Consider the following 57671-nt stretch of genomic DNA (forward strand, 5'->3'; position numbering starts at 1 on the left):
CGGCCCCGGCGGGGCTGTGCCGGGTCGCGGGCCCCGGCCTCCACCCCCGTGGGCGGCCGGCCCCGCGCACCCGGACGTCACACCGGCTCGCGCCGCGCACCCCGCCAGGCGTACAGCGCCGCCCCCGCGGCGAACGCGGCCGCCGCCGTGAGCCAGGCCCCGCCCTGCGTCCCGGGCTGCACGGGCCAGACCCAGGCGCCGGCGGACCCGCCCACCGCGTGCGGGGCGGCGAGGAACACCGCGCCCGTGTACGCCGCCCCCGGCAGCCAGCTCAGCCTCGCCCCGACCACCGCGGCCGCGCCCGCCGTCAGGCCGGCGACCCCCAGGGTGTTGCGCACCACGGCCCAGACGGCGGAGCCGTCCCCGTACCCGCCGGCCGGGCCGGCCGTCACGGTCGGCACGGTCATGGCGAGGCCCAGCAGCACGGCGGCGAGGAGCGCCGGGCCCGCGCACAGCGCCAACCGGCGCGCCCACCAGGGGCGCACGGCCGTGCGGTCCAACTCCTCCGTCCGTGCGCGGAGCCCGGTGCCGATCACGGCCGCGGCGGCGAGCGGGGCGAGCGCGAGCAGCAGCGCCGGGAGGGCCGGGCCGGGTGTGCCGCCGGTCGCGGCGGCGGCCGAGGCGGCGGCCGAGGCGGCGGCCGAGGCGGTGGCCGAGGCGGTGGCGAACGCCACCGCCGCCAGACCGGCCACCGTGCACGGCAGCCCGCGGGACCGGGCCAGCAGCACCAGCCCGCCCGGGGGCCGCGTGCGGCCGCCGGCACCGGCGCGGCCGGGCCCGGGAAGGGGAGTGGCCGGGCTCACAGGACGGGCACCTCCTTCAGGGACCGGGGCGAGCACTCCCCGGCCGTGGCGAAGTACCGCGTCAGCCAGGCGCGGCGCTCCTCGTCCGGCATGGCGTCGAGACGGGCCCGGGCGGCCCGTTCGGCGCGGACGGCGGCGACGGCCTCCCGGTCGCCGCGCTCGGCGCCCCACCGGAGGGCGTCCTCCTCGATCCGGATGCCCAGCGGCGAAGGGGCGAGCCAGTCGGTCACGGCCGTGTCGGTGCGCATCACCCGCAGCTCGGCCCCGGAGGGCCTGTCGGGCGCGAGGCAGTGACGGGCGGTGAGCGCGGCCGCTCCCTCCCAGGCGTACCGCGCGGGGTCGGTCAGCCGGCCGCGCACCAGGGACCAGCCGATCGGCGTGAACGTGGGGAGCTGCGCCTCGTCGGGCCCGGGTTCCCGGGGCAGGTCCTCGAAGCGCGCCGGGAGGTTGCCCACGCCGTCGAGCCGGGTGGTGACGCCGGAGAGCGCCTCGGTCGCCTGGGGCAGCACACCGGGGTACAGGGCGTTCACACATATGTGGGGTCGCACCGTGGTGTCGCACACCTGGCGGTTCGCGAGTGGGTCCGGACGCCACATGCCTTCCCCGCTCTGGACGACGACGGTGGCGGCGGTGAGGGCGGCCGCGAGGGGCAGCAGGGCCGTGGCCCGGCGACGCGCCGCATGGGCCAGCACCGCCGCCGTCCCCAGCCCGCCGGTCCACAGCGCGAGCACCAGGGGCTGCCACCACACCGGTGTCACGGTGTCGGCGAGCAGGGAGGAGGCGGGACTGAGGAACCGCGCGCCGCCCTCGCCGGACCCGTACGCGGGCGCGATCTGGACGGCGTAGGCGAGCGCGGCGAGCACGGGGGCGGCGAGCCGCCAGGTCACCACGCGTCCCGCGACCTGGCCGACCGCCGTCGCCGCGGCCAGGGCGACCAGGTCCTCGACGACCGGGCCCGGCAGCGGGTGCCCGGCGGAGGCGTACGGCAGGGTCGCCAGCAGGGCCGCGCCGTGCGCCACCGTGTAGCCGGCCGCGATCCAGGCGACCAGCGGGAGGCAGGTCGTGAGGAACTGGGCGAGCGGGCCGCGCGGGGTGGCGGCCCGCAGCTCGTCGGTGCGCCGCCGCCGTTCCCGGCCGCCCTGCAGGCAGCCGGCGGCCAGCGCCAGCGGCACGCACAGCAGCGAGGCGGCGCTGTGCAGCAGACTCTGGGTCTCGCCCCAACTGCCCTGCCAGCGCTCGGCCTTCTGGCCCAGGGCGACGGCGAGGGTCAGGAAGACGGCGAGCCCGGCCCAGGGCGGGAGCCCGCGGCGCAGCTCACTCAGGGCGGGGTGCCGGACGGGGGCGGGTGGCGGGGCGGTATGGCCCGGCTCCGTGTGGTGCGGCGACATAGGGCCGGCGCCCATGGGGGCGGACCCTGTGTGGTGCGGCTCTGTGTGGCCGGACCCTGTGTGGCGGGACCCTGTGTGGCGTGGCGCCATATGGCCGCGCCCTGTGTGTGGGCGGGACCCTGTGTGGCTGGCGTCTATGTGGTCGGCCTCTGTGTGGGCCCGCCCCAGGTGGTCGGCGTCCTGGCCGACACCCGACTCGGGGCGTCGCTCGGCTGCGCTCACCGGGCCACCCCGTCCGCCGCCCGGCCGGCCCGCTCCGCGCGGTACGCCCGCAGCGCCGCCGTGTAGCCGCGTTCGATGGCACTGACCGGCTCCTCGCCGGTCCCGCCGGCCGCGTCCGTGCCCAGCGCCGTCAGCTCCCCGGTCGGGCCGTGGAACGCGACCCGGCCCGACTCGATCAGCGCGACCCGCGAGCACGCGGCGGCCACGTCCTCCACCAGATGCGTGGCGACGACCACCGTGGCGTCCGCCCCCAGCTCCCGCAGCAGGGCCCGGAACGCGACGCGCTGCTCCGGGTCCAGGCCCACGGTGGGCTCGTCGAGCAGCAGCAGCTCCGGGTCGTTCACGATCGCCTGCGCGATCCCGGTCCGGCGGACCATGCCGCCCGACAGCGTCCGCAGCTTCGCGTCCGCCCGGTCGCCGAGGCCCACCCGGTCGATCGCGCGGTCCACGGCCGCGGGCACGTCCGCCGGGGGTATCTCCTTCAGCCACGCCACGTACGCCACGAACTCCCGCACCGTGAAGCCCGGGTAGTGGCCGAAGTCCTGCGGCAGATAGCCGAGCCTGCGCCGGATCTCCGTCCGCTCGGCGGGGCGGGCGGCGTCCCGGCCGAGCAGTTCGACCCGGCCCGAGGCCGGTTCGGAGACCGTCGCCAGGACCCGGATCAGCGAGGTCTTCCCCGCGCCGTTCGGCCCGAGGAGCCCGTGCACTCCGGTGCCGAGCGTGAGGCCGAGGGCGTCGAGCGCGAGGGTACGGCGGTGCCGGACCGTCAGCCCGGAGACCACCACGGTGTCCGCCGGGTGCGCGGGCGTGCCGGGGCCGGGGCCTGTCTGCGTGGTCACACTCTCTCCAGGTGCGCGAAGGACGAGCGGCGTGCGGTCAGCAGCGCGGCGCACAGCAGGGCCGCCGCCGCCCAACCGCCCTGTACGGCGGGGCCGTCCAGGTACGGGGCCAGGCGTTCGGCGGCCGACTCCGGCCGGGCCGCCAGGACGGGTGCGGCGACGGCGCCCAGCCAGCCCGCCGCGACCGCGGCCGCCGCCGTGCGGCAGCCGATGTACGAGCTGAGCGCCAGCGCCCCGCTGGTCAGCGCCAGACCGGGCAGCAGCCAGGCCGCCGCGCCCGGGCCGCCGTACCCGCTCGGCAGCACGGCCCCCGTCGCCGTCAGCAGCGGCAGGCTCACCGCCAGGACGGCCGCGGTCCGGGTGAGCAGCAGCCGCAGCCCGCCGGACGGCGTGGACGCGGCGATCTCGTGCATCGGGTCGGAGTGCCGCCCGTACGAGAGCGCCACCCCCAGCAGCGGGACCAGCGGCGCGGCGAGGAGCAGCAGCGGCAGCGCGCTGCCGGACGCGCCCCCGTACGCCAGGCCCAGCGCCCCGGCCACGACGAGCAACAGCGCCCCCGCCCAGGAGCGGTGCGGGCCGGGTCCGAAGGCGCGCAGCAGAGGCCGGGCCCGCGCGGGGCGGCGGCGGCCGGTGGCGGCCCGGGCGGCGAGCGGCCGCCGGCGGCGTGCCCGTCCCTGGTCGGTCGCCGTGGTGAGCAACTGCCCGCGCAGCTCGGCCAGAAGCGGGCCGGCCGCCCCGGCCCGCACCGCCTCCGAGACCAGCGCGGCGCATCCGGAGCACGCTTCGATGTGCTTCTCCAGGGACCATGCGTCGGGTTCGGTGATCGCCCCCGAGGCGTAGTCCGCCGCCAGACGCCCGTCGACGTGCCAGCCACCCGTGGTCCGGGGACCGTTCACGCCGTGCGCCGCGCCCGTGTTCCGCCGTTGCCTCATGCCGTGCCTCCCCAGGCCGGGCGTGTGCTCGTGCCGAGGGCCGCGCGCAGTTCGCGGCGGGCGCGCAGGGCGCGGGTCTTGACCGTCCCCTCCGGGATGCCGAGCAGCCGCGCGGCCTCCCGGGTGGTCAGCCCGTCGACGACCGTGGCGCGCAGGACCTCCCGCAGTTCGGGCGAGAGCCGCTCCAGCGCCGTGCCGACGTCCCCGTACTCCAGCCCGGCCAGCACCCGGTCCTCGGCCGACGGGACGGCGGGGGCCGGTTCGGCCGCCACCCGCTCCTGCCGGGCCCGGGCGCGCTGCGCGTCGACCAGCCGCCGGGCGGCGATCACCCACAGCCAGCCGCCGGCGTCCGCGCCGCCCCGGTGCGCGGCGGCGGAGCGCCAGACCGTGACGAAGGTGTCCTGGAGCACCTCCCGCACCATCTCCGGGTCGGCGCAGCGCCGGGTCAGGCGGGTGTGCAGCCACCCCGCGTGCCGGTCGTGGAGGACGCCGAGCGCCTCCGTGTCCCCACGGGCGACGGCGCGCAACAGCCGGGCGTCGTCGTCCCGTTCTCCCCCCGAGGGGCGCATCAGTCTCACGTTCTGTCTGTCGTCCGGGCGGGCGCCGGCGGTTCACGGGAGTTTCGCGGACCTTTCCCGGGCGGGCGGAACGGATGTCCGGCGGCCCGCGGGCGGCCCGTTCAGCCCGCCGCGTGGAACAGGCTGACCAGCGGCGCCCGGACCCTCCAGCCCAAGGACTCGTAGAGCCCGCGGCCGTCCGGTGTGCCGCCGAGGACACCGGTCGTGGCGCCCCGGGCGAGGGCGGCCTCGTGCAGGGTGTGCATCACCAGGCGCCCGAGGCCCTTGCGCCGGTGCTCCGGGGCGGTCTCGATCTGGTCGACGACGGCGGTCGCGCCGGTGGGGGCGATCTGCCCACGGGCGGCGAAGGAGCCGTCGGCCGCGGTCACCAGGACCCGGGTGACCCCGCCCCGGTCCCAGGTGCGCAGGGTGTAGCCGGCGGGCACGGCCCGCGCCCCGGCGAGTCGCAGCGGTGTCCACATCAGCCAGCCCGGCTCGTCGGCCTGCCAGTCGGGCCCGGCCCACCGGACGACGTCCTCCGGTTCCGCGAACACCTTCAGCCACACGGTCGGCGCGGCGACCCGCCCCGCGACCTCGCGCACGGTCGCCTCGTCGCCCGCGGTCAGCACATGCCGCGTCGCGTGCCGGACCTGCCCCACATCCACGGTGAACCCCCAGGGCGCGGCCACGGGGTCGGCCGCCCCGCGCGAGACGACCCAGCCGCGGACCCAGGCGTCGACGGCGGCGGCGGTGGAATCAAAGGACATACGCGCTCTCCTCGCCCACACCCCGGTGGGTAATGGCCTGATGATTATTTCGACTATTACATCGCGAGGGTGTGCGTGTGCGCGACGGTCGACCGGGCCCGGACGCGGGTGATTCGCGTCACCCGGCGGCGGCGGGAGGGGCGGGGCGTGGCGCATGAGGAGGTGTCCGGCGGATCTTGGCCGGGGCCCACGACGCCTGGCACGGCCCTCCCCCTGGCTTCGCCGGGAGGTACCCCCACGCCGCGTTGCCGCAATGCCTGAATAGCTCCGCTATGAAGGCATCCCGGCGCCTTGCGATCCACCGCACCAGACGCCGCGTCCTGACCGGCCCTGATCCGCCGGACACCTCCTGGTCCCGTGCCGCGCCGTGTACTCGGCCGCGAGCCACGGCCCGAGGTCGTCGAGTGCCGGCCGCAGGACGTCCTCGCCGCCCGCCACCTCCGCCACTCCGGGCGGACCGTTCAGGCCCACCGCCGCCAGGCGCCGCATCTGCCCCGCCCGCTCCGGATACCAGTGGCCGAACAGCTCGGCCGACAGCTCCAGGTCGCTGGTCCAGCCGCCCCAGCGCGGCATCACCAGGGTGAACCCGGTGCGGACGATCCGTCGCGCGACCCGGCGCACCAGCGCGGCGCGCTCCGCGCCGGCCGCCGCCGTCTCGCACCCCGCCGTCTCGCGTTCCAGCGTCCGCCAGCGCGGCAGCACGCGGGCCAGATCGCCGTTGGTCTCCCGGGCCAGCAGGGAGGTCGGGCGGTAGGCGGGCAGCCGGGCGCCGAGGTCCTCGCCCAGGAGCGGGGTGCAGAGGCAGGCGACGAAGAAGCCGAGGTCGTACCGCTCCAGGTCGCTCATCGCCTCCGCGGCGGAGTGCAGCAGGACGCCGACGCCGTCCACCGCCGGATGCGCGGCGTCCAGGGCGGCCGCGAGGTCCGCCGCGTCCGCGCGGTCGCGGGCCGTGGGTTCGCGGTCCAGCAGGACCAGCGCGTCGAGATCGGAGACGCCGGGCCGGGCCGTCCCGCGCGGCACGCTCCCGTACAGATAGAGGCCGTGCAGTCCGCGGCCCCCGCCGAAGCGCCCGTCGAACTCCTCCCGCAGGGCCGCAACGACCGGGGCGAACGGTGGCGGGACGCGGTCGGGGGAGCCCTCCCGGGCGATCGTCCCGGCCGGGTTCAAGCCGCGCGGCGGGGCGTGCCCCGTGGTGATCGGATCGCGGCCCCCGCCGTCCCGGTGCTCCATCGCGCCACTCTCGCGCGGCGCCCCCGCTCCCGCCAGCGGATTTCCGCCCCGCCGCCCCGGCCGGAACCGCCTCCGGGTCAAGCGCTACAGGACACATCCCGCGTGTGATCGCTCACAGCGAACAACCCCGGGGGAACATCCCGGGACTCACATGCATTGAGTCGGTACAGCTCAACTTGACTGCCGAAGGGGAGATCATGGCTGCCGATGCCGACGACTTCACCGTCCACACACCGCTGACCCTGCCCGTGCTGCCCCTGGACGACGAGGTCGTGCTGCCCGGCATGGTGGTGCCGCTCGACCTGACCGATACCGAGGTGCGGGCCGCGGTCGAGGCCGCCCACGCGGCCGCGCGTACCTCGGGCAACAAGCCGAAGGTGCTCCTCGTTCCCCGGGTGGACGGCACCTACGCGGCCACCGGCGTGCTCGGCACCGTCGAGCAGGTCGGGCGGCTGTCCGACGGTGACCCCGGCGCGCTGATCCGCGGTGTAGGGCGGGTGCGCGTGGGCGCCGGGACGACCGGGCCCGGGGCGGCGCTGTGGATCGAGGGGACGGTCGTCGAGGAGACCGTGCCCGACCCCCTGCCCGGCCAGGTCACCGAACTCGTCAAGGAGTACAAGGCGCTCGCCACCGACTGGCTGAAGCGCCGCGGCGCCTGGCAGGTCGTCGACCGGGTGCAGCAGATCGACGGCATCTCGCAGCTCGCCGACAACTCCGGGTACTCCCCGTTCCTCACCACCGCCCAGAAGATCGAACTGCTGGAGACCACCGACCCGGTCGCCCGGCTGAAGCTCGCCACCGAGCAGCTGCGCGAGCACCTCGCCGAGCAGGACGTCGCCGAGTCCATCGCCAAGGACGTCCAGGAGGGCGTCGACAAGCAGCAGCGCGAGTTCCTGCTGCGGCGCCAGCTCGACGCCGTCCGCAAGGAGCTGCGCGAGCTGAACGGCGAGTCCGAGGGCGACGAGTCCGACGACTACCGCGCCCGCGTCGAGGCCGCCGACCTGCCCGAGAAGGTGCGCGAGGCCGCCCTCAAGGAGGTCGAGAAGCTGGAGCGCGCCAGCGACCAGTCGCCCGAGGGCTCCTGGATCCGCACCTGGCTCGACACCGTGCTCGACCTCCCGTGGAACGAGCGCTCCGAGGACGCCTACGACATCAAGGGCGCCCGGGCCGTACTCGACGCCGAGCACGCCGGCCTCGCCGATGTGAAGGAGCGCATCACCGAGTACCTGGCCGTGCGCAAGCGCCGCTCCGACCGGGGCCTCGGCGTCGTCGGCGGCCGGCGCGGCGGCGCGGTGCTGGCGCTGGTGGGCCCGCCCGGTGTCGGCAAGACCAGCCTCGGCGAGTCCGTGGCGCACGCCATGGGCCGCAGCTTCGTGCGCGTCGCACTCGGCGGCGTCCGGGACGAGGCGGAGATCCGCGGCCACCGCCGCACCTACGTCGGCGCCCTGCCCGGCCGGATCGTGCGCGCCATCAAGGAGGCCGGCTCGATGAACCCGGTCGTCCTGCTGGACGAGATCGACAAGGTCGGCTCCGACTTCCGGGGCGACCCGGCCGCCGCCCTCCTCGAAGTCCTGGACCCGGCGCAGAACCACACCTTCCGGGACCACTACCTGGAGGTCGAACTCGACCTGAGCGACGTGGTCTTCCTCGCCACCGCCAACGTCCTGGAGGCCATCCCGGAGGCCCTGCTCGACCGGATGGAGGTGGTCCGCCTGGACGGCTACACCGAGGACGAGAAGGTCGTCATCGCCCGCGACCACCTGGTCCCGCGCCAGCTGGAGCGGGCCGGTCTAGAGACCGGCGAGGTGACGATCGACGAGTCCGCGCTGCGCAAGCTGGCCGGGGAGTACACCCGCGAGGCGGGCGTGCGGAACCTGGAGCGGTCCGTGGCCCGGCTGCTGCGCAAGGTCGCGGCCGAGCACGAACTCGGCGACCGGGAGCTGCCGTTCACCGTCACCGACGGCGAACTGCGCGGGCTGATCGGCCGGCCGCACCATGTCCCCGAGTCCGCCCAGGACCCGGCCGAGCGCCGCACCGCGGTGCCGGGCGTGGCCACCGGGCTGGCGGTGACGGGCGCGGGCGGCGACGTCCTCTTCGTCGAGGCGTCCCTGGCCGACCCGGAGACGGGCGGGGCCGGACTGACCCTGACCGGCCAGCTCGGCGACGTGATGAAGGAGTCCGCGCAGATCGCGCTGAGCTTCCTGCGCTCGCACGGGGCGGAGCTGGAACTGCCCGTCGCGGACCTCAAGGACCGGGGTGTGCACATCCACTTCCCGGCGGGCGCGGTCCCCAAGGACGGCCCGAGCGCGGGCATCACCATGACCACGGCCCTCGCCTCGCTGCTCTCCGGGCGGCAGGTCAGCACGGACGTGGCGATGACCGGCGAGGTCTCCCTCACCGGGCGGGTCCTGCCGATCGGCGGCGTCAAGCAGAAGCTGCTGGCGGCGCACCGGGCGGGCATCACCACGGTGGTCATCCCGAAGCGGAACGAGCCCGACCTGGACGACGTCCCGGCCGAGATCCTCGACACGCTGGAGGTCCACCCGGTCACGGACGTCCGGCAGGTGCTGGAGCTGGCGCTCTCGCCGGCCGAGGCGCTGGTGCCGGCCGCGGTGGCCTGAGAGCCGGGTCCGAGCTTGAGCCGGGTCCGAGCCTGAGCCGGGTCCGAGCTTGAGCCGGGTCCGAGCCCGAGCCGCGGTGGCCCGAGCCGGGGCCGCCGGTCCCGGAGCCCCTGGGCCCGTCCGGCCGGAACGACACGTTCCGTCCGGACGGGCCCGTTGCCGTGTCCCTTGCCGTGTCCAGCGCCGTGTTCCGTGGACGTGCGGGCCGGCGGCCCCGCCCCCGCACAATGGGCTGATGGACACCACCCTGCGGGCCGACTGCGCCAACTGCTTCGGCCTGTGCTGCGTCGCGCTGCCCTTCGCCGCCTCCGCGGACTTCGCCGCCGACAAGCCCGCCGGCACCCCCTGCGGCAACCTCCGGGAGGACTTCGGCTGCGGAATCCACGCCCGACTGCGCGACTCCGGCTACCGGGGCTGCACCGTCTACGACTGCTTCGGCGCCGGGCAGCACGTCTCCCAGGTCCTCTACGGCGGCACCAGTTGGCGGGAAGAGCCCACGACGGCCGCCGGGATGTTCGCCGTCTTCCCCGTCGTACGGCAGCTCCATGAACTGCTGCACCACCTCGACGAGGCGCTCTCCCTGCCCGCCGCCCGCGAGGTGCACCCCGGGCTGCGCGCCCAGCGGGACACCGTCGCCGCCCTCACCCGCAAGGACCCGGCCGCGCTGATCGGCACCGACGTCGACGCCTGCCGCAGGGAGGCGGGCCCGCTGCTCGGGCGGGCGAGCGAACTGGCCCGCGCCGGGGCGCGGGGCGGCCGCCGGGACCGCCGGGGCGCCGACCTGATGGGCGCGCGGCTGCGCGGCGCGGACCTGCGCGGGACCAGCCTGCGCGGCGCCTGGCTGATCGCCGCCGATCTGTCCGGCGCCGACCTCCGGCTCACCGACCTGCTCGGCGCGGACCTCCGGGACGCCGACCTCGCCGGGGCGGACCTCACCGGCGCCGTGTTCCTGACCCAGCCGCAGGTCAACGCGGCCCGGGGCGACGGCGCGACCCGGCTGCCGGGGACGCTGACCCGGCCCGCGCACTGGGCCTGACACCGCCCTGCCCTGCCCTGCCCCGGCCGGGTTCCGGGGCAGGGTCCGCGGTCAGCCCCTGGCCAGCGCCTGCACCCGGTCGTACGCGCCGTTGAACCGGTTGTGGTCGCCGACGATCGGGCCGGACGAGGTGTACTGCCACATCGCGTACGTGGACCAGCCGGCCGGCAGCGGCCCCGGGGTGCTGTCGTAGCGGGCGATCCACAGCGGATTGGTCGCGCCGAAGCCCGCGTGGCCGCCCGTGCACTGCGTCCACCAGCTGGTGGCCGTGTAGACCACGGCCGCGCGGCCGGTCCGGGCCTTGTAGCGGGTCAGGAAGTCCTGGATCCAGGCGACCATCGCGGCCGGGGTCTTGCCGTAACAAGCGGCGCCGTACGGGTTCCATTCGATGTCGAGAACGCCGGGCAGGGTGCGCCCGTCCGCCGACCAGCCGCCGCCGTTGTCGACGAAGTAGTCGGCCTGGGCGGCGCCGGAGGACTTGTCGGGCACCGCGAAGTGGTAGGTGCCCCGGATCATGCCGGCGTCGTAGGAGCCGTTGTACTGCTGGGTGAAGTAGGTGTTCTTGTAGTACGTGCCTTCGGTGGCCTTGACGTACGCCCATTTCACGCCGCTGGTCCACAGCGAGGACCAGTCGACGTTCCCCTGGTGGCTGGAGACGTCGACGCCCTCGGTCTGGACCGCGCGCGGCCCCTCGGGCGTGCCGCCCCGGCCGTCGTGGCCGAGGACGCCCATGCCCATATGGGCCGTGCCGCGCAACAGGGCGGCGGGGTCGGCGGGTGCGGAGGGGGAGGACGGGCCGGCGGCGGCCGGGCCGGGAGCGGTGAGGAGGACGGAGAGGGCTGCGGCGAGGATGCCGGCCGTCGCGAGGCGAGGGCGGCCGGTCTTTCCGGATCTGTGCACGGGCTCAGCGTGCACTCCAAGATCACCAAGGGCCGGTCCGGCGGCACGGACCGGCGGCGTGGTGAACCCGCACGGCGGACACCGGCGACGCCCCCTCGCCCGGTGGCCCCGGCCGGGACGCGCGGCGCGCTGAACGCGAACCCGCGCCCCCGGGGCGTCCCGTCCTGCGAAATACTGACCGGACTGCGGCGATACGCACCGCCGGAGGTCACTCCCAGCTCCTCAGAACTCTCAGAACTCGCAGAACCGGGACAGCGCGCGATGGGTGCAAATGTGCACGACGGCGGTACGCCACACACGGCCGGGCCGGCCCACTCGGCCGGGCCCACCGGCCCGGCCGGTTCGCCGGGACCGGGCGGGCCGGGCGGCGGTCCCGGCGGTGTGGACCGCGAATTCCTCGCGCTGGAGCGGGAGCTGACGGTCTTCCTGCGCCGGGCCCGGGCCTCCTCGGGCGAGATGGCCCGCGCCGTCCACCCCGAACTGGAACCCGCCGCCTACGGTCTGCTGGTCCGCCTGGAGGAGACCGGGACGCAGCGCGCCACGGAACTCGCCGCCTACTTCGGCGTCGGCAAGGCGACGATGAGCCGCCAGCTGCGGGCCCTGGAGGACCTGGGTCTGGTCACGCGCGAACCGGACCCGGCGGACGGCCGCGCCTCCCTCGTACGGCTCACACGTGAGGGAATGGCCCGGTTCCGGCATGTGCGCGACGCCCGGCGCGAGCGCTACCGGAGCAAGCTGGCCGGCTGGGACCGGGCCGAGGTGGCGGAGCTGGCCCGGCTGCTGCACCAGCTGAACGCGGGCGCCGACGACTGACAGGCGGGCGCGCGCCGCAAGCTGCGGCCGGGTCGCCCCCGGGGCCGCGGCGGCCCCGGGTCAGTCGTCGGTGGTCAGAACTCCGCGTACACCGCCGACGCGTCGTCGTGCGCCTTCCACCGGGGCACGACCCCGCCGCGCCCGGCCACCGCCTCCGTCTCCAGGGCGCGCACCCGGTCGATCAGGGCCCGCGCCCCCTCCTTGCGCAGCACGGCCGCGCACTCCGCCCAGTCGCCCCGGGCGAACAGGTCCACCCAGCGCGAGGCGCCGTCCGTCAGCGCGGCCACCGCCCGCAGCCCCGCCCTCGGGACGCTCCCGGCCACCGCCCGGGCCGCCACGGCCGGGTCGGCGGCGGCCGTGAAGAAGCCGCCCTCCGCGTTCCGCAAGGCGTCCGCCGAGGCGTGCGTGCGCAGCGCCTCCGGCGGCAGCCGGTCCAGCCGGTCGTCCAGGAGCGCCGTGACCGACCCGTCGTCGGACTCCAGCAGCAGGGTGGAGTCCGACAGCACCAGGTACTCCACGACCCCGTCCGGGCCGTCGCCCCAACGCGCCAGGACCACCGTCGCCTGAGGCGTGCGGACGTGAGAAAGGTCACATGTGCCGCGGTGGGCGTCGGCGGTGCGGCGGATGCCCTCCGCGAGAACGTCCCGAAGTGTCAGGTCGCGCCGCGAACCGGACAGTTCGATCAGCGCGCCGCCGAGGCGCGCGGTGAACCAGGGGACGTCGTGCACGCACCCCGCGTCGTCACGCGGCGGAGTCACCCCGTCCAGGACGACCAGTGATCCACCCTGGCCCGAGGCGGGCAGGGAGACGGAGATCCAGTCCTCGTTGGGGCGTTGGGCCGAGCCGGGCGCGGAGGCGGCGTCGATGCGCATGCGACCCAGTCTGCACGACTCCTTCACGCCGCCCGCACGGAGCCCGGACGGTGCCGTACCAGCAGGTCAGACGGGCGCTTCGGCCCGGTTGGCGCCTTGTGCGAAGGTGCGGGCGCGCATCTTGCCAAAGGGACGCCGCGAGGTCCAATGCACGCGCCGCGCGGCCTCCCGCGCGGCCCTCGCCGAAGTTGTTCGCCAACTCCGGCATGTTGTTCACTCGTTCGGGTGGCGGAGCGGCCGATGCGCGCCTCCCTCCCGGACGCACTGGAATGGTCGGAAGCCGGACCAGGGGTGGGGCTCTCGCGTGTGACCGGTCGTCATCTCTGCTTCATGGGTGGACGAGTCAAGCAAGATTGCGAGCACCGGTGCAGAAGAAGCGGCCTCGGGGTAAGGGCGGCACGCCCACGGCGAACGCGGGCGAGTCCGGCGAGTCCCAGGCCCCGGCCCCCGCACGGACGGCCCCGCAGGACGCCCCGACCCCCGGCGGACGCCCGGTACGGGTGCGCCGCAGGCTCGTCGCCGGTGTCACGGTCGCCGGAGTCCTCGTCGTCGGCGCCGGCGCCCCCGGAATCCTGGCCGCCTCGGCAGACCTGACCGAGTCCCAGCGCCTGGTGACCCTCGCCGCCCTCGACCGGCAGGCCGTCACCCTCGCCCACTCCCTCGCCGACGAGCGCGACGAGGTCGTCGCCTACCTCGCCGCCGGGGGAGAGGCCCAGAAGGGCGACGCCAAGGACCGCCGGACCCTCTCCGAGGCGCTGGCCGCCCGGGTGGACCGCCAGGTCGACGAGATGCGCGCCGAGACCGGCTCCGACCACGCCGACCTCAACCGCAGCCTCGCCTCCGTCCCCTCGCTGCGCCGCACCGCCCTCTCCGACGACAGCACCCCGATGGAGGCGCACCGCGCCTACACGGCGGTCATCGACCGGCTCCAGGCCCTCTCCTACGAGCTGGCCGAGAAGACCCCGCCGCGCGCCGCCGACGGCACCCGGGCCCCCGCCGCCCTCGGCCACGCGGTCGAGCAGGCGTCCGCCGCCCGGGGACTGCTGCTCGCCGCGCTGTCCGTGCCCAAGCCGCCCACCCAGCTCACCTACGACCCGATCACCGGTCTGCCCGTCGAGACGGAGGGCGAGGACTCCCAGGCCGCCGCCCGCACCCGTGACGCGCTCACCGCCGCCGCCCAGCAGGCCCGGGTCCGCGAACTGGCCGCGCTCGCCGACTTCGACCAGGCGGCGGCCAAGTCCGCCCGCGACCGGCTTGCCGCCACCGTCACCGGCCCCGAGGTCCGTACCGCCGAGGGCTACCTCGCCCGCCTCACCGACCAGCCGCGTCTGATCAGCGGCGAACGCGGCACCGACCGGGCGAAGCTGGAGGCCGCGCTCACCGCGCGCATCGAGCAGATGCGCGGCGCCGAGACCACCCTCGCCGCCGGCCGGATCACCGCCTTCGAGCAGTTGCGGGACGATGACGTGACCGCCCTGGAGGTGCGCGTCGCCCTCGTCGGCGGGCTGCTGCTGGTCACCGTCGGCGTCCTCGCCGCGGTCTCCCGCACCCTCACCCGGCCGCTCGCCGTGCTGCGGATCGGGGCGGCCCGGCTGGCCGAGTCCCCGCAGACGGAGGAGCCGGTCCGCTTCACCGGGCGCAACGACGAGTTCGCCCAGGTGGTCCGCTCCCTCAACGCCCTGCACGGGCAGCTGCGGGACCTCGGCGCGCGCGTCGCCCGCCTCGACGGCGAGCACGGCGAACTCTCCGCCTCCCGTGAGACCCTCGGCAGTGAACTCGCCGCGGCCCGCGCCGAACTGGGCGAGCGCACCGGTGAGCTGACCGCCGAACTGGAGCGGCTGCGGCACACCGTCCACCACACCTTCGTCAACCTCTCCCTGCGCACCCTCGGACTGGTCGAGCGCCAGCTCGGCGTGATCGAGAAGCTGGAGGAGCGCGAGCAGGACCCGGAGCGCCTGGCCACCCTGTTCAAGCTGGACCACATGGCCACGGTCATGCGGCGGCACAGTGAGAACCTGCTGGTCCTGGCGGGCGCGGAGCACGGCCAGGGGCACGTCGGACCGGTCCCGCTGGTCGACGTCCTGCGGGCAGCCGTCAGCGAGATCGAGCGGTACGACCGGGTCGTCATCCAGTCCCTGCCGCCGCACGCGCAGGTCGCCGGGTTCGCCGCGGACGACCTCAGCCACCTGGTCGCCGAACTCCTGGAGAACGCCACCTCCTTCTCGCCGCCGGACGCGCAGGTCGAGATGTCGGGCTGGCTGCTGGAGAGCGGCGAGGTCATGCTCTCCGTCCAGGACGCGGGCATCGGGATGACCGCCGCCCGGATCGACGAGGTCAACGCGCTGCTCGCCGAACCGGCCGCGCACGAGACCCCGGCCGCGCGGGAGACCGAGGGCCTCGGTCTGCGGGTGGCCGGGCTGCTGGCCGCCCGGCACGGGGTGCGGGTCCAGCTCCGGGAGCACAAGCAGGGCGGGATCACGGCCGTGGTGGTCGTCCCGGCCGCGCTGCTGCCGCAGGGGCCGCCGGCCGCGACCGCGCAGCAGGTGGCGGTGGCGGGCCGCGCCCCCGCCCTCCACCTCCCGGGCTCGGTCGCCGAGGCCAACTCCAACGCGCTGCCGGCGAATCCACGGCGGGGCGGGGGTGGCGCCGAGGGCGCCGGTGCGGCGCCGGGGGACGCGGCGGTCGACGCGGACATGTCCGCCGAGGCGCCGGACCCCGGGGCGGACACGGACGCGCCCGCCGGGGCCGAGCCGGGCCCCGAGGCGCTGGCCGGCACCGAGGGCGAGTCCCGGGCGGACGCGGAGACAGCGGCCGAGGCCGCCCAGGAGGACCGGGACGGGGCGGACGCCGACACCCGCGTGGATGCCGGCGGGGGCGCGGCCGCCGGCGCCGACGTGGCCGACGTGGACGCGGAGGAGCGTCTGCCGGCGAGTGACCCGTTCGTGGAGGCCGCCGAGCGGGCCGTGCGCGCGGCCGCCGCCGAACGCGACACCCATGAGCGCCCCGACGAGACGGACGAGCCCGACGGGATCGACCAGGCGACGGTCACCATGCGCCTGCCCCGCCAGCCCGGCCCCGAGGACGCCGATGTGGACGCGGGCACCATGTCCGCCGGCCACACGGGCTCGGACCACGTGTCGTCCGACCACACGGAGTCGGACCACATGGGGGCGGCCCACACAGCGTCCGACCACATGTCGTCCGACACCACCGCGTCCGACGACCACACGGGTGGCCACGACACAGGCGCCGACCACATGTCCGCGGCCCACACGTCGCCCGACCACACGGCCCCGGCCCACACGTCGTCCGACCACACAGCGCCGGCCCACACAGCGCCCGACCACATGGACGCCACCCCCACTCCCACCGGCGGACCCGGTTGGGACCGGGTCACCGACAAGGGGCTGCCCAAGCGCACCCCGCGCCTCGTGGAACCCGCCGCGCCCGCCGAGCGGAGCGGCTCGGTGGACGCCGAGGCACTGCGCCGCCGCCTCGGCGGCTTCCAGCAGGGCGCCCGCGACGGCCGTCGCGACGCCGAGGCCGAACTCGCCGCCGCCCCCGAGGGCACGGCACCCGAGGAGACCGCCGCGGGCACCCCCGCGGCGGACCGGACCGACCAGCGCGCCCACATGGCGCGAGAGACCGGGACAGAAGCGGGGGACACAGTCGAGGAGGCACGCAGGTGACTGCGACCGGCACATTCGGGCTGAGCAGCGAGGCCCGCAATCTGCAGTGGTTGTTGGGCAATCTGGTGGAGGAGGTGCCGGGAGTCCGGGCGGTCGCCGTCGTCTCGTCCGACGGACTGCTGCTGCTCTCCTCCGACCCCGAGGAGACCGGAGCGGGCGATGCCCGCCCCGAACCCGGTGAGCGCCCCGCGGGCCCCCGCGGCGCGGGCGCCGACCTCGCCACCATCGTCTCCGGCATCGGCAGCCTGACCATCGGCGCCGCCGGGCTGATGGACGGCGGCGGGGTCAAGCAGACCATGATCGCCATGGAGCGGAGCAGTGTCCTGGTCATGTCGATCAGCGACGGCTCCCTGCTCGGTGTGCACGCCACGCCCGACTGCGACATGAGCGTCGTCGCTTACCACATGGCCCTGTTCGTCGGCCGCGCCGGGCATGTACTCACCCCCGAAATCCGCAGTGAGCTGCGCAAATCGATGGAGAGCACCCGATGACCGCTGCCGCATCGTCCCCCAAGCTCCCGATCCGCGGCGACCGGCGGCCCGCCCGGGTGCGGCCGTACTCGCTGACCGGCGGGCGGACCCGCTTCGGGCACGTCCTGCTGGTGGAGACCTTTGTGGCGGCCCTCGACGCCCCGCCCGAGCGCCGCGAGCTGCCCGGCGGGAACCTCGCCTCGCGCGTCATGCCCGAACTGCGGGCCATCGTCGAGCTGTGCCGCCGTATGCGTACCGTCGCCGAGATCTCGGCGCTGCTGAAGATGCCGCTGGGTGTCGTCCGGGTGCTGCTCAGCGACCTGGCCGACCAGGGAAAGATCCGTGTGTACGGGACCGGGCACGGCACCGGCCAGCCCGACCGCGCGCTGCTCGAAAGGGTGCTGAGTGGACTCCGCCGCCTCTGACACGCTCCTCACCCGCCCCGCCGAGGAGACGCCCGGCGCGCCCCCGGCCCCCGGCGCGGCCACCGCCCCGGACGGCGGACCGATATCCGCGCCCGGGACGGACGCGCCCGGGACGGACACCCCGCTGCCCCAGGAGGACGTCCAGCCCTGGCAGTTGGACACCACCCGGGCCCCCACCGCGACGAAGATCGTGGTCGCGGGCGGCTTCGGCGTCGGCAAGACCACCTTCGTCGGAGCGGTCTCGGAGATCACCCCGCTCCAGACCGAGGCGCTGATGACCAGCGCCGGCGAGGACACCGACGACCTCAGCGCCACCCCCGACAAGCTGACCACCACCGTGGCCATGGACTTCGGCCGGATCACCCTCGACGACGACCTGGTGCTGTACGTCTTCGGGACCCCCGGCCAGCAGCGCTTCTGGTTCATGTGGGACGACCTGGTGCGCGGGGCGATCGGGGCCGTCGTCATGGCGGACACCCGGCGGCTGCCGGACTGCTTCCCCGCGCTGGACTACTTCGAGAGCTGCGGGCTCCCGTACATCGTGGCCGTCAACCACTTCGAGGGGACGCCCGCGTACGAGGCCGAGGACGTCAGGGAGGCACTGACGGTGCCGCCGCACGTCCCCGTGGTGATCATGGACGCGCGCAACCGGGTCACGGTCATCGAGTCGCTGCTCGCGCTCGTCGGCCACGCCCTGGACGCCGCGCCCGAGTAGCGTCCGACCGCGCCCGCCCGGCCACCGGAAGGCGCCCGAGCGGCGTCCCAGCAGTCTCCTCAGCGCACTCCTCCTCAGCGCAGTCTCCCAGCCTCCCGAACCCCAACGGAGTCCCGCCATGCGGAAGATACTCGTCGTCGGAGCCGGACAGTCCGGTCTCCAGCTCGCCCTCGGCCTGCAGTCGCAGGGCTACGAGGTCACCCTGATGTCCAACCGCACGGCCGACGAGATCCGGGCCGGCCGGGTCATGTCCACCCAGTGCATGTTCCACACCGCGCTCCAGCACGAGCGCGACCTCGGCGTCAACTTCTGGGAGCCGCAGGCCCCGAGGATCGAGGGACTCGGCGTCTCGGTCGCCGCGCCCGACAGCTCCCGCGCCGTCGACTGGGTGGGCCGGCTGGACGGCTACGCGCAGTCCGTCGACCAGCGCGTCAAGATGGCCGGCTGGATGGAGACCTTCGCCCAGCGCGGCGGCCAGCTCGTCATCCACGGCGCGGCCGTCTCCGACCTGGACTACTTCTCCCGCACCTACGATCTGGTGCTGGTCTCCGCCGGCAAGGGCGAACTGGTGTCCATGTTCGGCCGGGACGCCTCCCGCTCCCCGTACGCGGAGCCGCAGCGCGCGCTCGCCGTCGCCTACGTCCACGGCCTGGGCCCCCGCCCCGAGCACCCGGACTACGACGCGGTGCGCTGCAACCTGGTCCCGGGCGTCGGCGAACTGTTCGTGATGCCGACCCTGACCACCTCCGGCCGCGCGGACATCCTCTTCTGGGAGGGCGTCCCGGGCGGCCCGCTCGACGTCTTCCAGGGCGTCAAGGACCCGTCCGAGCATCTGGCCCTGACGCTGGAGCTGATGGAGCGCTTCACGCCGTGGGAGTACGCCCGCGCGACGAAGGTCGAGCTCACGGACGCGGGCGGCACCCTCGCCGGGCGGTACGCCCCGACCGTGCGCAACCCCGTCGGCCGGCTGCCCGGCGGCGGCCTGGTCCTCGGCGTCGCGGACGTCGTCGTGGCGAACGACCCGATCACCGGCCAGGGCTCCAACTCCGCCTCCAAGTGCGCCGCCTCCTACCTGGCGTCGATCACGGAGCACGGCGACAAGCCGTTCGACGAGGCGTGGATGCGGGCGACCTTCGACCGCTACTGGGAGACGGCGCGGCACGTCACCAAGTGGACGAACGCGATGCTCGGCGTCCCGCCGGAGCACGTCCTGAACCTGATCGGCGCGGCGGGCCAACTCCAGCCGGTGGCCGACCGCTTCGCCAACGGCTTCAACGACCCGGCCGACTTCGAGAACTTCTTCTACGACCCGGAGAAGACGAGCGCCTACCTGGCCTCGGTCACGGGAGCCTGATGCGCTGCTGACCGGTGGCGGAGCCGTTGCCCTGACGGCGAGCCCGGGCGGCTAGTGACGGCCCTGGCCCGGCGCTCCGGGGCTTTAGGGGCACCGCTGACGCCAGCGGTGCCCCTGCGACCGTCGAACGGACCGGCCGATGCCGTGATTGTCTCGCCGCCGTGCCGGAGTTGAGGCGTCACACGGCATTCCATCCGTTGTCCACGGGAACGACCACCCCGGTCACCTGGCGGGCGAGATCTGATGCGAGAAACAGGATCGTGTGGGCTATGTCGTGAGGGTGGGAAACTCTCCCCCTGTTGTTCCTGTAGCACTCGATGATCTTCTCGTCCTGCTGGAGTTCCACACGAGACGGTACTCGCATGTTGGTCAGCGTGGCCCCAGGGGATACGGCGTTGACGCGAATGTCCTGCCCTCGGAGATAGACGGCGGCGGAAAGCGTCAGGCCCACCAGGGCATGCTTCGAAACGGTGTAAGCCGTGCCCGCCGCGCTTCCGCGCAGGCCCGCAGCCGATGCGACATTCACGATGGATCCACCCGTGCCGCTCATATGCGGTACAGCGCACCGGATGAGTCGAAAGGGGGCTGTGACGTTCGTGAGCATGATGTCCTCCCACTCTTCGTCCGTGGCCTGAGCCGGGCCCGCCGCGGAGCCGACGACACCGGCGTTGTTCACGAGAATGTCGATCCCCCCGAGCGCGCCGACGGCGTCGGCCATCACCCGGGACGGAGCGTGCTCGCCGCGCAAGTCCGCTATGTGAGGGTGAGCGATTCCCCCTGCGGAGGAGATCTCTTCGCACACGGAATCCGCTGTCCTGGGGTTCATGTCGACGACGCTCACGCTTGCCCCGTGTGCGGCGAGCTCCAGTGCCGTAGCGCGTCCGATTCCCGACCCCGCTCCGGTGACGACTGCGCGTTTTCCTCGGAGACCGCTGACCACTACGTGCCCTTCCCTTGCGGAGAGAACCGATGAACCGGGGATCGCCCAGAATTTCCCGGTACGCGTGGGGACTGCGGCGGGAGAGCGCCGACATTGTGCTCAACGAGGTGGACGGTTTCTCCGACCGCGAGAGTGGACCAATGGCAGTTGTGCAGGTAGCCGAGGGCGTGTCTTTGCTGTGGGGAGAGCCCGAGTAGCCGGGACAGCATGGCACGGAGCGTCCCGGCATGGCTCACCGCTACGAGAGTTGCGCCCGGCCGGAGTGTATGGAGTGCCTTCAGGGCGGCAGGAGCGGATCGGTCGGCCACGGATTCTTCCGACTCGCCACCCCGGCGGCGTGGTTCGGCGCCGGAGCACCACTTCTTGAAGTCGTGAGGATATCTCTCTGCTATCTCCTCGACGGTGAGACCTTGCCAGTCCCCGATGTCGACCTCTCGCAGGGCATCATGAATCTCCAACGGCGCCCCCGACGAGCAGGCGATCGCCTCAGCTGTCGCCAGGGCTCGGCTTTGGGGTGAAGAGAGCACGAGTGCGGTACCGGTGTGAGCGAAGAGGTCTCCTACCCGTTCTGCCTGTGTTGCCCCGATCGCGCTGAGGGGGATGTCTGCGGTTCCCTGAAGCCGCCTTTCGTCGTTCCACGCAGTAGCTGCATGTCGTAGGAGAACGAGCCGTCGAACCGCCTTCATCATGTGTCCGTGGTTCCGCTCACCGATACGAGAGCATCAAGAACTGTCGCCGTGGTGAAGAGCCGGCGTCGGTCGAACTCGAGCCGTCCGCGCAGTTGGTGGCCGGAAGGGGACAACATCGCATCCTGTTCCGTTACGCGCATGATCGGCTCGGCGTCCCAGCCGCCGTCATGGAGCTGCCGGGTTAGCAGTTCCGACACGTCTGCTTCGGCCGACCGGTTGTCCCCGAGCAGTTTCAGCAGTCGGGCGCGCAGCGCAAGATGGAACGTGGAGCGATCCTCGACTGCCATGGCCGCTTCCAGCACCCCCGTGCTGTCGTACGGGTACGCGTGCTCGGTGAGCAGCTCGACAGCAAAGAGAGTCGAGTACAGCGGGGTGGTCCACCAGTAGGACGGCCAGAGTGACGCCGACCGCGGATAGGTGGCCAGGTAGGCGAGGGCCCTGCGGACCACCGCCATATCGGGCTGTGACGCCGTCATGAGTGCCTGCACGGCGATCGGGGTCACATCGGGGTGGCTGCACCCCCAGGAGTCGTCCGCGTCGCAGCCGTCGAAGCTGGCGATTCCGCCGTCCTCCCGCTGGAAATCCAGGAGTCGCTGAGCCGCCCTGTCATGATGTACCCCCGCTACCCGGTTGATCAGGACTGCCGCGTGGCCGGTGGAATCGCTGTCGTTCCTGCGGTAGTTGTGGTTGTAGTCCCATCCCCCGTCTTCCTGCTGCTGCGAGGACAACCACGCAGTCGCTGCTTTCAACGCCGGAACGACATCGTGGATCCTGTCCTGCGCTCTTCGTAGCCGGATTCCGACGTACCCGGTCGTCCAGGAACCCGAGTAGCCGGCCCTGAGGTTGAAGTTCTCTCGCCAGGCACCATCAGCGTCCTGATGAGCCAGCAGGAACTCGACAGCCTTGTCCAGTCCGGTGTCAAGATCGTGCATTGTCTTCGCTTCCTTGTGCGTCAGTGCTCATAGTGACCGGAAGTGACGTGAGGCTGCGTGTCAGTATTCCTGGGCGCCAGGCCACTTCGTCGGTCGCGAGCGCCATCTCGATCGAGGGTTCAACGATCAGGCTTCTTATGGCGGTCTCCATTTCCAGCCGTGCGAGTGACGCTCCGAAGCACGCATGAGTTCCGTGCCCGAACGTCAGGTGGCCCTTCGGCTTCCTTTCGAGGCGGAACAGGTCCGGATCCCGGTACCTGCACGGATCCCTGTTGGCTGCTCCCAACGCGATCAGAACGGTGTCCCCCTTCTCTATGCGGGCGCCACACAGATGCATTCTTTCGCGAGCGAAACGCCAGCTCGCCAGTTTGAGCGGACCGTCGTACCTGAGGAACTCCTCTACGGCATGCTTGATGAGTGAGGGCTGTGTGCGGAGTTGCCGAAGAACTTTCGGGTTCTTCAGCAGCATGAAGGTCGCGTTTCCTATAGCACTCGTGGTGGTTTCGTGGCCCGCGATCAGGAGGAGGAATGCAGTGGACAGCAACTCCGGGTCGGTCATGGCCTCGGCGGTGCCCTTGCCCTGCGAAACGAGGGAACTCAGTAGATCGTCGCCGGGAGACGATCTTTTCTGGGCGATTACCCGGCTCAGGTACTCTCCGATTTCGCGCCATGCAAGCGGCACAAGGTGCCGCTCGGAAGGCGCGGGTGCCACGATCAGCCGCGTTCTTTCTGTGAATCCGTGCTTTTCCGCATTCGGCACGCCCAGAATATGGCCGATGACCTGGACAGGAAGCGGCATGGCGACGTCAGCCATGACATCTCCGCCTCCGCGGTCGATCATCGGGTCCACCAGGCTGGATACGATCTCCTGAACGGTTGGCTTGAGTTGATCGATGCGGCCGGCGGTGAAGTACTTCACTACCGCCTTGCGCAGTCGTGTGTGGTCGGGCGCGTCACTGTTGAGCATGTGCCGGCCGAGAGAAGAGCTTTCGGGCCCGGATTCGTGCGCGTGCCAATCGCGTCCAGCTGTATCCGGACAGTTGCTTAGCCTGCTGTCCGTAAAGGCAGAACGGGCTGCCTCGTCGTCGACGACGAGCCAGGCGTGGAGCCCGCTCGGCAAATGAACTCGGTGAACAGGACCTTGCTCGCGCAGCGCGGAGCAGAACGCATACGGGTTCTCGTGCCACGGGCCCTGAGAAGCTCCCAGCTTCGGGTGGGAGCAGCACTCTGACACAGGTGTGGAACGCATCTCCGTGGAGCTTGATTTCACGAGCTTCCTCCCTTCACACGGAGCGGTGCGTGCAGCTTTCGGCGAGAACCCGAAGTGTGTCGCGGACGCCCGTCGGAAAACGGCAGGAGATCAGTAGATCCGTGGCGGTTCGCAGTCGCTCGTCAATTATTTCCTCAACCTTTTTCAAGGCTCCGGTGTCTATGATTATCTGACGAATCAGGTCCGCGTCCGGTTCCTGGAGATCCGGGTGTCCCACCCAGCGGTCGAGTGTTTCCAGCTGCCGAGAATCGGCTCGCTCGTAGGTCAGCCCCAAAAGGATTGTCGCCTTACCCGCCCTTAGGTCATCCATTCGGGACTTCCCTGTCTTCTTCTCGGAGCCAAAGACGCCGAGGACGTCGTCGCGGAGCTGAAAAGCCTCGCCCAGGGGTATGGCGTATTGTGAGAGGGAATGCAGAAGCGAGTCCGGTGCTCCCGCCAGGGCGGCACCAATCTGCAGCGGTCGCTCTACGGTGTATCGGGCAGTCTTGTAGAGGAGGACCTCCCAGGCCGTTTGGCCATGGCTCGCGCCCTGCCGAACTCCACTGGTGAGTAGATCCAGATACTGGCCCACCATGATCTCGGAACGCATTTGCGCGACAAGAGGCTGGGCGCGCATCATTGCTTCATATTCAAGGCCGGCTTCGCGAATCATTTCGTCGGACCACACCAGGCAGAGGTCGCCGAGCAGAATCGCGGCGTTGTCGGCGAACTGGTCTCGGCCGTTCCGGTGGCGCTGTTGCGCATCGAATCCCGCCAGCGCCCTCCAAACTGTAGGTCTGCCGCGCCGGGTCGCGCTCTGATCCATGACGTCGTCGTGAATCAGAGCAAAAGTGTGGAACATCTCGATACCCGCAGCAAATTTCCGAATGGCGAGGGATGTCGGATCTCCTCCCGAGCCCGCCCACCCGCAGTACACGAAGGACGGGCGCAGCATCTTTCCTGGGCGCAGCGCGAAATCCTTCAGGACCAGCAGAATACGCTCGACCTGAGTGGGCCACTGGCTGTCCATTTTGGACAGAAAGAACGAAGCGAGTTCATCGAGCGTGTCGGCATGCAGGCTCCGAAGATCAAGGGTTTCCTTGGTCATGCTTTTGCACCTTTCGGGCGCCTGCCCATCTGAAATTCCTCAGGCTCCACCATCACTTTTGTCTTGCGGTTGGGTAATCGCATGAGTAGTTGATACTCAGTAAGGGATTCTGGGTGCTGCTGATCGGAGAAAACCGGAGCCGGCCGTGCGGCCCGGCGGCGCCGAGACTGCGTCAGGAGGGGCTCGGCTCGCGCCGGCGGCCACCCTCGCGCGTGACGATCGACATCGTGAGCACCACGTCCCCGCGTTGCCTACGCAGGCTCGGAGCCCTCCGGCTCCAGGGCGGTGCCCGGAGCGGCCGGGTCCGGTACTCCGGACGCGCCCGGGTCCGGAGGGGTGGACGGGGACGGGGACGGCTCGCCGGAGAGGCCGGCCAGCTCGTCCGGGGGGAGCGCGGCGAGCAGCGCCTCCGCCGAGCGGAGGCGGGCGACCGCGGTCGCCTTCGCCTTCTGCTGCCGTGCCACCAGGGCCAGTTCCGCGTCGAGTGCCGTGCGCGAGTCGGCGGCCAGGGTGCGGGCCCGGTGCTCGGCGGCCTCCAGGCCGGTGAGGGCGGCGCGCCGGGCGGCCGAGGCGCGTTCGATCAGATAGCTCTGCTCCAGGGCCCGCCGGGGGTCGCCGGCGAGCAGGAGCCTCAGCGGGGCGGAGAGTTCCGAGCCGCCGGTGCGGTACTGCTCCCCGGCGATCCGCCCGGCGGCCGCGCGGCTCTCCCGCAGCGCCTCCCGCGCCTCGGCCAGGTCGCGTGCGAGCCGCGCGTTCCCGGCCCGCCGGGCGGTGAGCGCGCGGGTCGTCTCCGCGACGGTCCGCTCGGCGTCGGCCGCCTCCCGGTACAGCTGCCGCACCCGGGCGACGATCCCCGCGGCGGTCCCGGGGGCCCCGGCGAGTGCGCCGGGGTCCGCGACCGGGCCCGCCCCCGCGAGGGCCTCGGCCACGTTGTCGCCGAGGTCTCCCAGCACCCGCCCGACCGTCCCGCCCGGTGGCGGCTCCTCGGCCGCGTCCACCGCACCCGCGGGGGGCGCCAGGGCGACGACCGTCACGGCGACCAGCGCCGCCGCGCACACCTTGCCGAGCAGGCTGCCTGACACACCATCACCTCCGCGTCGCGGGCCGGTGGTTCGCGACCCGGTCCAGAGGCTGCGCCCGGCGCCCCCGCCCCGCGACCGGCACTGCGCACCCCGGCCCAACGAGGTCACCCGTGCGGGCACCGTCCCCACGCGTTCGGCGTGGCCCCTTGCCCCGAGCCGCCTGGGCCCGGCCGCGGCCCCCGCGTCCACGCGTTCGGCGTGGCCGCTTGTCTCGGGGCCGCCCGAGCCCGCCCGGCCCCGTGTCGGCGGCGGCGAACCGGGATCGCCCGCAGCCCCGCAGCCCGCCGGTCGCAGGCCGCCGGTCGCAGGCCGGGCCGCCGGCGGAAGCGGCCGGCAGGGGCAGGCGCCCCACGGGCTTCCGGGCCCCGGACCCGCGGGCCCTGCGGCGGCGTCCCGTCCGGCGCCCCGGACGCCCGCCCGCCGCGCGCAAGGGCCCGCCCGCGTGCCCCCCCCGACGCCTACGGCGTCGTCCGCGGCTTCGACCACGGCCAGCGGATCTCGCGGCGCTCCACGCCCTCCGGCGCGTACACATAGATCCAGCCGCGGCGCAGGCCCAGGCGGCGGGTGTAGCCGGAGGGCTCCCGGCGGTAGACGTGGACGGTGGGCGGGGTGTCGTCGTCGCCGGGGACGGGGACCTTGTACCACTTGGGCGGATGGCCCGTGACGCCCGTCAGGACCGGCAGGACGCGCCCGTCCAGCGGGCCGCCCTGGAAGGGGGTGTTCTCGCTTCTCACCCCGACAGTGTCCCCGACGCCGTCACAGCAGGTGGGCCGCGCCGCCCGCGACCGGGGCCAGGCGGTGGGCGAGGCCCGCGATCCGGCCGTCCGGCGTCTCCTCGGCGAGCAGGTCCGCGACCGCCGCCGCGGTCTCCTCGTCGGAGGCCGCGGTCACCGTGAGCAGGCCGATCAGATGGTCGACCAGCCAGTCCCGCAGCTCCGCGGCCGGCGGGGCCTTGTCCTCGTCGATCCAGATCAGGGACGACGCCTCGACGGCCGCGATCCAGGTGCGGACCATCATCCCCAGGCGCGGCCCGGGCCGCGAGGCCCCCAGGTGCAGCAGGATCTGCTCGGCGGCCGCCCGCCGGACCTCGTCCACGATCGCCGTCGTCCGGGAGGTCTCCGCGACGCTCCCGCCCCGCATCAGCGCGCTGAACCCCGCGTCGTGCTCGTCCACGAACCGCAGGTAGCGGTCGAGCACCCGGGCCACCCGGTCGGTCGGCGGGCCCTCGGGCGGCTCGGCGAAGCAGCTCTCCAGCCGGTCCGCGGCCGACCGCAGGGCCGCCTCGTACAACTGCTGCTTACCGCCCGGGAAGTAGCGGTAGACCAACGGCCGCGACACCCCCGCCGCCTCGGCCACGTCGTCGAGGGAGACCTCCTCCGGCGGCCGGTGCGCGAACAGGCCGAGCGCGGCCACGAGGAGCTGCGCGCGGCGCTCCTCGACGCTGAGCCGTCGGTACGCGGGGCCGGCCGGTGCGGGACTGGTCATGCCCCGCAGCGTAACCGCCGCCCTCACCCGGCCCGGCCGGATCTCACGCCAGAAGTCCGGAACTCTTCCACAGCCGCCGTCCCGGGCCGCGCAGCACACCGATGTCGTCCAGGAAGTCGGTGAGCCGGCGGGCGCCGGTCTGCATGACCTCGCGACGGTGTCCGCTCGCCTTCACCTGGGCGACCGCCTCCCGCCGGTCGAGCCCCACATGGTCGTACACCTGCGGGTTCACAAAGCAGACGCTGAAGACCCGGGCCGCCTCGCCGCAGCTCAGCCGGGTCAGCTCCTGCTCCCAGCGCGGGGCGGTCACCATCTGGCGGCGCAGCTCCTCCCGGGCGTAGCGCACATGGCGGGCCTCCTCCACCACATGGATACGGGTCACCCCGCGCACCAGGGTCTGGACCCGCTCGTCCGGGAAGGTGAGGCGCTGCATCCAGTCCAGGATCTCCTCGCCGAGGAGGGTCGCGGCGAAGGAACCGGGCGTGGTGGAGACGGTCTTCAGCACCCGCGCCAGGTTGTGGTAGAGCCGTGGCACGGGGTACGCGGGCGCGCCGCCCTTCTGGATCATGCGGGCGAACATCATCGAGTGGCGGCACTCGTCCGCGATCTCGGTGAGCGCGTACCGGACGTGGTTGCTGGTGATCGACTTGTCGTAGATGTGCCGCACCAGCAGCTGCATCAGGATGATCTCGAACCAGATCCCCAGCGAGGCGAGCGCCGCCGCCTCGTGCCGGGCCAGGTCCATCCGCTGCTCCTCGGACATCCGGCGCCAGAGCGGGGTGTCGTAGAGGGAGACGAGTTCCGGTGGCCAGAACCACTTGCCGTCCTCGGCGGGCGCGTCCCAGTCGAGTTCGGTGTCGGGGTCGAAGGAGTGCTTCGCGGAGGATTCGAGCAGGCGCGCGGCGACCTGCTCGCGGTCGCGCAGGGGGCCGAGGGCGTCGCGGAGCACACGGATGTCGCGGTCGCTGACGGTCGTCATGGGCGGGGCACCTCGCGAACGGGCTTCCGGGAAAGGGGGGTTGGCGGTCGCGGCGGACGCGACCACCGTTCTGGACTTATGAGACTCCCCGTCAGCAGGCGCGTCAATACCTCGCGCACCGGTTGTTGACGCACCGTCCAGTACGAGCGCGCGCCCCTGGGTCCCGCCCCGGGGCGGACCGCCTCGCGCTCCACCGGCGGCGGGAACGAGGTGGTGTTCGAGTCGGGCCACGTTTCACCTGGGCGAGCTCGTATGCGGTCATGGCGACACCGTCATCAGGACGCTCTGCGCCGCCACCGACATGTCGACCAGTGAGACGTCCGACCCGCGGGCGGCGACCAGTTGCAGGCCGACCGGGCAGCCGTCGGCCGTGAAGCCGGCCGGGAGGGTGGCCGCGGGGTGGCCACTCAGGTTGAACGCCCAGGTGAGCGCGGTGGAGTAGGTGTCCCGGCCGGGGCCCTCGTGGCCGTGCGGGCGGTTGGGGGTGGTCGGGGTCAGCAGGATGTCGGCGCCGGTGAACAGGGCGTCGAGGGCGCGGTCGTTGGCGGTGCGCACGGGGCGGGCGCCGTCCGGGCGGCCGGCCCGGACGGCGAGCCAGGCGGGGGTCGGGTCGCGCAGGACGGGGTCCTCGCCCGTGGTGCGGAGGACGCCCGCCGACTCCAGCCGGGCCACGGCCGCCTCGGCGACGGCGGCCACCTCCGGGTCGGTGTCCGCGAAGCCCAGGCCGGTCGAGTAGGCGGCCCGCAGCGGCAGGACGGGCGCGGGCGCCGGGTCCGCGTCCAGGAGGTGCAGCAGATACGGGCGTGCCTCGGCCGCCGTCCGGGCCAGCAGGCCCGCCGCGGCGAGCCCGGTGCGGTCGGGGGAGGGCAGCCGTCCGTTGGTGGTCTTCAGGCCGAACACCCCGCACCACGCGGCCGGGATGCGGACCGACCCCGCGCCGTCGCCGCCGGTCGCGACCCGGGCCATCCCGGTGGCCACGGCGACGCCCGCCCCGGCCGAGGAGCCGCCGGGGGTGCGGTCCGCCCGCCAGGGGTTGCGCGTCGGGCCGTGCGCGCCGAGGCCCCAGGTCTGCCAGTACGTGCCGGGGCCGGGCACCGCGGTGGCGCCGACCGCGACCGCGCCCGCGGCCATGAGCCGCCGTGCCGCGTACGCGCGGAGCCCGGACGCGCCCTTGACCGCGAGCGGCACCCCGGCGAACGGCCCCGAGGGCTCCGCCGCGAGGGCCCGCTCCCGCCACACCTCGGCGAAGGCGCTCAGCCCGGAATCCAGCCGCTCGACGGCCTCCAGGGCCTCTGCCACGTCCACCCGCCCAGTCTCCCAGCCCGGCCCGCCAAGCCCTGCGGAGCCCTGGCCGCCCCGGCCGCCCGCCCGAAGCCCCGTGCCGCCCGGCCTGGTTCGGCACCCGCTCCCGCCCGGACCGGCACCCGGTCCACGGCGGGCCGGACCGCAGCCCCGCCCCGCCCGACCCGAACCCGACCCGAACCCGGTCCACGGCTGCCCGGGCCGGAGCCCCCGCCCGGCCCGGGCCGCCCCCGCGCGGCTCAGTCCGCGCCCAGCACCGCCGCCATCACCGCCCGTGCGATCGGCGCCGCGCTCCCCCCGCCGCTGATCTCCGCGCGGTCGGCCGCCGCGTCCTCCACCACGACCGCCACCGCGACCGCCGGCTGGGCCGAGTCCTTCGCCTGCGCCCAGGAGATGAACCAGGCGTACGGCGTGCCCGTGTTGCCCACCCCGTGCTGGGCGGTGCCCGTCTTGCCGCCGACCACCGCGCCGGGGATCGCGGCCCGGCGGCCGGTGCCCTTCTCGACCGCGCGCACCATCAGCCGCCGCAGCTCCAGCGCCGTCGCCGGGTTCATCGCCTGCCGGTACGCCTGCGGGCCGTGGTGCGCGATCGGGTCGCCGTCCGCGCGGGTCGTCTTCTCCACCAGGTAGGGGCGGCGCAGGCTGCCGCCCGCCGCGACCGCCGAGGAGACCATCGCCATCTGGAGCGGGGTGGCCGTGGTGTTGAACTGTCCGATCGCGGAGAGCGCGAGCTGGTCGGGGGACATGTCGGTGTCGAAGTTGGACCGCGAGACGGCCGCCGGGATGCGCAGCCCCGCGTCGTTGAAGCCGAAGCCGGTCGCCGCCTCCACCATGCCCCGCAGACCGACCCGCGCGCCGAGCCGGGCCAGGACCGTGTTGCACGACCACTGGATCGCGTAGGCGAGGGAGGCGTTCTCGCAGCCCTCGGCCGCGTTGGGGAGGGTCGTGCTGGTGCCGGGCAGGACGTACGGGTCGGGGGTGCCCGTCGGGGCGTCCGCGTCGTCGACGACGCCCGCCTCCAGGGCCGCCGCCGCGGTCACGATCTTGAACGCGGAGCCGGGCGGATAGGTCTGCCGGATGGCCCGGTTGAGCATCGGCTGCGCCGGGGCGCCGGTCAGCCGCGTCCAGTTGTCCGCCGTGCCGCCGCCGAGGCCGGCGAAGGCGCCGGGGTCGTAGGAGGGGCTGCTGACCAGCGCCAGGATGCGGCCGGTCGCCGGTTCGACGGCGGCCACCGCGCCCCGCCGCCCGCGCAGTCCCTCGTACGCGGCCTGCTGCGCGGCGGCCCGGATCGTGGTGGCGACCTGCCCGGCGGCCGGGCGGCCCCGGCTGAGGTCGTGCCAGAGCGGGAACGGGGAGAGCGCGGGCTCGGTGCCGGCGAGGACGCCGTCCTCGATGCTCTCCAGCAGGGAGGTGCCGTAGGTCTGCGAGGCGTAGCCGGTCACCGGCGCGTACAGCGGGCCGTCGGCGTAGGTGCGCTCCCAGCGCAGGGCCCGGCCGGTGTCGCGGGAGCCGGTGACCGGCTCGCCGTCGACGAGGATGTCCCCGCGCGGATCGGCCCACCGGGCGATGTCGGCACGGCGGTTGGCCGGGTTGGCCTCCAGTTCGGGGGCCTGGACGATCTGTACGCGGGTGGCGTTGACCAGCAGGGCGAGGAACATCAGCCCGCACAGGACGGCCGCGTGCCGGGTGCAGCGGATCACCGCAGGACCGCCGGTTCGGCCGCCGCCGTGTCCTGTTCGGCGGGCAGCGGCCGGGGGGCGCGGGCCGCGTGGCTGAGCCGGATCAGCAGGGCGACGATGACCCAGTTGGTCACCACCGAGGAGCCGCCCTGCGCGAGGAAGGGCATGGCCATGCCGGTCAGCGGGATCAGGCCGGTCACCCCGCCCGCGATGACGAACACCTGGAGGGCGACGATGGCGGAGAGGCCCACCGCGAGGAGCGTCCCGAAGGCGTCGCCCACCCCGACCGCGGCCCGGAAGCCTCGGGCGACGAAGAGGGCGTAGAGCAGCAGCAGCGCGGTGAGGCCGACGAGGCCCAGCTCCTCGCCCACCGTGGCCAGGATGAAGTCGGACTTGGCGGCGAAGCCGATGAGGACGGAGTGGCCGAGGCCGAGTCCGGTGCCGAGCAGCCCGCCGGTGCCGAAGGCGAAGAGCGACTGCGCGAGCTGGCCCGCGCCCTGACCGGCGGCGATCCCGGCGAAGGGGTCGAGCCAGTCCTGCACCCGGCCGTGGACGTGCGGTTCCAGCGAGCCGACCGCGTACGCGCCCGCGGCGGCGAGCAGCAGCCCGGCCGCGATCCAGGTGATCCGGCCGGTGGCCACATAGAGGAGGACGACGAAGAGGCCGAAGAAGAGGAGGGAGGTGCCGAGGTCGCGTTCGAGGACGAGGACCAGGACGCTCAGCAGCCAGACCGCGATCACCGGTCCGAGCACCTTCCCGGCCGGGAGCCGCAGCCCTGGGTCGTGTCCGGAACGTCTCGCCTGGTCCACGGCGTCCGGCACGCACGCCCTCCGGGCGAACGGCGCGACCTTCCGGACACTCCCTAGCAGCTTCGGCCCGGTGGTGGTGAGCGCCTCGCGGTGGGCGGCCAGGTGCGCGGCGAAGAAGACCGCGAGCAGGACCTTGGCGAACTCGCCCGGCTGGATGGACAGTTCGCCGATCCGGATCCAGATGCGGGCGCCGTTCACGGCGGGGAAGAGGATCGGCAGGCTCAGCAGCACCAGTGCGGTGGTTCCGCAGGCGCGCGCGTACCGCTGGAGGACCCGGTGGTCGTACAGGGCGACGACGGTGGCGATGAACAGGGCCACCCCGAGCGCGGACCAGACCAGTTGGGTGGGGGCCGCGAGATGACCGGGCGTCTCCTGGTCCAGCCGGTGGATCAGCACCAGTCCGACGCCGTTGAGCAGGACGGCGACCGGCAGCAGCAGCGGGTCGGCGTACGGGGCGCGCAGGCGGACCGCGAGGTGGGCGAGGAGGGCGACGGCGCCGAGGCCCGCCGCGTAGCCGGTCAGGTCCGGGGGCAGGGTGCCGTGGCGGGCGAGACCGACGGCGGCGTAGCCCTGCACGGAGACGAGGACGGCGCCCGCGAGGAGCGCCAGTTCGACGCCCCGCCGCTTGGCGGGGCGCTGCTCGGGCGGGGGAGCGTCCGCCGTCGGTGCGGTCATGCCGTGCAACGTAGCAAGCCGTGTAGGCGTTTGTCCGTTTATGGCATAGTGCGTCCCCGGGGTGGCGACCGGGCCCCGTTCGGCGGCCGCCACCTACGGCAGAGACGTTTCCTCAGCTCCCGGCCTGCGGACCCCCCATCGCCCCGGCTCAGTGCTGGTAGGGGTTCTGCTGTCCGTACGGCTGGGCCGGCGCCTGCCCCTGGCCGGGCCCCGGCGTCCCGCCCCCGGCCGACTGCGCCTGCAGCTGCTCGGCCTGCTCCTTGGTGATCTGCTGCTCGGCCCCGCAGAAGGTGCACTGCGTGGCGTACTTGGTCGAGAACGGGAACAGCGGCACGAAGAACAGGGTGAACTTCGTGACGCGCTTGCGCAGGGTGTGGGCCGAGGGGTTGCCGCAGTGCCCGCACACCAGGGTGAGGATGGCCAGTTGGTACAGATAGCCCTTGGTTCCGAAGATGATCATGTCCTGAGTCCTCCGTCGTGCTGCCGTGCCGCCGGCGGGCCCGGACGGTGTCCGGCCCGCACGGTCACGGGGTGCCCGTGACCGCCTGGCGGCACAGCGCCAGCAGTCTCTCGTCGGCAAAGATGTCATGGGTGTCCGCGGTCCCGTCCAGTGCGTTGTGCCGGCGCGGTGACAGCAGCTCCCGGTCGACCAGGGCGTCCGCGCCCTCCGCGCCCCGCGGTGACAGCTCCGCCAGCGCGGCGGCCACCCGGGGCCGGGCGTGCGGCAGCTCGTCCCAGGCCCGGCGGAGCACCGGCCAGGCCCGGCCCGGGTCGCCGGTCACCCGCCACAGCGCGGCCGCCGACTCCACCCTGGTCCACGGCTCCGGTGAGCGCAGCAGGGCGGTGAGCAGGGGCGCGGTGGCGGCACCGGCCGGGCCCAGGGTGCCCGCGACCGTCGCGGCCGTGCGCCGCGCGCCCTCGTCCCGCCCGGCCAGCACCTCGCACAGCACCGGGAGGGCCGGGGCCGCGTCCCGGCCGACGGCCCACAGCGCGCCGGCCGCCCGGGCGCTGACCGAGGCGGGCAGCCCCGCCCCCGCGCCGTGCCCGGGGCCGCCGAGCAGCCCCCGCAGGTCGTCCGCCGCCTCGGCCGCCACCGGCCCGAAGGCGGTCAGCGCCCGCAGGGCCCGGTCGGCGACCAGGTCCCGCCCGTACGCCGGGGCCCCGCGCAGCACCCGCAGCACGGCGGGCACCGCCTCGGCCGCGCCCAGCACCGAGACGCCCCGCAGGAGTGGCCCGGCCTCGTCGTACAACCGCTCGTCCAGCTCGACGCGGGCGAGCCGGTCGCACAGGGCCGGGGCGAGCGGCGCGGCGGCCGTGCCCAGCCGGTCCAGGGACCGGGCCAGATCGCCGGGCGCGTCACCGCGCCCCAGGATGCGGGCCAGGACCGGCACCACCCGGGCGTCGCCCGCCCGCATCAGGGCCATGACGGGTGTGGCGAGCCGCGCGGGGCCGCCGCACTGGGTGCGCACCCAGGCGCGGGGGTCGGCCTCGACGCACTCCAGCAGGGCGTCGGTCGCGGGCGCGGCGAGCTGGAACAGGCCGCCCAGCACCGCGGCGGCGGTCTCCCGCAGCCGCGGGTCGCGGTCGACGAGCTGCTCGCCGAGCAGCGCCACCAGCTCGTCGTAGGAGCCGCGCCAGGTCCGCAGCAGCCCGTCGCTCATCCGGACGGCGTCGATCCGCTGGCCCGGGTCGGGGCTGCACAACTGGTCGGCCAGCAGGCCGATCCGGTCGTCCACCCGGTCACCGAGCCCCGCGTGCAGGGTCCGCAGCAGCCCCGCCGTCCAGGGGGCGACCTGGTCGGAGGCGAAGGGGCCGGTGTCCCGGCCGCCGGCCGGGGGCAGGGGCGACAGGGTGTCGACGGAGGCGGCCGGGACCACCGGCGCGGCCCGCATCTCCCGCAGGACGCCCGTCACCCAGGGGACGACGTCCGCCGGGAGGGAGGCCGGGGAGCTGCGCGCGATCTGGGCGAGGGCGCCGAGCCGCAGACCGGCGCCGCAGCCGGAGGAGGTGACGGCGGACAGCCATTCGACGACCTCCGGGAGGAGGTCGCGGTGGCGCAGCCCGATCCGTCCGCCGGCCTCTATGCAGGCGAGGCGCACCTCGTCGTCGGCCTCCGCCTCCAGCCGGTCCCGGAGCAGGCGCAGCACCCGGACCGGGTCGCCGTGCAGGCTCGCCAGGGCGAGGGGCACCACGAGCCGCACCTCCCGGTCGTGGTCGTCGGCCAGCTCCAGGAAGACCTCGGCGCCCGCCGTGACCGCGGAGGCCGCCATGGCGTAGTTGGCCGCGCCCTCGAACTCCTCGCTCTCCGGGTCGAGTTCGTCGTCGCCGTCCAGGTCGATGCCGCCGATGCTGGTCAGCAGCTCGATGATCGGCCCGCGGTCGTCGACCAGGGGGTCGGCCACGAGTTCCATGAGGTACGGGATGCAGGCGAGGGTGGAGTCGTAGACCTCGCCCTGGCAGTGCACCGTGCCGTACAGCCCGTCGAGGGCGTTCTCCCGCACCGCCGGATCGGCGGAGGCCAGGCCACGCAGTAACTCCGGCACGCCGCCGGCCGGGCCGTAGGCATGCTCCAGAGCCGCCCAGTCGACCTCGTCGATCCCCGCGAACACCAAATGCCCCCATCCCAAGAACTCTTGCGGCGTCCTTGTGCCTGGGGAGAGTGTGCCCCACCACACCGACCGGGCGGCCGGTATCCCGCCGTCCCGGTGGCCGCCCGGCCACCGTCCCGGGGTGCCGCTGCCGCTCCTGGGGCGGGCGGGGTGACGGCAGTGCGGGGAGATCGGGCGCGAAGCGCGGACGACGGCAGGGACGGGTCGTGTCGTAACGGGATCTTCCGGGCATCGCCGGTGTCACCGCGTGCCGCCCGCACAAAGGCCGGATCAGTGTGGTTCCGGGTCCCGCTCACGGGGGAATCGGGGGCGGCCGCCGGGGGGCGCGCCCCCTCCGGGCGGCCGGGAAGGCGCCCCCGGCGCGGGCGGCCGGAAACGCGCCCCCCGTGCGCGGCCGGGACCCTCCCGTGCGCGGGGCGCGGCAGGATCGGGCTCGGACTCGGGCTCGGGCTCGGTGGAGCGTGCGGCCGGGCTCAGCGGAGGTTGTCGCCCCAGCCGCCCTGGATCATCGTCTGGAACGCCCAGGACCCGCCGCGCCGCACCAGGATGTCCGCGTACCGGAGGCGCTGCTCGGTGCCGTCCGCCGTCATCACCGAGTCGGTGAAGACCACGGCCATGGCGGGGGAGAGGAAGACCGGGGTCCGTGTGGAGGTGAAGGTGATGTCCTCGGTCCCGTCGCCCATCACCCCGGTCATGATCGCCGTGAACTGCTCGCGGTCCCACTGGGCGGTGGCGGCCTCGCCGGCCGAGTCGTCGCTGACCAGGTTGAGCGGGAAGACGGCCATATCGGCCATCCGCCGCACATCCCGGGCTCCGCTCGCGGCGTCGTAGGCGGCGAACCACTCCTCGACGGACGCCAGGTCCCTCGGCGGTGGGGGTGTAGCCGGTGTCGGGCGGCAGGGTCATGCGGTCTCCTGGCGGTTGGAGGGCCTTGACGGGCTAAGCAAGTTTGATCAGTTGAATGACGTGGACTGTACTGCCCGCTCCGACATCTAGTCAAACTTGATTAATGTGAGGGGTTCAGCGGCGGGTCCAGTTCCTCCGGCAGGCGCAGCCGCCGCACCGTGGCCACCGTGTGCCGCGTCGTCACCGTGTCCACCTCCGCGACCAGCCCCGGCCGCAGGCTCCGGTAGGCCACCTCGCCCAGCCCCACCGCCGGGGCCGTGCCGCCGCCGGCCGCCTCCCGGCCCGCGACCGCCACGGCCGCCTGCGCCTGCAGGGCGGGCGAGAGCGGACTCGACACCACCGGTACGTCGTCGTCCGGCAGTACCAGCACCAGCGAGACGGGCCGCGCCGCCGGGCCGCTGAACCCCACCACCGCCGCGTCCCGGCCGCTGGTGTGCCGCAGCTTGCGCCAGGCGCGGGCGCCACCCCGGTAGGGCTGGTCCGTCCGCTTGATCACCAGCCCCTCGACGCCGATCGCGGGCAGCGCCTCGAACCATTCCGCCGCCTCCGCCGCGTCCAGGGTCACCGGGACCGGCTGGATCGGCGGGCCCAGTGGCGCCACCAGCGCCACCAGCCGCTCCCGCCGCCGCGCGTACGCCAGCGGGCGCAGATCCTCGCCGTCCTCCGCGAGCAGGTCGAACGCCGCGTACGAGGCGGGCAGCGCCCGGGCCAGCGCCGGGGCCCGGCCCGGAGTCGCCGCCGCCCGGCGCTGCACCGCCGCGAAGTCGGTGCGCCCGTCCCGCCACACCACCACCTCGCCGTCCAGGACCGTGCCCTGCGGCAGCCGCCGCGCCGCCTCGGCGAGATCCGGGAACGCTGCCGTCACCGTCCGTCCCGACCGTGCCTGGAGCACCACCCGCCCGCCGGTCACGAACACCACCATCCGGTGCCCGTCGAACTTCGGCTCGTACGCCAGCCCCGCCCCGCGCGGCAGCTCCGTCACCGTCTTCGCCGCCGCCACCCGCAGCGGCCGCTCCGGCAGGCTCACGGCAGCCGCCCGCGCTGCTCCGGGTCGCACAGCGGGGCCATCAGCTCCCCGTGCCGCTCCAGGCGCGCCGGGATGTCCCCCAGCCGGAACACCAGGTCCCGCCGCTCCTCGACCTCCTCCCAGGTCACCGGCGCCGACACGGTCGGCTCCCGGCGGGCGCGCAGGGTGTACGGGGTCGCCGTCGTCTTCGCCGCCGCGTTCTGGCTGTGGTCCACGAACACCTTGCCCGGCCGCAGCGCGCGGGTCATCCGGTGCAGCATCAGCCCCGGCAGCGCCGCCTCGCCCTCCACCGCCAGCCCCTTCGCGTACGCCGACACCTCCTTGGACGGGGTCGGTGCCAGCGGGACCAGCAGATGCAGGCCCTTGGAGCCGGAGGTCTTGGCGTACGCCGCCAGCCCGTCCGCCGCGAGACGCTCGCGCAGCCACAGGGCGACCTCGCAGCACTCCGGGACGCCGGCGGGCGGCCCCGGGTCCAGGTCGAACACCATCCGGTCGGCGATGCCCGGCTCCCCGGCCCGCCACTGGGGCGTGTGGAACTCGGCGACCAGGTTGCCCGCCCAGACGAGCGAGGCCAGGTCGTCGAGGACCACCTGCTCGGCGCCGGGGTCGTCGGAGTGCGGCACGGGGGTGGTGCGCACCCAGTCGGGTGTGCCGGGCGGCGGGTTCTTGGTGACGAAGAGCTGGCCGTCGGGCCCGTCCGGATAGCGCAGGAAGGAAACCGGCCGGTCACGCAGATGGGGGAGCAGGGCGTCCGCGACGACGGCGTAGTAGTGCACGATCTCGCCCTTGGTCGTGCCCGTCGCCGGGTGGATGACCTTCTCCAGGTTGGTGAGCGCCAGCCGCCGCCCCGCCACCTCTGTGATCGGCGTCATACGATGAGAATCCCATGATTCCTGGACGGAAGGGATGAAGCGTGCGATCGATATGGAACGGTGCGATCTCCTTCGGGCTGGTCAGCATCCCGATCAAGCTCGTGAACGCGACCGAGAGCCACTCGGTCTCCTTCCGTCAGATCCATGCCTCCGACGGCGGCCGGATCCGCTACCGCAAGGTGTGCGAGCTGGAGGAGAAGGAGGTGTCCTCCGCCGAGATCGGCAAGGCGTACGAGGACGCGGACGGCTCGATGATCCCGATCACCGACGAGGACCTGGCGGCCCTGCCGCTGCCCACCGCCAAGACGATCGAGATCGTCGCCTTCGTGCCCGCGGACCAGATCGACCCCCTCCAGATGGACGCCGCCTACTACCTCTCGGCCAACGGGGTCCCCGCCGCCAAGCCCTACACCCTGCTGCGCGAGGCCCTGAAGCGGAGCAACAAGGTCGCCATCGCCAAGTTCGCCCTGCGCGGCCGGGAGCGCCTGGGCATGCTGCGGGTCGTCGACGACGTGATCGCCATGCACGGGCTCCTCTGGCCGGACGAGATCCGGGCGCCCGAGGGGGTCGCCCCGCAGGCCGACGTCACCGTCCGGGACGCCGAACTCGACCTGGCGGACGCCCTGATGGACACCCTGGGGGAGGTGGACATCGGCTCCCTCCACGACGACTACCGCGAGGCGGTCGAGGAGATGATCGCCAAGAAGGTCGAGGGCGGGGTGACGGCCCCCGAGCAGGAGTCCCCCGAGGACCGGGGCGGCGGAAAGGTCATCGACCTGATGGCCGCCCTGGAGGGCAGTGTCCGGGCGGCGAAGGAGGCCCGCGGGGAGGACGGGGACGTCGCGGAGGTCCACTCGATCAAGGGGCGCGCCGAGCCGAAGACGGCGAGCGGCAAGAAGTCCACGGCGAAGACGGCGAAGAAGACCGCGGCGAAGAAGACGGCGGCCAAGTCCACCGCGAAGAAGACCGCCGAGAAGAAGACGGCCGCCAAGTCCACGGCGAAGAAGACCGCGGCCAAGTCCACCGCGAAGAAGACGGCGTCGCGCAGGCGCAGTTCGGCCTGAGCGCCCGCGGCCGGGCCCCGCCCGCGCCGGTCCGCTCCCGCTGCGCCGTCCGGCCCGCGCTCCTAGACTGGCGGTGTCCGAAACGCCCCGATCCACGAGGGCCCCGATCCGCGAGGGCCCCGATCCGCGAGGGCCCCGATCCACGAGGGAGGACGCTCATGTCGAAGCGAGGCAACAAGCGCCGGGCGCGCAAGAAGAGGCGCGCGAACCACGGCAAGCGCCCCAACAGCTAGCAGCCGGCGAGGGAGCCGGGTCCGGAGTTCCGGGCCCGGCTTCCGTGCGTGCGGGGCGGTGCGCGGTCGACCGGGTCGGGGGCGGGCGGGAAATCGCGGGACACCCGGGCCTGTTCGGCTACCTCTTCGGCTGAGGCCGCGCGGTACGAGGCCGCGCGGCACCGGCGTCCCTCCGGGGACGCCCCACGAATGCCCCCGCGTGCGAGCGCGGGGGTGCGCAACAGGCGCGGGCCGGAATTGAGGACCGGCCCGTGCGATGGGCGCAAGCTGAAACTGAGATTCAGCCTGACCACCACGGTGACAGTGAAGGTTCGAGTCCTTCCCCCGGCACATGGGCCGGGGTGGCCCAACCGGCAGAGGCAGCCGTGATCACGTTCAGACTCTCGCTCAAGCTTCAGCATCGCCACCGATCGCCGGATCGACCGGGGACGGACGAACGCCGTCGGATGCGAGTTCGATTCTCGCCTGCACCTCTGCGCGGTGCGGTAGTTCAAAGGCAGAACACGACGGCCTGACGCCTGATCCGTTCTCTTCAACGCCGCCGGCGTGCGCAATGGGGTGGCATCCCCAGGGGCCCGGGCGCTGGATACGACTCCCGGGTCCCGCCACGTCCGGGCCCGGAACGGCCCCGGCGCCGCAGGTCCGGACCTGCGGCGTGACCCGCCGTTCCCCAGGTCCGGACCAGAGGCGCGTTGTCACCAAGCTGACACGGCGGTTCAGGATGCTGACACCGCCGGGCGGCCCTTCCCCCGCCGTCCCCTGGCATCGTCGAAGCGGCCGGTTCGATCCGGCCAGTCGGCCGGTCCGCCCGGCCGGAACCACGTCGAACCACGTCGAGCCACGTGGAGCAAGTCCACCCAGACGACCAGGGGGAACGATGAACGGCCCTTCCTGTTCCAAGCAGTCCGCCCGCTGGGTCCGCGCCACCGCCGCGCTGACGCTGTCGCTCGCCGCCCTCTCCCTGTCGGCCGGCACCGCCTCGGCCGACCCCGCCGCCGCCCCGCGCACCGCCACCGCCACCACCGCCTTCTCCCACCTGCCGCAACTGCCCCAGCTGCCCCACGTCCCGCCGCACGGTGTCCCGCAGCAGATCACCGACGAGCTCTGCGCCCGCTGGGAGGCCGTCGCCGCCCATCTGCCCGCCCCCGCCGGCGATCTGCCGGTGTGCAAGCTGGTCAACGGCTGGGACTAGGCCGCGTCGTGCGGTTTCAGCTTCTCGGGCCGCTGAGCATCGCGGACGGTCCCGACACCGTCGTCCTCCAGCCGTCCAAGCCCACCAATCTGCTGGCCGCGCTGCTCCTCCACGCCAACGGGGTGGTGTCCGCCGACTACCTCCAGCAGGCCATCTGGGGCGAGGAGCAACCCGCCACCGCCAAGGCCGCGTTGCAGACCTGCGTCCTGCGCCTGCGCCGGCTCTTCGCCAAGCACGCCGTCACCGAGGTCCCCATCGAGGCGGTGCCCGGCGGCTACCGGATCACCGCCGGGCCGCGCACCCTCGACCTGATCGGCTTCAGGGAACAGGTCCGGCAGGCGGCCGGAGCCACCCGTGAACCGGAGGCGGAGCTGCGGCTCCTCAAGGACGCCCTCTCCCTGTGGCAGGGCCCGCCCCTCGCCAACGTCCGCTCCGACGTCCTCCACCGCGACGCCGTCCCCCGCCTCGCCGAGGAGCGGCTGCGCACGGTGGAGCGCGTCTGCGACCTCGAACTCTCCCTGGGGCGCTGCGGGGAGGCGCTCGTCGAACTGTGGAGCGTCACCCGGGCGCACCCCGGCTACGAGCGGTTCCACGAGCAGCTGATCGAGGCCCTGTACCGGACCGGCCGGCAGGCGGAGGCGCTCGCCGAGTACCGGCGGGTCAAGGCGTACCTGCTCGACGAGCTGGGCGTGGACCCCTCCCCGGCGCTGCGCCGCCTGGAACTGGCCATCCTGCGGGGCGACGACCTCGGACCGGCCGCCGGCGACCGCACCCCGCCGGTCCGGGCCGACGCCCGCCTCCCCGCTCCCGCCGCGCCCCGGACGCCGTCCCCGGTGACCGCCGTGCCGGTGGTGCCCTCCTTCACCGGCCGGGCGGCCGAGCTGTCCGCGATGACGGCCCGGCTCACCGAGGTGCGCGACGAGACGGTGACCGTCCTGGTGTCCGGCGCGCCCGGCATCGGCAAGTCCGCCCTCGCCCACCAGGCGGCCCATCTGGTCCGGGACAGCTTCCCGGCCGGCCGTTTCCTGGTGCGCGCGACCGGCGCGGACGGTGTGCCGCTGGCCGGGGAGGACCTTGCCGCCGAGGTGGCGGCGGCCCTGCGGGACCGGGCGCCGGGTGAGCGGTCGCTGCTGGTCCTCGACGACGTGGTGGACGCGGACCAGGTGCGCCCGCTGCTGCCCGTCGGGCCGGGCGGGGCCGTGATCGTCACCAGCCGGATGGGCCTCGCCGGGCTGATCGCCACGCACGGCGGCTGGGTGCACCGGCTGTCGGTCCTCGGCCCGGAGGAGTCCCACCGGCTGCTGCTCTCCTCGCTCGGCACCGAACGCGTCGAGCGCGAACCGGAGGCGGCGGAGCGGCTCGCGGAGCTGTGCGGCCACTTCCCGCTGGCGCTGCGGATCGCCGCCGCGCGGCTGCTGACCCGGCCCGAGCTGCGGCTCGCCGACTGCGCCGACTGGCTCGCGGAGGACCCGCTGGGCCGGCTCTCGCTCATGGACTCCCCGGGGCTGTCCGTGGACGGGGCCTTCGGCAGCGCCCTGGACCGGCTCGACCCCCGGCTCGCCGACGCCTTCGTCCGGGCGGGTGCGCTCCCCGAGGCCGGGTTCCGCGCCGAGGACGGCGCCCCGGTGCTGGGCACGGACCGCGCGGAGGCCGAGGAGGTCCTCGAACGGCTGGCGGACTCCGGCTTCCTGGAGGAGGGCCCGCCCGGCCCGTACCGGATGCACGACCTGCTGCGCAGATACGCGCGACGCATCGCCGCACGTACCCGACCGACAGAGAAGGTGTGACGACATGGCCGACACGGCTGCAACGGCCCACGACGCCCCCACCGCGGCGGGCGACGGCACCGGCACGGGCGGGGTTCCGGATACGGGCGCGGGCGCCGGATCGGACGCGGGCGGGGTTTCCGACGCGGGCGCGGGCGCTGCGGGTGCGGGCGCGGTTCCGGACGCCCGGGCGGCCGACGGGTCGTTCGAGGCGCTCGCCGGGACCCGGCCCCGGATCCGGCGGGACGTGCTGTTCACCGAGACCCCCGGCGGGGTCCTCTTCCACAACGCCGACGGCGGCTTCCACCTCACCGGCCGCACCGCCTACCGCTTCGCCGCCCTCCTCGTCCCGCACCTGACGGGGCGGCACACCCTCGCCGAGCTGTGCGCGGGCCTCGGCCCCGCCCAGCGGGCCATGGCCGCCGAACTCGTGCGCACCCTCTACGCCCGCTCCTTCGCCCGGGACGTGCCCGAGGCCGACGCCACCGCCGCGCCGGCCACCGGCGAGGAGGCGGCCGTCCACCGCAGACACGCCGCCCAGCTCGCCTATGTCGACCACTACGCCGAGGGCGCGCCCGAGCGGTTCGCCCGCTTCCGCGCCACCGCGGTCGCGGTCCTCGGCGACGACGAGACCGCCCGCTGGTGCGCGCTCGCCCTGGTGCGCAACGGCTGCGCCCGGGTCGCCGTCGCCGCCGACTTCGACGAGGTGCGCGCGGAGGCCGCCGAGGCGACCGGGGACGGCTGCCCGGTGCGCGTCGACCGCGTCACCGCCGACGCCGGCTGGGACGCGCTCGCCGCGTACGACGTGGTGGTCCTCACCGGGGACGGCGCCGCCGCGCACACGCACCGGCTGCTGACCGAGGGCGTCCCGGAGGGGCGGACCCTGATCCCCGCGTGGACCTTCGGCGAACGGTCCGTCATCGGCCCGCTGGCCACCGCCGGTTCCACCGGCTGCTGGTCCTGCGCCCTGCTGCGGCTCGGCGGGAACACGGACGCGGCGGCCGCCGCCGGGCTGTGGAGCGAGGTCGCGGCGGGGGCCGTACCCGGCGGGACCGGAGCCGGCCCGCTGACCGGTCCGGTCGCCGCGATGTCCGGGAACCTGCTCGGCTACGAGGTCTTCCGCCTGGCGACGGGCGCGCTGCCCGCCGAGACCGACGGGCAGGTCCTCCTCCAGGACCTCGCCTCGCTGGACGTCGTCGCCGAACCCGTCCGGCCGCACCCGCGCTGCCGCCGCTGCGCCGCGCACACCGCCGCCGACGACTCCCGGCAGGCGCCGCCCGCCGCGCTCACACTGCCCGCGACGCCGACCGTGGAGAGTGCCCGGGAGGCGGAGGCCCTGGTCGACGACCTCAACCGGGTCAGCTCGGCCCTCGTCCGCCCGTACACCGGCGTCTTCACCCGGTACCGGGACGAGGAGCTGACCCAGACGCCGCTGAAGGTCAGCCGGGTGGAGGTGGCCCTCGGCCACGGCCCGCGCCGGACGATCGCCGCCTTCGACGTGCACCATCTCGCGGGCGCGCGGACGCGGGCGCTGTACGCGGCGGCGGAGGCGTACGTCGAGCACGTCGTCCCCCTCGTCCCCGCCGGTGTCCGGGGCGGGGCAGGGGCGATGCCGGGCGTCCGCCTGGCGCCCGACGCGCTGACCACGGGCGGGGGGACGGGTACGGCGGCGGACGCCGTCACCGCCTGGGCGAGCGCGACCTCCCTGCTCACCAAGGAGCAGGTGGCCGTGCCGGCGGCCGCCGTCCGCACCCTCGGCGCGGTCAACCGGGACCGGCTGCACCTGGCGACCGGGGCGGGCAGCGGCGTGGGCGCCGATCCGCAGGAGGCGGCGGGTCGGGGGCTGCTCTCCGCCCTGGCGCACGACGCCCTGCTGCGCGCGGTGCGGGGCGCGACCCGGGTCCGGCCGGTGGGCGGCCCGGACGGCGATCCGGAGCTGGTGTTCCTGACCAAGTCGGCCGCCAATCTGGAGACTTCGGCCGAGCTGCTGGACCTGGGCGAGGACGAGCGGTCCGGCGTGTACGCGGTGCTGGCCCGGGAGTCGGGTGGCGCGGGCCGCTGGGCCCTCGGCGCGGGCCTGACCCGCCGGGACGCGGCCTGCGACGCGCTGCGGGACCTGCTCGGGCAGGCGCAACTCGCGGCGGAGGAACCGTCGTACGCGATGGACCCGGGCCTGCCCGTGGTCCCGGACCTGGCCGCGGGGACCGTCGCCGTCACGGAGGAGACGGCGTGCCCGGTGCGCACGGAGGCGACCACCTTCGACGCGGTGCTGGACCGGCTGCGGGCGGCGGGCCGGGACGTGCTCCACGTCCCGACGACCCCGGCGGACCTGGCGGCCTGCGGGGTCAGCACGGCGCGGATCCTGGTCACCAGGGGCGTGGCCGGGACCGGCGGAGCGGCCGGTCCCGGCGCGGGCGCCGGGGGCGATGCGGAGGGCGGCGCCGATGTCCGTCGCTGACACCGCCCCCGCCGCGGGCGCGTGGGCGCGCTCGGCCGGCGACCTGGCCGCCCGCCTCGGGTCCGCCCTCGCCGCGCACGACGTCCCCGCGGCCCTGGACGTGGCCCCGCTGGGGGTACGCGACGCCTTCGCCATGGGCGGGGCGGTGCCCTCCGCTCCGGGCGACCCCGCCGGGCACGGCCCCGGACGGGGCCCGGCTGCCGCGCCGGGCGCAGCCGGCCCCGCCGGGCACGCGCCTGTTCCGTCCGTTGTTCCGTCCGTCTCCGACGACGAGCACGGCTCCACCGGGCCTGCCCCGGCCGCCGCCGGACCCGGGCCCGGCACGGCTGCCGCCGGGAACGAGCGCGGTCCCGTCGCCTTCGGCGCGGCGGTCGCGCCTGCCCCGGGCGTGACCGCACAGGCCGGGCCGGCCGGGCTCGGCCCCGCCCCGGGCGTGACCGCACCGGCCCGCCCCGCCGGGCCCGGCCCCGGCGCGGTCGCCCCCGCCGGGGACAACCGGCCCGCCCCGGGTGAGCCCGGGCCCGCCCGGCCCCGGCCCGGCACACCCCCCGTCCCCGTCCGCTTCTACGGCCGGCAAGCCGTCGTCGGCCCCTTCCCCGGGGCCGGGGGCGGCGGCGAACAGCCGTGCCCCGCCTGCCTGGAGCGGCGCTGGCAGGCCGTGCGGTCCGTCCCGTTGCGGGAGGCGCTGGAGCTCGGTTCGGGCACCCGGGCCGCCGGGGAGTCCCCGTATGTCACCCCGTTCGCCGCGGACGCCCTCGCCGGGCTGATCGCCGCGCGGCTCGGTGGCCGGGGGCCCGCCGAGGGGGGCTTCCCCGTGGTGCACCTGGTGGACCTCGCCACCCTCCAGGTGCGCCACTACCCCCTCGTCCCCGACCCCGAGTGCCCCCGCTGCGGCGAGACCGCCGAGGACACCGCCGCGTCCGCCGTCCTCGATCTGCGGCCCGCGCCCAAGCACCGGCCCGGCAGCTTCCGGGTGCGGGACCTGGCCGACTACGAGCTGCCCGTGGAGCCCTACGCCAACCCCGTCTGCGGCTCCCTGGGCCCCTCCGTCGTCCAGGACGTCACCTCCCTCTCCACCTCCGCCACCATCGGCTGCTTCTCCCTGCGCTCCGGCGCGTACCTGCGCGAGACCTTCTGGGGCGGCCATGCCGACACCTTCGCGCAGAGTGTGCGGATCGGTGTGCTGGAGGGACTGGAGCGGTACGCGGGGATGCGCGCCCGCGCCAAGCGGGCCGGGGTGGTCGGCAGTCTGGACGGGCTGACCGCCCGCGGCGAACGCGCCCTCGACCCCCGCGTGTGCGGGCTGTACTCACCCGAGTTCCACCGGGCCAACCCCCGGGTCACCCCGTTCACCCCGGACCGGGAGATCCCCTGGGTGTGGGGCTGGTCCCTGCGCGACCGCGCGCCCGTCCTCGTCCCCGAGGTGCTGACGTACTACCACGCGCCCGGCCTGGAGAACCGCTTCGTCCAGGAGTCCTCCAACGGCTGCGCCTCCGGCGGCAGTCTCGCCGAGGCCGCGTACTTCGGCCTGATGGAGGTCGTCGAGCGGGACGCCTTCCTGCTCGCCTGGTACGGGCGGCAGCCCCTGCCCGAGATCGACCCGCGCACCAGCACCCGCCGCGCGACCCGCCAGATGGTGGACCGGCTGGAGATGTACGGCTACGAGGCCCGGTTCTTCGACACCCGGATCACCTTCCCCGTGCCCGTGGTCACCGGCGTCGCCGTCCGGCCCGACGGCGGCCTCGGCCGGATGTGCTTCGGCGCCGGCGCCGGCCTCGACCCGGAGGCGGCCCTCGCGGGCGCCCTCTGCGAGATCGCCACCGACGCCGTCAACCTCCAGGGCCGCACCGAGCGCGACGAGGAACGGCTGCGGGCCATGGCGTACGACTTCGGCAAGGTGGCCGCGCTGCACGACCACCCGCTGGCGTACGGCATCCCGGAGATGGGCGACCACGCCCACTTCCTGATCGGCGAACCGGGCGCGCCCCGCCCCCCGAAGCACTCCCTCGCCGACCGCTACGCCCCCCGCCCGGGCCATCCCGTCCTGCCCGTCTCCGACGACCTCCGGGACGACCTGGGCGCCTGCGTCGGGGCCGTGGCGGACGCCGGGTTCGACGTGGTCGTGGTCGACCAGACCATGCCGGAGCAGCGGCGGCTGGGGCTGCACACGGTGAGCGTCCTGGTACCCGGACTGCTGCCCATCGACTTCGGCTGGACGCGGCAGCGCGCGCTCGGTATGCCCCGGCTGCGGACCGCGCTGCGCGAGGCGGGCCTGCGCGAACGGGACCTGGAGCCCGCCGACTTCAACCCCGCGCCCCACCCCTTCCCCTGACCCGGCACCCTTCCCCTGTTCCCGACGCCCGCCCCCGACGCCCCGCCCGAGACCGCCACCGAGGAGTTCCCATGGGGTACGCCCATGACTACGCCGCCGCCATCATGCGGCGCGGCCGGGTCCCGATGCCCCCGGCCGACTTCGTCCCGAACTGGTCCGACAGCCCCCGCAAGACCAAGTTCTACCCGGGCACGGACGCCCTCCCGCTGCCCCCGGCCGGCTACCCGGCCGACGCCACCCTGGACCGCGGCCTCGCAGCCGACGGCCCGGACCCCGACGCGTCGGGCGGCGGCGAACCCTTCGACCTCGCCGCGCTCTCCGGGATGCTGCGCGACTCCTACGGGCTGACCGGCCGCCGGCTCGGCGTCCAGGCCAACACCGACCTCAGCGCCCTGCCCTTCTACCCGCTCGCCAACTGGTCCCGGGGCACCGCCTCCGGCGGCGGCCTCTACCCCGTGAGCGTCTACTGGGTCTCCGGGCCGAGCGGTCCCGTCCCGCCCGGGGTGCACTACTACGCGACCCGCCACCACGCGATGCAGCGCCTGCTGACGGGGGACGTGACCGGCGAGGTCCGCGAGGCGCTGGGGGCGGGGGCGCCGGGCGCGGACACCGACCAGTATCTGGTCCTCGGCATCAAGTACTGGCAGAACGCGTTCAAGTACAACAGCTTCTCCTTCCACGCCGTGAGCATGGACATCGGCACCGTCGTCGGGACCTGGCGGATGTGGGCGCGCGCCCGGGGCTTGGCCGTCGAGCCCGTCATGTGGTTCGACGAGGAGCGCCTCGCCCGGCTGCTCGGTGTGCGGACCGAGGAGGAGGGGATCTTCGCGGTGGTCCCGCTGCGCTGGGCGGGCCCGCCCGCCCGCTCCCGGCCCGCCCCGGCCGCCGTGCGGCACCGGGACGTCGAACGGTCCCGTACGGTCCTCGCCTTCGACGCCGTGCGCGCGATGCAGACCGCCACCGCCGAGGACGCCGCCGCCCGGCCCGCGCCCGGAGCGCTCGTCCCCGCCGCCGCGCCGCCCGCCCGCGCGGACCGGCCCGTCGTCCCGCTGCCCCCGGCCCGCCCCCTGGACACCGATGTGCGCACCGCGCTGCGCCACCGGCGCAGCAGCTTCGGCCGCTTCGACGCCCAACGACCCGTCACAGCAGACCAGTTGGCCGCCTGCCTGGCCGCCGCGACGGCCGGCGCCCGGCTCGGCGGGGACACCGGCACCACCGGGGAGGACGGCGTTCCGCTCGCCAAGCTGTACGCCTTCGTCAACCACGTCGAGGGCCTGGCCCCCGGCTCCTACGAGTACGACCCCGACGCGCGCGGGCTGGTGCTGCTCAAGGAGGAACGCCCCGGCGCCTTCCTCCAGAAGAACTACTTCCTCTCCAACTACAACCTGGAGCAGGCCGGGGCCGTCCTGGTGCCCACCGTCCGCACCCGCGCCGTCCTGGACGCGGTCGGCGACCGGGGCTACCGCCTGGTCAACGCCACCGTCGGCGCCGTGTCCCAGGCCGTCTACACCGCATCCGCCGCTCTGGAGCTGGGCTGCGGGGTGGCGCTGGGCTTCGACAACGTCTCGTACATCGAGGAACTCGGCCTGGACGCGACGGGGGAGGCCCCGCTGCTGATCATGCTGATCGGCCATGAACGGCCCGGCCCCGCCGACTTCCGCTACGAGATCGCCTGACCGATGGGACCCGGGAGGAGGGGGAGAGCCACGATGACACCGACACCGACAACGACACCGACAGAGGCAGCGGCAGGGGCAGGGGCAGGGACACCGTTTGTGCTCCGGGTGGCCGGACTGCCCGTGGAGAGCGTCCGGGAGCTGCGCTGCCCCGCGAGCCGCCGCTGGGCCGACGAGGTGGCCACGGCGGCCGGGCGGCTGCGCGCGGCGGGCGAGGCCGTGGGCGACCTGCTGCACCCGCTGATCGGCCGGACCGAGGACGACCGCGCCCGCCGCCGGCTCCTCGCGCTGCGCCGGGAGGTGTTCAACGGGCGGCTGCCCGGGGACGCGGACGGCGCACTCGCCCTGGTCACGGACCTGGACGCGGCGGCCGGCCGGGCCCTCGCCGGCTGGCTGGAGGACCGCCGGGTGCTGGAGCGGCGGCGTGAGGAGGGGGTCGCCCTGCTCGCGGAGGAGACCGGCCGCAGCCGGGCCGCGCTCTGCCGGCTGGCCGGGGAGGAGCGGCTGCGCAAGGGGCTGCTGCTCGCCTCGCCCGCGCTGGACGCCCAGCTCGGCGCCCATGTGCGCGCGACGGCGGCCGCGCCCGGGGCCGTCCCGGACAAGAAGCGGCGCAAGATCGAGCGTTCGCTGCTGTCGTATCTGTACCGGACGGTGTGCAAGACCAGCCCGTTCTCCACGTTCACGGGCGTGGCCCTGGGCACGATCGGCGACGGGGCCCTTGACGAGCCCGACCGCGCGACCACCCCCGACCGCGCGACCACCGACGGCCTGGCGCTGCGCGTCGACGAGGAGTGGACCGGCCACGCCCGGCTCAACGTCGCCGCCCTCGGCCGCCTCGCCGACGCCGTCCTCGCCGACCCCGTCCGCCGCGCCGACCTGCCCGTCTCCCTCGCCTCCGGCTGGGGCCGCGACGACGACCGGGTCCGCTACGTCCGGCGCTGGGTCACCGCGGGGGACGAGGACACCGCCGTCACCTTCGACGCCGTCAAGGACCGGCTGTTCTTCCTGCGGCGCAGCGGCGCCCTGGAGCGGCTGCTCGGCCTGTTCGAGGAGCGGGGCACCCTGCGCCACGGCGAGCTGGCCGCCTGGCTGGCGGCCGAGCACGGCGCGGACGCCGAGGAGGTGGACCGCTATCTGGAGGCCCTGCTGGACGTCGGCATGATCCAGGTGCCCTGTCTGCGCACCGAGGTCCACGACACGGACCCGCTGCGCGCCTTCCGGGCGTCCCTGCGCTCCGTCGCTCGGCCCTGGGCCGACGCGCTCGCCGCCCGGCTGGACGGCCCGGTCGCCCATGTCGACCGCTTCGCCCGCGCCGCCCCTGCGGACCGGCCCGCGATCCTCGGCGCGCTCCGTGATGAACTAGGGGACATCCAGCGGGAGTTGGGCGTCCCGCAGGCCCGAGTCCCGCAGACCGTGCTCTACGAGGACGCGGCGGCCGGCCGCACCGGGCCCCTGGACGCCGGCACCTGGGCCCGGCTCGCCGCCGGGCCGCTGGCCGCCGTGGAGCGCGTCCTGCCCGCCTTCGACCTCACCCTGCCCCAGCGGCTGATCCTCAAGGGCTTCTTCCTCGCCCGGTACGGGCGCGGCGGCCGCTGCGAGGACCTGCTCAAGCTGGTGCACGACTTCCACGAGGACTTCTTCGAGCAGTACATGTCGTTCACGGCCCGGCGCACCTCCTTCGACCAGGGCGGGCGCTACGTCCCCGAGGAGAACTGGCTCGGACAGCCCGAACTCAAGGCCCTGGACACCGCCCGTCTCGCCTTCGTGGACCGGATGCGGGCCCTGTGGGACGCGGCCCCGCCCGGCACCGCCGAAGTCCCCCTGGACACCGCCGCCCTGGACGCTGTCGCGGCCGAACTGGACGGCATCGCACCGCACTTCGCGCCGATGAGCCACCACCTCCAGCTCGCCGACCGCCCCGGGGACCCGCTCCTCGTCCTCAACCGGTCCTACGGCGGGCTGTCCTTCCCGTTCAGCCGGTTCACCCACTGCTTCGACGGCCTCGCCGAGGACCTGCTCGCCGCCTCGGGGGCTGTGTGCCCGCCGGGCGCGGTCCTCGCGGAGGTCACCGGCGGGCCGGTGACCAGCAACCTCAACCTGCACGGCCGGCTCACCCCGTACGAGATCGTCTGCCCCGGTGAACAGGGCACCCTGGAGCCGGAGTTCCGCATCGGCCTGGACGATCTGTTCATCGAGCACGACGAGGAGGCCGACCGGCTGGTGCTGCGCTCGGCCCGGCTCGGCCGCGAGGTCGTGCCCGTCTACCTCGGCTACCTCGTCCCCCTGGCCCTGCCCGAACTGCCCCGCACCCTGCTGCTCCTCTCGCCCACCTCGATGGCCCCGCTGAACGTGTGGGGCGGTGTCCCGGAGGGCGAACCGGTGGACGGGGTGACCTCCCGCCCCCGGGTGCGTCACGGGAGCCTGGTGCTGAGCCGCCGCAGCTGGAGCGCGCCCGCGAGCGCGCTGCCGCTCCGGACACCGGGCGGGTCGGGCGGGCCCGGTGGGTCCGACGCGGACTGGTTCCTCGGCTGGCACCGCTTCCGCCGCGCCCACGGCCTGCCCGACCGGGTGTTCGCCACCGTCTCGGACAGCGGCGCGCGGGGCGCGACCGGGGCCAAGCCGCAGTACCTGGACTTCGACAGCCCGCTGTCGCTGGCCGCGTTCGAAGCCCTGGTCAGAAGCCCGGCGGCCCGGGTGGTGCTGCGGGAGGCACTGCCCGACGAGGACGAGCTGCATGTCACTTCCGGCCGCGGCCGGCATGTCGCCGAGATCGCCGTCGAGACCCGAGCCGAGACCCGAGCCGAGATCCGAGCCGAGACCCGAGAGGAGGGCGTCCGATGACCGCCCCCACCACCGCGCCCGGCCCGGCCCCCGCCCGTACCGGCGCCTGGCAGGCCACCCATGTCTTCTACGCCGCCAACCCCCGCCCCCTGCTCCTCCAGTGCGTCCGCCCCCTGGTGGACGAACTGACGGCGGAGGGCCTGCTCGCCAACTGGTTCTTCATCAACTACTGGCTGGAGGGCCCGCACGTCCGGCTGCGCGTCCGCCCCTCCTCACCCGCCGCCGAACCCGAGGTGCGCCGCCGCACCGAGGCCGCGATCGACCGCTTCCTCACCGAGCGGCCCGCCCTCTACGAGGTGGACGCCGGGTTCCTCAACGACTTCTACAACACCCTCTTCGAGATCGAGTTCCCCGGCGCCGAACGCGCCCCCTACCTCGACGACCGGGGCCGGATGAACCTGCGCCCCAACAACTCGCGCAGCGCCGAACCGTACGAACCGGAGTACGGCAAGTACGGCGGCCCGGCCGGGATCGAGCTGGCCGAGTGGCACTTCCGCCACTCCAGCGAGCTGGTCGTGGACGCCTTCCGCACCAAGAACCTGCATCTGCGCACCGTCCTGCTGGGCACCTCCGCCCAGCTGATGATGGTGATGTCCGGGGCCTTCCTGCCCGGGGACACCGAACTTGCCGACTACCTGGACAGCTACTACGAGTTCTGGCACCGCGCCTTCCCCGGCACCGGTTTCATCGGCACCGACGAGTACGACCGCAACTACGCCGCCATGGCCCCCGGCCTGGCCGCCCGCTTCGCCGCCGTCCGGGCCGCCGTCGCCCAGGGGGAGCCGGGCCGGCTGCCCGCCTTCCTGGCCGGCTGGGCCGAGCACTGCGCCGAACTGCGGGACCGGGCGCGGAAGCTGGCCCTCGACGGGGACCTGGTCTTCCGCTCCTGGGACGGCGAACGGGACGAACGCGTCACCGACCCGGCCGCCGCCCTCCCGCTGCTCCTCTCCCCGTACATGCATATGACCAACAACCGGCTCCATGTGACCATCCGCGACGAGGCGTACCTCTCCCATGTCCTCGGCCGCTGTCTGCGGGAGTCCCCGTGACGGCGGGACCGGGCGCCGACGCGTCTCGCGCGGAGGCGGCCCGCGCACAGGACCCCCGCGCGGAGGCGTTCGCCGCGCACCGGCCCGCCCTGCGGGACGGCGTCCTGGTCAGCGACGCCCTGCTGCACGGCCCCGGGACCGTCCGGCTGATCAAGGACACGGCCGGCGGGCACTCCTTCAAGGTGGGCGAGAAGGAGTCCTTCCTGATCTCCCGGATGGACGGCAGCCGCACCCTGGCCGGGATCGGCGAGGAGTACGCGAGCCGCTACGGCCGCCGGCTGGCCGAGGAGAACTGGCGGCAGCTCCTCGGGATGCTCGGCACCCGGGGCCTGCTCGCCGGGTCGCCCGCGCCCGCCCCGGCCCCCGCTCCCGAGCCCGAACCCGCCCCGCCGCGCACCCTGCTGCGCGGCACCCTCCGCCTCGTCGCGGACGCCGACGCCACCGCGGCCCGGCTGCACCGCGCCACCGGCTTCCTGCTGCGCCCGCTGTGGACGGTCCCCCTGCTGGCGGCCGTCCTCGCCATGGAGGCCGTACTCGCGCTGAACGCAGGGGAGTTGATCCTCGGCGCGGGGGAGCTGTTCCACAACCCCGTGCTGCTGACGGCCGCCGCCACCCTGCTCTGGCTGAGCACCGCCCTGCACGAACTCGCGCACGGCGTGGTCGCCCGGCACTTCGGCGGCCGGGTCGCCGAAATCGGCCTGCGCTGGCGGCTCCCCGTGGTGATCATGTACTGCACCGTGGACAACTACCTCTATCTGCGCACCCGTTGGCACCGGATCGCCACCGCCCTCGCCGGTGCGGTGATGAACCTGCTGTTCCTGCTGCCGTTCTTCGCGCTGTGGCGGTGGGCACCGCTGGACACCGCCACCCGCGAGGCCCTCGCCGGACTCCTCCTCCTCGGCAGCGTCCAGGCCCTCGCCATGCTGGTACCCCTCCCGCCGCTCGACGGCTACAAGATCGCCGCCCAGCTCGCGGGCGCCACCGAACTCGCCGCCTCCAGCCGCGACTACCTCCGCCTCGCCCTGCGGCGCGATCCGGCCACCGCCCGCTACCCCCGCCGCGCCCGCACCGTCTACACCGCCTACGGACTGGGCACGCTGCTCGTCCTGGGCGTCCTCGCCGCCGCCGTCGCGGCCCTCGTCCACCATCTGCTGACGGCCGTCTAGCCCATGAACAAGGAGAGCACCATGCCCCCCACCGCCCCGGACCCCACGGCCCCGGCCGCCGCCCCCACCGCGGCCGCCGCGGACGCGCCGACGAGCGCCGCCATCGCCCTGGACTCCGTGCACAAGCGGTACGGGTCCGTCCAGGCCGTGGACGGCATCTCGCTGACCGTGCCCCGCGGCGAGTTCTTCGGCCTGCTCGGGCCCAACGGCGCGGGCAAGACCACCCTCATCGAGATCATGGAGGGGCAGCGGCAGGCCGACTCAGGGAGCGTCGCCGTCCTCGGGCAGAGCCCCTGGCCGCGCAACGTACGGCTGCTGCCGCGGATCGGCGTCCAGACCCAGACCTCCGCCTTCTTCGTCCGGCTCACCGCCCGCGAGCACCTGGAGACCGTCGCCGCGCTGTACCGGGCCGGGCGGGAGGCCGTCGACCGCGCCCTCGCCTCGGTCGGCCTGACCGAGCAGGGCGCGACCCGCGTGGAGGACCTCTCCGGCGGTCAGCGCCAGCGGCTCGCCATCGCCTCCGCCCTGGTCCACGAGCCCGAACTGATCTTCCTGGACGAGCCGACCGCCGCCCTCGATCCGCAGGCCCGCCGCGCGCTGTGGCAGGTCCTGCGCGAACTCAAGGGCGCGGGCCGCACCATCGTCTACACCACCCACCACCTCGACGAGGCCGAAGCCCTCTGCGACCGGGTCGCCATCGTGGTCGACGGCCGCATCCGGGCCCTGGACACCCCCGCCCGCCTGGTCGCGTCCGGCAGCACCACCACCCGGCTGGTCGTGCCCGCCGGACGCATCGGCGTCGAGGCCGCCCGGGCGATCGCCGGGGTGCTGGCCGTGACCGAGGAGGCGGGCACGGTCGTCCTGGAGACCCTGGACGCGGGCCCGGTCCTCGCGGCCCTCGGCGAGATCACCGGCCTCCAGGGCGTGCAGACCCGCACCGCGAGCCTGGAGGACGTCTACCTCCAGCTCACCGGCAGCGGCACCCAGCCCTCGTAACCCCCGCCCGGGCCCTTTTCGGGCCCTCACCCCGGACCGCGACCGGGGACATCGCACCGGACCGGACCGGAACGGACAACGGAGAACCACCCCATGAGCGCATACGCCGCGTTGACCCGGGCGGGCCGCAGGGCCTACACCCGCGACAAGACCACCCTCTTCTTCACCTTCGCCTTCCCCCTCCTCTTCCTCGTCGTCTTCGGGCTGATCTTCTCCGGCAAGGACGTGGAGCAGAGCGGGCAGCCGTACATCGACTACATCGCCCCGGGCGTCCTGTCCTGGGGCGTGGCCAACGCGGCCGTCTTCGGCGTCGGCTTCGTGCTGATGCAGTGGCGCCGGGACGACATCCTGCGGCTCATCCGGATGACCCCCGTCCGCCTGCCGGCCGTCCTCGGCTCCCGTTACGTCCTCGCCGTCGCCATCGGCCTGGTCCAGACGGCCCTCTTCGTCGGCGTCGCCCTGCTGCCGCCCTTCGGCCTCACCCTCTCCGGGAGCTGGCCGCTCGCCGTGCCCGTGCTGGTCCTCGGCATCACCGCCTTCCTCGCCCTCGGCGTCATCGTCGGCTCGTACGCGAAGACCCCCGAGGCCGTCGCCGCCGTCGCCAACTGCCTGATGATCCCGATGGCGTTCCTCTCCGGGTCCTTCTTCCCGCTGGACGCGATGCCCGGCTGGATGCAGAACCTGGCGCAGGCGCTGCCGCTCCACTACCTCAACAACGGGGTCTCCGCCGCCCTCACCGGCAACGGTTCCGGCTCCGACATCGCCGTGGCGTGCGGGGTCCTCGCCGCCGTCGCCGCCGTCCTCGGCGCGGTCGCGCTGAAGACCTTCCGCTGGAGCGACAAGTCATGACGCCCACGCCGACCGCGTCCGAGGCGCCCGCCGCCCGTGCGCCCGAGGGCGCCCCGCTGGAGGCCGCACGGGCGCTCCTCCAGCGCGCGCTGACGGCCCGCCACGAGGCGTACCTCGCGGCCCGCGCCGGGGACGGCGGCGTGCTGCCCCGGCCCCTGGTGGTGCCCCTGGGCGCGGCCGACACCCTCGGCTTCGGCCACCCCGACCCGCACGCGGCCGTCCGCCCCGCCGCCACCGTCCACCTCACCTCCCGGGCCGTCCTCCTCGGCCCCTGGGGCGGCGACGCGGTCGACCCCGGCGGTTCCGGCGACCCCGGCGGTTCCCGCGACCCCGGTGGCGACGCGGGCCCGGCGCCCCGCGCCTGCGGCCAGTGCCTCGCCATGCGCTGGCAGCGCCTGCGCAGCCGCTCCGAGCGCGAGGCCCTGGAACTCGGCGGCGAACCCCACGGCGCCGCCGCCTGGCCCGTGTTCACCGAGTACGCGCTCGACGCCGTGTGGGCCGCGTACCGGGCGATGCTCGCCGGCGCCCGGCCCGCCCCGTCCACCGCCTCCCCGGCCGACCGGGAACTGCCCCAGGTCACCCGCGTCGACCTCGGCACCCTGGCCACCGCCACCTTCCCGCTGCTCCCCGAACCCCTCTGCCCGTCCTGCGTCACCGAACGCCCGGACACCGCCGAGTCGGCCCGGATGCGCCTCGGCCCGGCCCCGAAGCCCGACCCGGACGGCTACCGGCTGCGCGCCCTCGGCTCGTACCGGCTGCCGACCACCGCCCTCGCCAACCCGGTCTGCGGCGCCCTCGGCTCCGACACCTGGATCAACCCCGCGTCCACCACCACCGCCCCCGTCGCGGGCACCCACTTCGTCCGGGGCTACGCGGGCCTCAACGACGTCACCTGGAGCGGCCAGGCCAACGCCTACGCCACCAGCCGCACCCTCGCCCAGCTGGAGGGCCTGGAGCGGTACGCGGGCACCCACCGCCGGCGCGGCACCTCGCCCGTCACCGCCTCCCTGAGCGCCCTGCGCGCCGACGGCGTCCCCGCCCTGGACCCCGCCGACTGCGGCTTCTACGCCCCCGAGACCTACGCCCGCGACCACCTGGTCAGCCCCTTCGACCCGGACCGGCCCATCCCCTGGGTGTGGGGCCACTCGCTGCGCGAGGACCGGCCGATCCTCGTCCCGGCCCGCCTCGCCCACTACAGCGCGGGCGTCGACGCCGACAACTTCGTCTTCGAGTGCTCCAACGGCTGCGCCACCGGGGGCAGTCTGGCGGAGGCGATCCTCTTCGGGCTGCTGGAGCTGATCGAACGGGACGCCTTCCTGCTCGCCTGGTACGGCCGCGCCCGGCTCACCGCGATCGACCTCACCGGCTGCCGTGCCCCCGCCGTCCGCTCGATGATCGACCGGGCCGCGCTGCACGGCTACGACGTGCACGCCTTCGACACCCGGATGGACCTCGCCGTCCCCGTCGTCACCGCCCTCGCCGTGCGGCGCGACGGCGGCCTCGGCACCCTCTCGTTCAGCGCGGCGGCCGGGTTCGACCCGGAGGACACGGTCGAGGCCGCCCTCTCCGAGGTCCTCACCTACATCCCCCACCTGCCGTACCAGGTCGCGGACCGGCGGGCCGAACTGGAGGCGATGGCGGGGGACTTCACCAAGGTCCTGCACCTCAAGGACCACGCCCAGCTCTACGGGCTCCCCGCCATGGCCGAGCACGCCCGCGAGTACCTGGAGCCGGCCGCCGTCCGCCCGCTCGCCGACGCCTTCGCCGACTGGGCGCCGCGCCGCCCGCGCACCGGCGACCTGATGGACGACCTGCGGCTGCTCCGGGACGAGCTGGTGGGCGCCGGCTTCGACGTGATCGCCGTCGACCAGACCACGCCCGAGCAGCGCCGGATGGGGCTCCACACCGTCAGCACCACCGTCCCCGGCCTGCTGCCCCTGGACTTCGGCTGGACGCGCCAGCGCGCCCTGCTGATGCCCCGGCTGCGCACGGCCCTGCGGGTGGCGGGGCGGCGCACGGACGACCTGCGCGAGGACGAGATCAAGGCCGTCCCGCATCCCTTCCCGTGAGCGG

The 57671-nt window shown here is 74.5% G+C and carries 45 protein-coding genes and 1 pseudogene; 20 read left to right on the forward strand and 26 right to left on the reverse strand.

Going from position 1 to position 57671, the window contains the following annotated elements; all coding sequences use genetic code 11:
- Nucleotides 1-77: 77 nt before the first annotated feature.
- The 7 genes from ABZ457_RS12190 to ABZ457_RS12220 all read right to left on the reverse strand — a co-directional run bounded on the left by ABZ457_RS12190 (nt 78) and on the right by ABZ457_RS12220 (nt 6738).
- Entirely contained in the window at nt 78-803 is a 726-nt protein-coding gene (locus tag ABZ457_RS12190) for a hypothetical protein (RefSeq protein WP_359156755.1), read from the reverse strand.
- Entirely contained in the window at nt 800-2206 is a 1407-nt protein-coding gene (locus ABZ457_RS12195; RefSeq protein ID WP_359156757.1) for a hypothetical protein, read from the reverse strand. Before ABZ457_RS12195 ends, ABZ457_RS12190 begins: the two co-directional genes overlap by 4 nt.
- A 203-nt stretch (nt 2207-2409) precedes the next feature.
- Nucleotides 2410-3252: an ABC transporter ATP-binding protein gene (locus ABZ457_RS12200; RefSeq protein WP_359156759.1), complete on the reverse strand. Its 843-nt coding sequence runs from the start codon at nt 3250-3252 to the stop codon at nt 2410-2412.
- Nucleotides 3249-4184, reverse strand: coding sequence for a zf-HC2 domain-containing protein (locus ABZ457_RS12205; protein ID WP_359156761.1), 936 nt, complete (start codon nt 4182-4184; stop codon nt 3249-3251). Before ABZ457_RS12205 ends, ABZ457_RS12200 begins: the two co-directional genes overlap by 4 nt.
- On the reverse strand, nt 4181-4762 hold the full coding sequence (locus tag ABZ457_RS12210) for an RNA polymerase sigma factor (protein WP_359156763.1): 582 nt from the start codon (nt 4760-4762) through the stop codon (nt 4181-4183). The genes ABZ457_RS12205 and ABZ457_RS12210 overlap by 4 nt, the downstream gene beginning before the upstream one ends.
- 101 nt (nt 4763-4863) lie before the next feature.
- Entirely contained in the window at nt 4864-5508 is a 645-nt protein-coding gene (locus ABZ457_RS12215) for a GNAT family N-acetyltransferase (RefSeq protein WP_359156765.1), read from the reverse strand.
- Nucleotides 5509-5778: 270 nt separating this feature from the next.
- On the reverse strand, nt 5779-6738 hold the full coding sequence (locus tag ABZ457_RS12220) for a nucleotidyltransferase domain-containing protein (RefSeq protein ID WP_359156767.1): 960 nt from the start codon (nt 6736-6738) through the stop codon (nt 5779-5781).
- Nucleotides 6739-6935: 197 nt separating this feature from the next.
- On the opposite strand from ABZ457_RS12220, the gene lon reads away from it, so the two are divergent.
- Together lon and ABZ457_RS12230 are read left to right on the forward strand one after the other, a co-directional pair.
- The gene (gene lon / locus ABZ457_RS12225) at nt 6936-9359 is read left to right on the forward strand and encodes an endopeptidase La (protein ID WP_359156769.1); all 2424 of its coding nucleotides are present in this window, start codon (nt 6936-6938) and stop codon (nt 9357-9359) included.
- A 235-nt stretch (nt 9360-9594) separates the two neighbouring features.
- Nucleotides 9595-10395 (forward strand): pentapeptide repeat-containing protein, encoded by an 801-nt coding sequence (locus ABZ457_RS12230; protein ID WP_359156771.1) that lies wholly within the window; start codon nt 9595-9597, stop codon nt 10393-10395.
- A 51-nt stretch (nt 10396-10446) separates the two neighbouring features.
- Here the strand turns inward: ABZ457_RS12230 and ABZ457_RS12235 are convergent, their stop codons facing one another.
- The gene (locus ABZ457_RS12235) at nt 10447-11295 is read right to left on the reverse strand and encodes a lysozyme (RefSeq protein WP_359156773.1); all 849 of its coding nucleotides are present in this window, start codon (nt 11293-11295) and stop codon (nt 10447-10449) included.
- A 381-nt stretch (nt 11296-11676) separates the two neighbouring features.
- On the opposite strand from ABZ457_RS12235, the gene ABZ457_RS12240 reads away from it, so the two are divergent.
- Nucleotides 11677-12108 carry a MarR family transcriptional regulator gene (locus tag ABZ457_RS12240; protein ID WP_018845477.1) on the forward strand — a complete coding sequence of 144 codons (432 nt, stop codon included), beginning with the start codon at nt 11677-11679 and terminating at the stop codon, nt 12106-12108.
- 74 nt (nt 12109-12182) lie between these two features.
- Here the strand turns inward: ABZ457_RS12240 and ABZ457_RS12245 are convergent, their stop codons facing one another.
- Complete coding sequence (locus tag ABZ457_RS12245) at nt 12183-12980, reverse strand: hypothetical protein (protein ID WP_359156776.1); 798 nt, start codon at nt 12978-12980, stop codon at nt 12183-12185.
- A 365-nt stretch (nt 12981-13345) separates the two neighbouring features.
- On the opposite strand from ABZ457_RS12245, the gene ABZ457_RS12250 reads away from it, so the two are divergent.
- The 5 genes from ABZ457_RS12250 to ABZ457_RS12270 all read left to right on the forward strand — a co-directional run bounded on the left by ABZ457_RS12250 (nt 13346) and on the right by ABZ457_RS12270 (nt 19633).
- Nucleotides 13346-16669 carry a nitrate- and nitrite sensing domain-containing protein gene (locus ABZ457_RS12250; RefSeq protein ID WP_359156778.1) on the forward strand — a complete coding sequence of 1108 codons (3324 nt, stop codon included), beginning with the start codon at nt 13346-13348 and terminating at the stop codon, nt 16667-16669.
- The gene (locus ABZ457_RS12255; protein WP_359156781.1) at nt 16666-17160 is read left to right on the forward strand and encodes a roadblock/LC7 domain-containing protein; all 495 of its coding nucleotides are present in this window, start codon (nt 16666-16668) and stop codon (nt 17158-17160) included. The genes ABZ457_RS12250 and ABZ457_RS12255 overlap by 4 nt, the downstream gene beginning before the upstream one ends.
- A complete protein-coding gene (locus ABZ457_RS12260; protein WP_359156783.1) occupies nt 17157-17564 on the forward strand; it encodes a DUF742 domain-containing protein in 408 nt (135 codons plus the stop codon). The genes ABZ457_RS12255 and ABZ457_RS12260 overlap by 4 nt, the downstream gene beginning before the upstream one ends.
- Nucleotides 17565-17646: 82 nt before the next feature.
- A complete protein-coding gene (locus tag ABZ457_RS12265; protein WP_359156951.1) occupies nt 17647-18279 on the forward strand; it encodes an ATP/GTP-binding protein in 633 nt (210 codons plus the stop codon).
- A 118-nt stretch (nt 18280-18397) separates the two neighbouring features.
- Nucleotides 18398-19633, forward strand: a complete 1236-nt coding sequence (locus ABZ457_RS12270; protein ID WP_359156785.1) for a styrene monooxygenase/indole monooxygenase family protein — start codon at nt 18398-18400, stop codon at nt 19631-19633.
- Nucleotides 19634-19811: 178 nt separating this feature from the next.
- Here ABZ457_RS12270 and ABZ457_RS12275 read toward each other — a convergent pair whose 3' ends face one another.
- From ABZ457_RS12275 to ligD, 17 genes and pseudogenes are all read right to left on the reverse strand, one after another.
- Entirely contained in the window at nt 19812-20573 is a 762-nt protein-coding gene (locus ABZ457_RS12275) for an SDR family oxidoreductase (RefSeq protein WP_359156787.1), read from the reverse strand.
- Nucleotides 20573-21262 carry a histidine phosphatase family protein gene (locus ABZ457_RS12280; RefSeq protein ID WP_359156789.1) on the reverse strand — a complete coding sequence of 230 codons (690 nt, stop codon included), beginning with the start codon at nt 21260-21262 and terminating at the stop codon, nt 20573-20575. The genes ABZ457_RS12275 and ABZ457_RS12280 overlap by 1 nt, the downstream gene beginning before the upstream one ends.
- Nucleotides 21259-22194 carry a prenyltransferase/squalene oxidase repeat-containing protein gene (locus tag ABZ457_RS12285; RefSeq protein ID WP_359156791.1) on the reverse strand — a complete coding sequence of 312 codons (936 nt, stop codon included), beginning with the start codon at nt 22192-22194 and terminating at the stop codon, nt 21259-21261. The genes ABZ457_RS12280 and ABZ457_RS12285 overlap by 4 nt, the downstream gene beginning before the upstream one ends.
- The gene (locus tag ABZ457_RS12290; RefSeq protein WP_359156793.1) at nt 22181-23161 is read right to left on the reverse strand and encodes a cytochrome P450; all 981 of its coding nucleotides are present in this window, start codon (nt 23159-23161) and stop codon (nt 22181-22183) included. The genes ABZ457_RS12285 and ABZ457_RS12290 overlap by 14 nt, the downstream gene beginning before the upstream one ends.
- A gap of 316 nt (nt 23162-23477) precedes the next feature.
- Nucleotides 23478-24551, reverse strand: coding sequence for a polyprenyl synthetase family protein (locus ABZ457_RS12295; RefSeq protein ID WP_359156795.1), 1074 nt, complete (start codon nt 24549-24551; stop codon nt 23478-23480).
- Between the two features lie 251 nt (nt 24552-24802).
- Nucleotides 24803-25633 (reverse strand): hypothetical protein, encoded by an 831-nt coding sequence (locus ABZ457_RS12300; RefSeq protein WP_359156798.1) that lies wholly within the window; start codon nt 25631-25633, stop codon nt 24803-24805.
- Between the two features lie 458 nt (nt 25634-26091).
- Entirely contained in the window at nt 26092-26367 is a 276-nt protein-coding gene (locus tag ABZ457_RS12305; RefSeq protein WP_359156801.1) for a hypothetical protein, read from the reverse strand.
- A gap of 22 nt (nt 26368-26389) precedes the next feature.
- Entirely contained in the window at nt 26390-27118 is a 729-nt protein-coding gene (locus ABZ457_RS12310; protein WP_359156803.1) for a TetR/AcrR family transcriptional regulator, read from the reverse strand.
- Between the two features lie 43 nt (nt 27119-27161).
- Nucleotides 27162-28097 (reverse strand): diiron oxygenase, encoded by a 936-nt coding sequence (locus ABZ457_RS12315; protein ID WP_359156805.1) that lies wholly within the window; start codon nt 28095-28097, stop codon nt 27162-27164.
- 258 nt (nt 28098-28355) lie between these two features.
- The gene (locus ABZ457_RS12320) at nt 28356-29396 is read right to left on the reverse strand and encodes an amidase (protein WP_359156954.1); all 1041 of its coding nucleotides are present in this window, start codon (nt 29394-29396) and stop codon (nt 28356-28358) included.
- Nucleotides 29397-29638: 242 nt separating this feature from the next.
- Nucleotides 29639-31099, reverse strand: coding sequence for a penicillin-binding transpeptidase domain-containing protein (locus tag ABZ457_RS12325; protein WP_359156807.1), 1461 nt, complete (start codon nt 31097-31099; stop codon nt 29639-29641).
- A complete protein-coding gene (locus ABZ457_RS12330; RefSeq protein WP_359156809.1) occupies nt 31096-32562 on the reverse strand; it encodes an FtsW/RodA/SpoVE family cell cycle protein in 1467 nt (488 codons plus the stop codon). Before ABZ457_RS12330 ends, ABZ457_RS12325 begins: the two co-directional genes overlap by 4 nt.
- 148 nt (nt 32563-32710) lie before the next feature.
- Nucleotides 32711-33022: a zinc-ribbon domain-containing protein gene (locus ABZ457_RS12335; protein ID WP_359156812.1), complete on the reverse strand. Its 312-nt coding sequence runs from the start codon at nt 33020-33022 to the stop codon at nt 32711-32713.
- A 64-nt stretch (nt 33023-33086) separates the two neighbouring features.
- Nucleotides 33087-35171: a PBS lyase gene (locus tag ABZ457_RS12340; RefSeq protein WP_359156814.1), complete on the reverse strand. Its 2085-nt coding sequence runs from the start codon at nt 35169-35171 to the stop codon at nt 33087-33089.
- A gap of 473 nt (nt 35172-35644) precedes the next feature.
- A pseudogene (locus ABZ457_RS12345) lies at nt 35645-36077 on the reverse strand (nuclear transport factor 2 family protein).
- Nucleotides 36078-36177: 100 nt separating this feature from the next.
- Nucleotides 36178-37104: an ATP-dependent DNA ligase gene (locus tag ABZ457_RS12350; RefSeq protein ID WP_359156817.1), complete on the reverse strand. Its 927-nt coding sequence runs from the start codon at nt 37102-37104 to the stop codon at nt 36178-36180.
- A complete protein-coding gene (ligD, locus tag ABZ457_RS12355) occupies nt 37101-37976 on the reverse strand; it encodes a non-homologous end-joining DNA ligase (protein WP_359156819.1) in 876 nt (291 codons plus the stop codon). The genes ABZ457_RS12350 and ligD overlap by 4 nt, the downstream gene beginning before the upstream one ends.
- A gap of 41 nt (nt 37977-38017) precedes the next feature.
- Here ligD and ABZ457_RS12360 point away from each other — a divergent pair, with 41 nt between their 5' ends.
- The 12 genes from ABZ457_RS12360 to ABZ457_RS12415 all read left to right on the forward strand — a co-directional run bounded on the left by ABZ457_RS12360 (nt 38018) and on the right by ABZ457_RS12415 (nt 57667).
- Entirely contained in the window at nt 38018-39040 is a 1023-nt protein-coding gene (locus ABZ457_RS12360; RefSeq protein ID WP_359156821.1) for a Ku protein, read from the forward strand.
- A gap of 1110 nt (nt 39041-40150) precedes the next feature.
- Nucleotides 40151-40465: a hypothetical protein gene (locus ABZ457_RS12365; RefSeq protein WP_359156823.1), complete on the forward strand. Its 315-nt coding sequence runs from the start codon at nt 40151-40153 to the stop codon at nt 40463-40465.
- An 8-nt stretch (nt 40466-40473) separates the two neighbouring features.
- The gene (locus ABZ457_RS12370; protein WP_359156825.1) at nt 40474-42252 is read left to right on the forward strand and encodes a BTAD domain-containing putative transcriptional regulator; all 1779 of its coding nucleotides are present in this window, start codon (nt 40474-40476) and stop codon (nt 42250-42252) included.
- A 4-nt stretch (nt 42253-42256) separates the two neighbouring features.
- Nucleotides 42257-44689, forward strand: coding sequence for a TOMM precursor leader peptide-binding protein (locus ABZ457_RS12375; protein ID WP_359156827.1), 2433 nt, complete (start codon nt 42257-42259; stop codon nt 44687-44689).
- Nucleotides 44676-47021 (forward strand): TOMM precursor leader peptide-binding protein, encoded by a 2346-nt coding sequence (locus ABZ457_RS12380; protein ID WP_359156829.1) that lies wholly within the window; start codon nt 44676-44678, stop codon nt 47019-47021. The genes ABZ457_RS12375 and ABZ457_RS12380 overlap by 14 nt, the downstream gene beginning before the upstream one ends.
- A gap of 71 nt (nt 47022-47092) precedes the next feature.
- Nucleotides 47093-48697 carry a SagB family peptide dehydrogenase gene (locus ABZ457_RS12385; RefSeq protein WP_359156831.1) on the forward strand — a complete coding sequence of 535 codons (1605 nt, stop codon included), beginning with the start codon at nt 47093-47095 and terminating at the stop codon, nt 48695-48697.
- Between the two features lie 33 nt (nt 48698-48730).
- Nucleotides 48731-51538, forward strand: a complete 2808-nt coding sequence (locus ABZ457_RS12390) for a lantibiotic dehydratase (protein WP_359156834.1) — start codon at nt 48731-48733, stop codon at nt 51536-51538.
- Complete coding sequence (locus ABZ457_RS12395; protein WP_359156836.1) at nt 51535-52587, forward strand: lantibiotic dehydratase C-terminal domain-containing protein; 1053 nt, start codon at nt 51535-51537, stop codon at nt 52585-52587. Before ABZ457_RS12390 ends, ABZ457_RS12395 begins: the two co-directional genes overlap by 4 nt.
- Before the next feature lie 89 nt (nt 52588-52676).
- Nucleotides 52677-53753 carry a site-2 protease family protein gene (locus tag ABZ457_RS12400; RefSeq protein WP_359156956.1) on the forward strand — a complete coding sequence of 359 codons (1077 nt, stop codon included), beginning with the start codon at nt 52677-52679 and terminating at the stop codon, nt 53751-53753.
- 21 nt (nt 53754-53774) lie between these two features.
- Nucleotides 53775-54749: an ABC transporter ATP-binding protein gene (locus tag ABZ457_RS12405; protein WP_359156838.1), complete on the forward strand. Its 975-nt coding sequence runs from the start codon at nt 53775-53777 to the stop codon at nt 54747-54749.
- A gap of 93 nt (nt 54750-54842) precedes the next feature.
- Entirely contained in the window at nt 54843-55598 is a 756-nt protein-coding gene (locus ABZ457_RS12410) for an ABC transporter permease (protein ID WP_359156840.1), read from the forward strand.
- On the forward strand, nt 55595-57667 hold the full coding sequence (locus tag ABZ457_RS12415; protein WP_359156842.1) for a TOMM precursor leader peptide-binding protein: 2073 nt from the start codon (nt 55595-55597) through the stop codon (nt 57665-57667). Before ABZ457_RS12410 ends, ABZ457_RS12415 begins: the two co-directional genes overlap by 4 nt.
- The last annotated feature ends 4 nt before the right edge of the window (nt 57668-57671 follow it).

Origin of the sequence: Streptomyces sp. NPDC005805 (genome assembly GCF_040630445.1) — a bacterium.
Lineage (GTDB): Bacteria > Actinomycetota > Actinomycetes > Streptomycetales > Streptomycetaceae > Streptomyces.

Bases quoted from the DNA above. Each gene is read 5' to 3' on its own strand.
- ABZ457_RS12280 (WP_359156789.1), bottom strand. From the start codon at position 21,262: ATGATGAAGGCGGTTCGACGGCTCGTTCTCCTACGACATGCAGCTACT.
- ABZ457_RS12405 (WP_359156838.1), top strand. From the start codon at position 53,775: ATGCCCCCCACCGCCCCGGACCCCACGGCCCCGGCCGCCGCCCCCACC.
- ABZ457_RS12310 (WP_359156803.1), bottom strand. From the start codon at position 27,118: ATGACCAGTCCCGCACCGGCCGGCCCCGCGTACCGACGGCTCAGCGTC.
- ABZ457_RS12375 (WP_359156827.1), top strand. From the start codon at position 42,257: ATGGCCGACACGGCTGCAACGGCCCACGACGCCCCCACCGCGGCGGGC.
- ABZ457_RS12390 (WP_359156834.1), top strand. From the start codon at position 48,731: ATGACACCGACACCGACAACGACACCGACAGAGGCAGCGGCAGGGGCA.
- ABZ457_RS12395 (WP_359156836.1), top strand. From the start codon at position 51,535: ATGACCGCCCCCACCACCGCGCCCGGCCCGGCCCCCGCCCGTACCGGC.
- ABZ457_RS12260 (WP_359156783.1), top strand. From the start codon at position 17,157: ATGACCGCTGCCGCATCGTCCCCCAAGCTCCCGATCCGCGGCGACCGG.
- ABZ457_RS12230 (WP_359156771.1), top strand. From the start codon at position 9,595: ATGGACACCACCCTGCGGGCCGACTGCGCCAACTGCTTCGGCCTGTGC.
- ABZ457_RS12285 (WP_359156791.1), bottom strand. From the start codon at position 22,194: ATGCACGATCTTGACACCGGACTGGACAAGGCTGTCGAGTTCCTGCTG.
- ABZ457_RS12335 (WP_359156812.1), bottom strand. From the start codon at position 33,022: ATGATCATCTTCGGAACCAAGGGCTATCTGTACCAACTGGCCATCCTC.
- ABZ457_RS12245 (WP_359156776.1), bottom strand. From the start codon at position 12,980: ATGCGCATCGACGCCGCCTCCGCGCCCGGCTCGGCCCAACGCCCCAAC.
- ABZ457_RS12330 (WP_359156809.1), bottom strand. From the start codon at position 32,562: ATGACCGCACCGACGGCGGACGCTCCCCCGCCCGAGCAGCGCCCCGCC.
- ABZ457_RS12215 (WP_359156765.1), bottom strand. From the start codon at position 5,508: ATGTCCTTTGATTCCACCGCCGCCGCCGTCGACGCCTGGGTCCGCGGC.
- ABZ457_RS12270 (WP_359156785.1), top strand. From the start codon at position 18,398: ATGCGGAAGATACTCGTCGTCGGAGCCGGACAGTCCGGTCTCCAGCTC.
- ABZ457_RS12315 (WP_359156805.1), bottom strand. From the start codon at position 28,097: ATGACGACCGTCAGCGACCGCGACATCCGTGTGCTCCGCGACGCCCTC.
- ABZ457_RS12380 (WP_359156829.1), top strand. From the start codon at position 44,676: ATGTCCGTCGCTGACACCGCCCCCGCCGCGGGCGCGTGGGCGCGCTCG.
- ABZ457_RS12385 (WP_359156831.1), top strand. From the start codon at position 47,093: ATGGGGTACGCCCATGACTACGCCGCCGCCATCATGCGGCGCGGCCGG.
- ABZ457_RS12295 (WP_359156795.1), bottom strand. From the start codon at position 24,551: ATGACCAAGGAAACCCTTGATCTTCGGAGCCTGCATGCCGACACGCTC.
- ABZ457_RS12220 (WP_359156767.1), bottom strand. From the start codon at position 6,738: ATGGAGCACCGGGACGGCGGGGGCCGCGATCCGATCACCACGGGGCAC.
- lon (WP_359156769.1), top strand. From the start codon at position 6,936: ATGGCTGCCGATGCCGACGACTTCACCGTCCACACACCGCTGACCCTG.
- ABZ457_RS12195 (WP_359156757.1), bottom strand. From the start codon at position 2,206: ATGGGCGCCGGCCCTATGTCGCCGCACCACACGGAGCCGGGCCATACC.
- ABZ457_RS12415 (WP_359156842.1), top strand. From the start codon at position 55,595: ATGACGCCCACGCCGACCGCGTCCGAGGCGCCCGCCGCCCGTGCGCCC.
- ABZ457_RS12410 (WP_359156840.1), top strand. From the start codon at position 54,843: ATGAGCGCATACGCCGCGTTGACCCGGGCGGGCCGCAGGGCCTACACC.
- ABZ457_RS12290 (WP_359156793.1), bottom strand. From the start codon at position 23,161: ATGCTCAACAGTGACGCGCCCGACCACACACGACTGCGCAAGGCGGTA.
- ligD (WP_359156819.1), bottom strand. From the start codon at position 37,976: ATGACGCCGATCACAGAGGTGGCGGGGCGGCGGCTGGCGCTCACCAAC.
- ABZ457_RS12205 (WP_359156761.1), bottom strand. From the start codon at position 4,184: ATGAGGCAACGGCGGAACACGGGCGCGGCGCACGGCGTGAACGGTCCC.
- ABZ457_RS12365 (WP_359156823.1), top strand. From the start codon at position 40,151: ATGAACGGCCCTTCCTGTTCCAAGCAGTCCGCCCGCTGGGTCCGCGCC.